This is a genomic window from Pseudomonas sp. NFX15, from assembly GCF_049132105.1.
Classification (GTDB): Bacteria; Pseudomonadota; Gammaproteobacteria; order Pseudomonadales; family Pseudomonadaceae; genus Aquipseudomonas.
Window position 1 is genome coordinate 1 of record NZ_JAFMPV010000019.1, and the last position, 55,894, is coordinate 55,894.

The window sequence follows — 55,894 nt, forward strand, 5'->3', positions numbered from 1 at the left end:
TGATATCAGCCAATTCTTGATGCATCGCTACAACTGGATTCGACCCCATCAATTCAACGGTGGGTTGGCGCCAGCGCGGGCCGAAGAAAAACTTAACGTCGTGTCCGGGATTAGTTGACCACTACAAATCGGTTTTCCGCCACGGGTGACGGTCAACCCGGCGTCGTCGAGGACCAGGTCGTTGAAGCTCAACAGTTCATTGCTCGCCCGCTTCCGATGGTGCCGGCGCAATACGGCAGCGACCCGGGCTTTGAGTTCATTAGGGCGGAAGGGTTTGCTGACATAATCGTCGGCGCCGGCATTGAGTGCCTGGACGATATCGTTTTCGCCATCCCGGCTGGTCAGCATGATCGCGGCCGGTGGAGCGTCCAAGTGTTTGCGAGTCCAGTGTAGTAAGGACAAGCCATTTAGATCGGGAACCTGCCAGTCGAGGATTAGCAGGTCGAAGGTTTCCCGACGCAGTTGGATGAGCAGGTTTTCGCCCCGTTCAAAGCTGTGCAGCGACCATGGCTGTTCACCGGCTTGGGGTATCTGCTGCAGGGTTTGCTCGACACGGCGCAGTTCGGCGGGTTCATCGTCCAGGATCGCAACGCGCATAAGCGGTGTTCCTTGTTGCTTGGGCAATACCTATCGACGATAGCGGCTCGATTGAATTCGTCAAAGCCAGCGGCCTGCCGTTGGTCGCGACGTCCGCTATGATTCGTTGAGTCGACCCTTTCGGACGCTGTCGGGAATCATGAAATCCATCACCCAGCCCCCCTGCCCTTTTGCTCATGAATAACCAACGGCGTGGCGCAAGCGCAGAGCCGAGTCAGGTCGAACGGTTGTTTCGACAATTGGTGCGCGAGTGGGTGTGGATAAGTGGGGTGCTGTTGCCGTTGACGGCACTGCTGTCCTATAGCGCCCAGGTGAACCTGGATGATCCAACACCGGTCTCGAGCGCGGTGGTGTCGGTGTGCCTGGTGACTAGCGTTCTCGGGCTGTTGTGGTGGCGACCACGCCTGGCACTCTGGCTGACGCTGGTGGGCATGGCTTGTACCCTGCTGGTCAGCGCCGGACTTGCGCAGTGGGGTAAATGGTGGTCGCCGACGCCCGCGGTGCTGGGGATGCTGTTCAGTTATCTGATCTGGAATTGGCGAAGACTCAGCGTGGTACTGACCTATTTTGGTTGGGAACTGGCGCGCCTGGACAGTGAGCCGAAAATCATTCCGGAACGCCGATACGTGCCACTTCCCCACGGCGATCGCTTGCAGGAGCAGATCATGGCGCTTGAGCAGGCCCTGAGCCGTACCCGTGACACTCGCCGCTTCATTGCCGATGGCCTGGAGCACTTGCCGGTTGCCATGCTGATCAGCGCTCCCCGGGGCGAGATTCTGCTCTGTAACCGAAAGGCCCGTGATTTGTTCGGCGTCGATCTGGTGGGCAATGGTGTGCTTGAGCGATTGGCGCAACTTGGCTACCCCAACCTTCCCCCGGGACAGGAAACGCCATTGGCGGCCCTGCCTTTGCTGGAATTTCGCGACACCAGGGAGCGCAGCCTGCGTCTGGAGCGTGCGCCGCTACTGCCGGTGAACGGGCAAAGTCCCATCGGTTGGTTGTGGAGCCTGACAGACCTGAGTGTCGAACGGGATGCAGAGCAACAGCGAGGTGTCATGTTGCGTTTCCTGTGTCACGACTTGCGCGCCCCCCACTCGGCTATCCTGGCGCTGCTGGAGGTGCATCGACAACAAGTGGGCGAGGACTCCCCACTGCTGGAGCAAATCGAGCGACAGGTGCGTCGTGCCCTCAATTTGACTGACGGTTTCGTGCAACTGGCCAAGGCCGAATCCGAGGCGTATCGGTTTGAGCCGAGCCTGTTCGCGATGCTGGTCATGGATGTGTTCGATCAGGCATTGCCGATCGCACAGCAAAAGCACATCGAACTGGTTCAGCATGTGGACGATCAGGCCCAGGAAAGCCTGGTCCTGGCGGATCAGGCGTTGTTGACCCGCGCACTGTTCAATCTGCTGGAGAACTCGATCAAATACAGTGCTTGCGCCACCCGGATCAATTTGTCGGTCCGGCATCACGAAGGCTGGCTCAGGTGTGAGCTGGTCGACCAGGGCAAAGGCATTTCGGCACAGGAGTTACCTGAGCTGTTTATCCAGTACCGACGTTTCTCGTCAGCCCAGGGAATTGACGGCGTGGGGTTGGGACTGTCGATGGTGAAGGCTGTGGTCGACCGCCATGGCGGACGAATCGAATGCCACAGTACGGTGGGTCAGGGCACAACCTTCAGGCTTGAATTTCCATTGTTTCGCGACTGACTGGATCTCGTTTTCCACCCATAAAAAAACCGGCTATATCAGCCGGTTTTTTTACGTCTGAAAAAAACTTATGCACGGTTTTATGATTTTTATCATTTTATGAAATATCTATAAAAAACAAGTTGTTACGTACAAATACCGACGCTTTTCGGTGAAACGGTACACAGGTTATCCACAGAATCTCAGACAGCCAGCGGGTCGTTTGAAACCGGTGCCTGCGGTGCCGGTGGCAGCGAGCCCATTTCCCGTTGCATTTGCTCGTTCCAGGCCTGGACGCGGTCGTTCAGTTCGGCGATGGCACGAGGCCCGGTGCCCTGGGCGTACATCGGGGTACCGATGATCACCGTGATCACGCCCTGCTTTTTTGCCCAACCGGTTTTCGGCCAGAATTTGCCAGCGTTGTGCGCAATGGGCAGCACGGGTAATTCAGCATTCACCGCCAATGCGCTGCCGCCGCGCGAGAACTTGCCGACGGTGCCGAAGGGAACGCGCGTGCCCTCAGGGAAGATCAGCACCCAGACATTGTCCTTGAGCAACTCATCACCTTTCTTCGCAACATGCTTGAGCGCGGCTTTCGGGTTGTCACGGTCGATGGCAATCGGTCGCAGCATGGCCATGGCCCAACCGAAGAACGGCACGTAGAGCAATTCACGCTTGAGCACCTGGCTCAGCGGCGAGAAGTAAGCGGAAAGAAAGAACGTCTCCCACGTACTCTGGTGGTTCGACTGAATGACGCAAGGTCGTTCCGGTACGTTCTCGGCGCCCTTCACTTCGTAGCTAATACCCAGAAATACCTTGCTCAGCCACAAGGCGCAGCGGCACCAGTACACGTTGATGAAGCGATAGCGTGCCTTGAAGGGCAAGAACGGTGCGATAAAAAAGCTCAAGCTGCACCACAGCAGGGAGCTGGTGCCCAGCAGCAGGTAAAAGAGGAAGGTTCTGATGGCCTGCAGTATCGACATGGTGACGTTTACCGTTGCGGGAAACACCCGCCTATATAAAGCGCACTCCTGAACAATCCTTCGCCAGGAAATTCAGAAGCACTCTAATTGTGGATAAGTTCTGCGGCAATCGCCGCCAGATCGTCAAAAATCAATGTGCCAACCGGAAGGGTCTTGCCCTGAGTCTTTTCGCCTTTCCCGGTCTTTACTAAAACTGGCTGTGAATCGACGGCTTTGGCGGCTTCCAGGTCACCAAGGCTGTCGCCGACGAACCAGAGATTGGTCAGCGACACGTTGTAATGCCCGGCGATGGTTTTCAGCATCCCGGGTTTTGGCTTGCGGCAATCGCAGCCGTCATCCGGCCCGTGCGGGCAGTAGACGATCAGCCCGACTTCACCGCCCTGCTCCGCTACCAACGAACGCAAGCGCTCGTGCATGGCATCCAGGGTGGCGAGGTCGTAATAGCCGCGAGCGATGCCCGACTGGTTGGTAGCGACCGCCACCGTCCAGCCGGCCTTGCTCAACTGCGCGATGGCTTCGATCGAACCGGGGAGCGGAATCCACTCTTCCACCGACTTGATATAAGCGTCGGAGTCGTAATTGATCACCCCGTCCCGATCGAGAATCAGCAGTTTCAACAGCAGTCCCTCAACCTAGCAGCGAAATGTCGGCGACGCCGAGGAACAGCCCACGCAGACGCGCCAGCAACGCATAACGGTTGGCGCGGACTTTCGCGTCCTCCGCGTTGACCATCACGGCTTCGAAGAACGCATCCACCGGTTCGCGCAGGGCGGCCAGGCGTGCCAGGGATTCGCTGTACTGGCGCGCAGCGGCCATCGGCTGCACAGCCTGGTCAGCCTGTTGGATCGCCGAGTACAGGGAGAACTCGTTGGCGTTGTCGAAGTACTTGGCTTCAACGACCGTCGGCACCGAGCCTTCGACCTTGCTCAGCAGGTTCGACACACGCTTGTTCACCGCGGCCAGGGCAGCGGCTTCCGGCAATTTGCGGAAGGCTTGTACCGCTTGCACGCGCTGGTCGAAGTCCAGGGCAGAACCCGGCTTCAGGGCGCGTACCGACAGGTAGGTCGCTACATCGACGCCTTCGTCTTCGTAACGGGCACGCAGACGGTCGAAGATGAACTCCAGTACCGAGTCATTCAGGCCAGTAGCCTTGACCTTGCTACCGAACGCATTCACGGCGAAGGCCACGGCGTCGTTGAGGTCCAGGTCCAGTTGTTTTTCGATCAGGATCCGCAGCACGCCCAGTGCTGCACGGCGCAGGGCGTACGGGTCCTTGCTGCCGGTTGGCAACATGCCGATGCCGAAGATGCCGACCAGGGTATCGAGCTTGTCGGCGATGGCCACCGCCGCACCGGTCAGGGTGCTTGGCAGTTCAGCACCGGCACCGCGCGGCATGTACTGCTCGTTCAACGCCAGCGCGACATCTTGCGGCTCGCCGTCATTGAGGGCGTAGTAGTAACCGGCGACGCCTTGCATCTCCGGGAACTCGCCGACCATTTCGGTCGACAGGTCGCACTTGGACAGCAAGCCTGCACGAGCGGCCCATGCAGCGTCGCCGCCGATGCGCTGGGCGATGAACGCGGCGAGCTTGGAAACGCGTTCGGCCTTGTCGTAGACGCTGCCGAGTTTTTCCTGGAACACCACGTTTTGCAGGCGCAGGTTGAAGTCTTCGAGTTTCTGCTTCTTGTCTTGCTTGAAGAAAAACTCGGCGTCGGTCAGGCGTGGGCGAACCACTTTCTCGTTACCGGCGATGATCTGCTGCGGGTCTTTGCTTTCAATGTTGGCCACGGTAATGAAACGCGGCAGCAACTTGCCGTCGGCATCCAGCAGGCAGAAGTACTTCTGGTTGTCCTGCATGGTGGTGATCAGGGCTTCTTGCGGCACGTCGAGGAAGCGTTCTTCGAACGAGCACACCAGTGGCACCGGCCATTCGACCAGCGCGGTCACTTCGTCGAGCAGCGCTGGTGGAACGATTGCCGTGCCTTCCTGACGGGTGGCCAGCTCTTCGGTGCGCTTGCTGATGATCTCGCGACGCTCGTTGGCATCGGCCAGCACGTAGGCGGCACGCAGGTCGGCCAGGTAGCTGGACGGCGAACCGATGCGCACGTTTTGCGGGTGATGGAAACGATGACCACGGGAATCACGACCAGCCTTCTGCGCGAGAATGGTGCAGTCGATGACTTGGTCACCGAGCAGCATCACCAGCCATTGGGTCGGACGCACGAATTCTTCCTTGCGAGCACCCCAACGCATGCGTTTCGGGATCGGCAGGTCGTTCAGCGAGTCTTCAACGATGGTCGGCAGCAGGCTCGAGGTCGGCTTGCCGGCGATGCTCTGGCTGTAGCGCAGTTTCGGTCCGCTCTGATCGATTTCGCTCAGCTCGACGCCGCACTTCTTGGCAAAGCCCAGGGCGGCTTGGGTCGGGTTGCCTTCGGCATCGAAGGCGGCCTGACGTGGCGGGCCATCGAGGTTGATGCTGCGGTCCGGCTGCTGGGTGGCCAGTGCGGTGATCAGCACGGCCAGGCGACGCGGGGCGGCGTAGACGGTTTTAGTCTCGTAGTTCAGGCCGGCGGCTTGCAAGCCCTTGTCGATACCGGCGAGGAACGCCTCGGCCAGGGTGTTCAGGGCTTTGGGTGGCAGTTCTTCAGTGCCCAGTTCAACCAGAAAATCCAGAGCACTCATTGTGCAGCCTCCAGCTTGGCCAGTACTTCGTCACGCAGGTCCGGGGTCGCCATCGGGAAGCCCAGCTTGGCGCGCGCCAGCAGGTAGGCTTGCGCAACGGAACGCGCCAGGGTGCGTACACGCAGGATGTATTGCTGACGCGCAGTCACCGAGATTGCCCGGCGCGCATCCAGCAGGTTGAAGGTATGGGAAGCCTTCAATACCATTTCGTAGCTCGGCAATGGCAGCGGCTGGTCGAGTTCGATCAGGCGCTTGGCTTCGCTTTCGTAGAAATCGAACAGTTCGAACAGCTTGTCGACGTTGGCGTGTTCGAAGTTGTAGGTCGACTGTTCCACCTCGTTCTGATGGAACACGTCGCCGTAGGTCACTTTGCCGAACGGACCGTCAGCCCAGACCAGGTCGTAGACCGAGTCCACGCCTTGCAGGTACATGGCCAGACGCTCAAGACCGTAGGTGATCTCGCCGGTCACCGGGTAGCACTCGATGCCGCCCGCTTGCTGGAAGTAGGTGAACTGGGTCACTTCCATGCCGTTGAGCCAGACTTCCCAGCCCAGACCCCAGGCGCCGAGGGTCGGCGATTCCCAGTTGTCTTCGACAAAGCGGATGTCGTGGACCAGCGGGTCCAGGCCAACGTGCTTGAGCGAGCCCAGGTACAGTTCCTGGAAGTTGTCCGGGTTCGGCTTGAGCACAACCTGGAACTGGTAGTAGTGCTGCAGACGGTTCGGGTTTTCGCCGTAGCGGCCGTCAGTCGGGCGGCGGCTTGGCTGCACGTAGGCAGCGTTCCAGGTTTCCGGGCCGATGGCGCGCAGGAACGTTGCGGTGTGGAAAGTGCCGGCGCCTACTTCCATATCGTAGGGCTGAAGTACCACACAACCTTGCTCGGCCCAGTATTGCTGGAGGGCGAGGATCAAGTCTTGGAAGGTACGCACGGCTGGCGTAGGCTGGCTCACGAAATTCACCTGTTTCTTGGGCTGCGATTTAAAGAGCGGGAGTATACCCGATTCGTTGCTGCGCACGCCCCCTGGAGCCTTATGCCACGCTGCTTTTGGTGTTCCGAAGATCCGCTGTACATGGCTTATCACGATCAGGAGTGGGGCACGCCGCTACGCGATGCGCAGGGATTGTTCGAGTTGCTTTTGCTCGAAGGGTTCCAGGCCGGGCTTTCCTGGATCACGGTGCTGCGCAAACGCGAGCATTATCGTCAGGTGATGTTTGGTTTTGATGTCCAGCGCGTGGCGCAGATGAGCGATGCCGAAATCGACGAATTGATGCTCGATCCGGGCATTATCCGCAACCGCCTCAAGCTCAACGCCGCCCGGCGCAACGCCCAGGCTTGGCTGGCGCTGGAGGATCCGGTGACGTTTCTCTGGTCGTTCGTCGGTGGCACGCCGGTGATCAATCATTTCAAGGATCGCAGTGAAGTCCCGGCCGTGACGCCGACCGCCGTGGAAATGAGCAAAGGCTTGAAAAAAGCCGGGTTCACCTTCGTCGGGCCGACCATTTGCTACGCACTGATGCAAGCCTCGGGCATGGTCATGGACCACACTCAGGATTGCGACCGCTACGCGCAGCTGGCGAACGGCGGTTAGAATGGCCGACTCGCGCACCGCACAAGATCAGGAGTGACCTGTGGATAAGTTTAAAGGCGCCTTGCTGGTAGGCGCTCTGCGGCTGTTTGCCTTGCTTCCGTGGCGGGCCGTGCAAGCCGTGGGCTCGGCGATTGGCTGGGTCATGTGGAAAACCCCGAACCGTTCCCGCGACGTGGTACGGATCAACCTGTCCAAGTGCTTTCCGGACATGGACCCTGTCGAGCGCGAACGCTTGGTGGGTCAGAGCTTGAAAGACATCGGCAAGTCGCTGACCGAGAGCGCCTGCGCCTGGATCTGGCCGGCCCAGCGCTCCATCGACCTGGTGCGCGAAGTCGAGGGCCTGCAGGTTTTGAAAGACGCCCTCGCCTCCGGTAAAGGCGTAGTCGGCATCACCAGCCACCTGGGCAACTGGGAAGTGCTCAACCACTTCTATTGCAGCCAGTGCAAACCGATCATTTTCTATCGACCGCCTAAATTGAAGGCGGTGGATGAGTTGCTGCAAAAGCAGCGGGTGCAACTGGGCAACAAAGTGGCGGCGTCCACAAAGGAAGGCATCCTCAGTGTCATCAAGGAAGTGCGCAAAGGTGGTGCAGTGGGCATTCCCGCTGACCCGGAACCGGCCGAATCCGCCGGGATCTTCGTGCCGTTCTTTGCCACCCAGGCGCTGACCAGCAAATTCGTGCCGAACATGCTGGCCGGCGGCAAAGCGGTCGGCGTGTTCCTGCATGCCCTGCGGTTGCCCGATGGCTCCGGCTACAAAGTGATCCTGGAAGCCGCGCCAGAGGCCATGTACAGCACCGATACCGCCGAGTCTTGCGCGGCCATGAGCAAGGTGGTCGAGCGTTATGTTGGTGCCTATCCGAGCCAGTACATGTGGAGCATGAAGCGCTTCAAGAAACGCCCGCCGGGTGAAGAGCGCTGGTATTGAGTCGATTGGCATGATCTGTGGATAACCTTGCCGGGCAAGGTTATCCACAACCGTTCATTCAAGGGCGCAGAAGATGTCCGAACACCGCAAGTCATTACGCATCAAGATCAGTCACGAAAGCATCGGCGATTGTTTGGGGCACACCCGTAACCTGTCGACCACGGGCGTTTACGTCCAGCATCCGAAACTCCCGACGCTACCCCGCGGCGCCGTGGTTTACGGGCAGGTCCAGGACTTACCCACAGGCGCGCCGCGAGTCCGCATGGAAGTGGTGCTGGTGGATGCCGAAGGGATCGGCCTGCGCTACCTCTGATCAGTGCGCCTGACGCTCAAGTTTTTTCAGAAACACCGTCATTTCTTTCTCGGCCTGCTTGTCGCCATGGGCACGGGCGGCTTCCAGGCCTTGCTCCCAGGCCTGGCGTGCGGCGGCAAAGTCCGCCAGCGCCAGATGGGCCTTGCCCAATAGCTTCCACGCCGCCGAATACTTCGGATCGAATTCGACGCAGCGCTGCAAATGCTCAGCCGCCTTGGCGTTTTCTCCCAGGTCCAGATAACCCTTGCCCAGGCCGAAGCGCAGCAGGGAGTTATCCACACCCTTGGCGAGCATTTTTTCCAGGGATTCGAGCATGGGGGATATTTCCAAATGGATTGTGTTTGCGAAATCGCCTTCGCCGGCAAGCCGGCTCCTACAGGTCATACGCGATTTTCTGTAGGCGCTGGCTTGCCAGCGAAAGCGCTCTTAAGGATCAGAAGAAGCTCAACCCCACATGAAACAACTTCTCCACATCGCGAATATGCTTTTTATCCACAAGGAACAAAATCACATGGTCGCCGGTTTCGATCACCGTGTCGTCGTGAGCGATGATCACTTCTTCGTCGCGAATGATCGCGCCAATGGTGGTGCCCGGCGGCAGGCCGATGTTCTCGATGGCCTTGCCGATCACTTTGCTCGACTTCGCATCGCCATGGGCAATCGCCTCGATGGCTTCCGCCGCGCCCCGGCGCAGTGAGTGCACGCTGACGATATCGCCCCGGCGCACGTGGGCCAGCAAGGTGCCGATGGTCGCCAGTTGCGGGCTGATGGCGATGTCGATGTCGCCGCCCTGGATCAAATCCACGTAGGCCGGGTTGTTGATAATGGTCATCACCTTCTTCGCCCCCAGGCGCTTGGCCAGCAGCGACGACATGATGTTGGCCTCATCGTCGTTGGTCAGGGCCAGGAACAGGTCGGCATCGGCGATGTTCTCTTCCATCAGCAGGTCGCGGTCCGACGCACTGCCCTGCAACACCACCGTGCTGTCCAGCGTATCGGACAGATGACGGCAACGTGCCGGGTTCATTTCGATGATCTTCACCTGGTAACGGCTTTCGATGGCCTCGGCCAGGCGCTCGCCGATCTGTCCGCCACCGGCGATGACGATGCGTTTGTACGTCTCGTCGAGCCGGCGCATTTCGCTCATGACCGCGCGAATGTTCTCTTTGGCGGCGATGAAAAACACTTCGTCGTCAGCCTCGATCACCGTGTCGCCTTGGGGCAGGATCGGTCGGTCGCGACGGAAAATCGCGGCCACGCGGGTTTCCACATTCGGCATATGCTCACGCAACTGCCGCAGTTGCTGGCCCACCAGCGGCCCACCGTAATAAGCCCGCACCGCCACCAGTTGCGCCTGGCCTTCGGCGAAGTCGATCACCTGCAAGGCGCCGGGGTGCTGGATCAGGCGCTTGATGTAATTGGTCACCACCTGTTCGGGGCTGATCAGCACGTCCACCGGGATCGCTTCGTTCTGGAACAGTTGCTCTTCACGCGTCAGGTAGGCGGCTTCGCGCACCCGGGCGATCTTGGTCGGTGTGTGGAACAGCGTGTGGGCGACCTGGCAGGCAACCATGTTGGTTTCGTCGCTGTTGGTCACCGCGACCAGCATGTCGGCATCGTCGGCCCCGGCCTGGCGCAACACGGTCGGGAATGAGCCGCGGCCTTGCACGGTGCGGATGTCCAGCCGGTCGCCGAGGTCGCGCAGGCGTTCGCCATCGGTATCGACCACGGTGATGTCGTTGGCTTCGCTGGCCAGGTGTTCCGCCAGCGAACCGCCGACCTGCCCGGCGCCGAGGATGATGATTTTCATCCGGTCACTCCATTGAATCCATTTAACCGCGTGCGGCGGCGATCTTGATCAGCTTGGCGTAGTAGAAGCCGTCGTGGCCGCCTTCCTGGGCCAGCAACTGGCGACCATGGGGCTGCTTGATACCGGCCGCGGTGGCGAGGTCCAGTTCACGGGCGCCCGGTGTGCGCGCGAGGAAGGCTTCGATGACTTCGGTGTTCTCGGTCGGCAACGTGGAACAGGTGGCGTAGAGCAGGATGCCGCCGACTTCCAGCGTGTGCCACATGGCGTCGAGCAACTCGCCTTGTAGCACGGCCAGCGCGGCGATGTCGTCCGGTTGACGGGTCAGCTTGATGTCCGGGTGACGGCGAATCACGCCCGTGGCCGAGCACGGTGCGTCCAACAGGATCCGCTGGAACGGCTTGCCGTCCCACCAGGCCTGGGTGTCACGGCCATCGGCGGCGATCAGTTCGGCGCTGAGTTTCAGGCGTTCGAGGTTTTCCCGCACGCGCACCAGGCGCTTGGCTTCGAGGTCCACGGCGACCACGCCGGCCAGTTGCGGCTCGGCTTCGAGGATGTGGCAGGTCTTGCCGCCTGGCGCACAGCAGGCGTCCAGCACCCGTTGCCCCGGCGCCAGGTCGAGCAGATCAGCCGCCAGTTGCGCCGCTTCGTCCTGCACGCTGATCCAGCCCTCGGCGAAACCCGGCAGGCTGCGCACATCGGCGGGGGCATCGAGCACGATGCCGTCGCGGCTGTAGACACAGGGCGTAGCGGCGATGCCGGCAGCCGTCAGCAAACCCAGGTAGGCATCGCGGCTGTGATGGCGGCGGTTGACGCGCAGGATCATCGGCGGATGCGCATTGTTCGCCGCGCAAATCGCCTCCCATTGCTCCGGCCAGAAGGCCTTGAGGGATTTTTGCAACCAGCGTGGGTGAGCGGTGCGCACCACCGGATCACGTTCCAGCTCGGCGAAAATCGTCTGGCTTTCACGCTGGGCGTTGCGCAGCACGGCGTTGAGCAACGCCTTGGCCCAAGGCTTTTTCAGTTTGTCAGCGCAACCGACGGTTTCACCGATGGCGGCGTGAGCCGGAACGCGGGTATAGAGCAGTTGATAGAGGCCGACCAGCAACAGCGCCTCGACGTCAGCGTCGGCGGCCTTGAACGGTTTCTGCAGCAGCTTGGCTGCCAATGCCGACAAGCGCGGCTGCCAGCGTGCGGTGCCGAAGGCCAGGTCCTGGGTGAAGCCGCGATCACGGTCCTCGACCTTGTCCAGTTGGGTCGGCAGCGAACTGTTGAGTGAGGCTTTTCCGCTGAGGACAGCGGCGAGTGCCTTGGCGGCGGCCAGACGCGGATTCATTGGGCGTGCGCCGCTTGACCGAGGACGATGCCGGTGGCGAATTTCTCGCGACGGCTGTTGAACAGGTCGCTGAAGTTCAGCGCCTTGCCGCCGGGCAATTGCAGGCGGGTCAGGCACAGGGCCTGCTCGCCGCAGGCGACGATCAAGCCGTCCTTGCTGGCACCGAGGACTTCGCCCGGTGCACCTTGGCCTTCAGCGAGGGTCGCGGCCAGCACTTTCAGCGCTTCACCGTTCAAGGTGCTGTGGGTGATCGGCCACGGGTTGAAGGCACGCACCAGACGCTCCAGCTCGACGGCCGGACGGCTCCAGTCGATGCTGGCTTCGTCCTTGTTCAATTTGTGCGCGTAGGTGGCGAGGGTGTCGTCCTGCACGTCGCCGTGCAACGTGCCGGCAGCGAGGCCGGCAATGGCCTGGATCACGGCCGGTGGGCCCATTTCGGCCAAACGATCATGCAGGCTGCCGCCGGTGTCTTCGGCGCTGATGGGCGTGGCGACTTTCAGCAGCATCGGCCCGGTGTCGAGGCCGGCTTCCATGCGCATCACGGTCACGCCGCTTTCGGCGTCGCCTGCTTCCACGGCGCGCTGAATCGGCGCCGCACCACGCCAGCGTGGCAGCAGCGAGGCGTGACTGTTGATGCAACCCAGGCGCGGAATGTCGAGCACCACTTGCGGCAGGATCAGGCCGTAGGCCACCACCACCATCAGGTCCGGCTTCAGCGCGGCCAGTTCGGCTTGCGCGTCTGCGTTGCGTAAGGTCGGCGGTTGCAACACCTTGATGTTGTTCTCCAGAGCAAGCTGCTTGACCGGGCTCGGCATCAGTTTTTGTCCGCGACCGGCCGGACGGTCCGGTTGGGTGTAGACCGCAACGATCTCATAAGGGCTGTGGAGCAGGGCCTTGAGGTGTTCGGCGGCGAATTGCGGGGTGCCGGCAAAGACGATGCGCAGTGGCTCAGTCATGGAAGCTCTCGATTACACAGCAGCTTGAAAAGAAAAAGGCTTGCCGCAGCAAGCCTTTGAAGAGGGGCATCAGGCGTTCTGGCGGTGTAGCTTTTCCAGTTTCTTCTTGATGCGGTCGCGTTTGAGCGTGGACAGGTAGTCGACGAACAATTTGCCGTTGAGGTGGTCGCATTCGTGCTGGATGCACACGGCGAGCAGGCCTTCGGCGATCAGTTCGTAAGGCTGGCCATCGCGGTCCAGCGCCTTGATCTTGACCTTTTGCGGACGGTCGACGTTCTCGTAGAAACCCGGCACCGAGAGGCAGCCTTCCTGGTATTGCTCCATCTCGTCGGTCAGGGACTCGAACTCCGGGTTGATGAACACCCGCGGATCGGTGCGGTCTTCGGAGAGGTCCATCACCACGATACGTTTGTGCACGTTGACCTGGGTCGCGGCGAGGCCGATGCCTGGCGCTTCATACATTGTTTCAAACATATCGTCGACCAACTGACGCACTTCGTCGTCCACTACGGCCACTGGTTTGGCGATAGTGCGCAGACGCGGATCAGGGAATTCGAGGATGTTTAAAATGGCCATAAGCTTGATAAATGCACGTGTGAAGTAAGGTCGGGTCGATGGCCTGGCGGGTCCGAAGAAAGGCAGGCTACCTATGTAAAACGTAGCTCCCTTCTATTGATAAGCAAGCCGGGAGCGAGCCACCGAGGACTCTGGCGTTTTACGCGAACGCACATAATAAAGGGATTCACTGCATGAGGAAATCACTACTCGCCCTGCTACTCCTGGCCTCGACCGGTCTGGCGCAGGGGCAAGTGCCGGTCAAGGACGATATTCCCACGATAAAGCTGTCGCCCCAGGTGCGCAGCAGCCCGGTTGTGGAGGCCCTCCCCGGCATCGCGTTGAAATCAATCAACAGCTTTCTGCTGGGCAATCGCATCGTCGACAAGCCGGAGGATTTCGCCGAGGCGCCCTACATCGTCGCCGGCGATGGCGAACGGGTCCTCAGCGGCGCCGGCGACCGCATCTTCGCCCGCGGCCATTTCGACCATGCCCAACCGGCGTACAGCATCTTGCGCCAGGGCAAGGTCTACACCGACCCGCAGACCAAGGAGGTCCTGGGGATCAATGCCGACGACATCGGCGGCGGCGAGGTCGTGGCCACCGAAGGCGACGTTGCCACCCTGGTGCTGCAACGCACGACCCAGGAAGTGCGCCTCGGTGATCGCCTGTTCAGTGGTGAACAGCGTTCGATCAATTCGACGTTCACGCCCAGCGAGCCGAATCAGCCGATCAACGGCTTGATCATCGACGTGCCGCGCGGGGTCACGCAAATCGGTGCGCTGGACGTGGTCACGCTGAACAAGGGGCAACGCGACGGGCTGGCCGAAGGCAATGTGCTGGCGGTGATGAAAACCGGCGAAACGGTGCGTGACCAGGTGTCCGGGCAGTCCGTGAAGACCCCCGACGAGCGCGCAGGCCGGCTGCTGGTTTTCCGCACGTACGACAAGCTCAGCTACGGGTTGGTGCTCAACGCTTCGCGCTCGCTGGCGGTCTTGGACAAGGTGCAAAATCCGTAAGCTTGCTTCATAAGTTACCAACAGAGTTATCCACAGCTTGTTCGCGTCAGAACGAGCACTCACAACGATCAAGGATGATCCATGTCGCCGTCTGCTGTTACACCCGTGTCCCCTGCGGAACTGGAAGCTCGTTTGCGTTTGCATCGCTTGCCGGAGCTCGGTCCCGCGCGATTCAAGAAGTTGCTTGAAGCCTTTGGTTCGGCGTCGAAAGCCCTCAGCGCACCGGCGAGTGCCTGGCGTGCACTGGGTTTGCCATTGGCCTGTGCCGAGGCCCGGCGCAGCGCTGAAATTCGTGACAGCGCCAGCCATGCATTGGCCTGGCTTGCGCATCCGGCCCAGCATTTACTGATGTGGGACCAGCCGGACTACCCGGCACTGCTGGCGCAAATCAGCGATGCACCGCCGCTGCTGTTTGTGGCGGGCGATCCGCAGATTCTGGAAAAACCGCAGCTGGCGATGGTGGGAAGTCGTCGCGCTTCGCGACCGGGCATGGACACCGCGGCGGCGTTTTCCCGCAGCCTGGCCGGCGCCGGTTTTGTCATCACCAGTGGCTTGGCCGTGGGCATCGACGCCGCCGCGCACCAGGCCGCGCTCGACGTCGGCGGGCAAACGGTGGGTGTGCTTGGCACGGGGCTCGAGAAGTTTTATCCACAGCGCAATCGGCGCCTGGCAGACGCGATGATTGCCTCGGGCAGTGCGGTGCTTTCGGAGTTTGCGCTGGATGCGAACCCCCACGCCAGCAACTTCCCCCGGCGCAACCGGATCATCAGTGGGTTGTCGCTCGGGGTGCTGGTGGTCGAAGCCAGTGTGGCCAGTGGCTCACTGATCACCGCCAGGCTGGCGGCGGAACAGGGACGCGAAGTGTTCGCGATGCCAGGCTCGATCCACCACCCCGGCGCCCGTGGTTGCCATCAGCTGATTCGTGACGGCGCGGTGCTGGTGGAAACCATCGAACATATCCTCGAAGCCTTGCGCGGTTGGCAACAACTGTCGTTATCCACACAAATCAGCCCTGCGGCGGTCACTCACCCGTTGCTCAAACTGCTGCATGCCGCGCCGCACAGCAGTGAGGCGCTGGCCGATGCCAGTGGCTGGACGTTGCCCAAAGTGCTGGCGGCGTTGACGGAACTGGAAATGGACGGCAGCGCCGTGTGCGAAAACGGGCGCTGGTTTGCGCGGGTAAGCTAGGTTTTATAAACAAGATCGGTAAACTGCACGGAGCCTTATTCTGGAGAGTTTTTCATGGTCAACAGTTGGCGTGTGCAACAAGCCGCGCAAGCCATTCGCGCCGGGGCGGTGATTGCCTACCCAACCGAAGCAGTCTGGGGTCTGGGTTGTGACCCGTGGGACGAGGAGGCAGTGGATCGTTTGCTGCTGATCAAGGGCCGGTCCGTGGACAAGGGGCTGATTCTGGTCGCCGACAACATCCGCCAGTTCGACTTCCTGTTCGAAGACTTCCCCGAGTTGTGGATGGACCGCATGGCCAGTACCTGGCCGGGGCCGAATACCTGGCTGGTGCCGCACCAGAACCTGCTGCCGGAGTGGATCACCGGTGTGCACGAAACCGTGGCACTGCGGGTCAGCGATCATCCGATGGTGCGGGATTTGTGTGCGTTGGTCGGGCCGCTGGTGTCGACGTCGGCCAACCCGCAAGGGCGCCCGGCGGCGCGTACGCGGATTCGTATCGAGCAGTATTTCCGTGGTCAGCTGGATGGGGTGCTGGGTGGCAACCTGGGCGGGCGCAAGAACCCGAGCGTGATTCGCGACCTGGCGACCGGCGCGGTTGTGCGCCCGGACTGAGACCGCGTCATCGTTCTTCGCTGGCAAGCCAGCTCCCACAGATCCGCTGCGAACCCTGTGGGAGCTGGCTTGCCAGCGAAGGCGTCCTTAAGGCAACAACACAACCGAACCCGTCGTGCGCCGCGCCGACAACTCGGTCTGCGCCTTCGCCGCGTCAGCCAGTGGATAACGCTGGCTGATGTCCACCGTCAGCTTGCCGCTGCTGATCATCTCGAACAACTCGTCGGCCATGCGTTGCAGGTTCTCGGCGTTGTTCGCATACGTGCCGAGGGTTGGCCGGGTCACGTACAGGGAGCCTTTGCCCGCCAGAATCCCCAGGTTCACCCCGTCCACTGCGCCCGACGCATTGCCGAAACTCACCACCAGCCCGCGCGGTGCGGCGCTGTCGAGTGAGGTCAGCCAGGTGTCTTTGCCCACGCCGTCATACACCACCGGGACTTTCTTGCCGTCGGTCAATTCCAGCACGCGTTGCGCGACGTTTTCATGGCTGTAGTCGATGGTCGCCCAGGCGCCATTGGCCTTGGCCAATGCGGCTTTCTCCGCGGAACTGACGGTGCCGATCAGCTTGACGCCCAGGGCTTTGGCCCATTGGCAGGCCAGCGACCCGACACCACCGGCCGCGGCATGGAACAGGATGGTTTCGCCACCCTTGAGTTCATAGGTCTGGCGCAGCAGGTACTGCACGGTCAGGCCCTTGAGCATCACGCCGGCGGCCTGTTCGAAGCTGATGGCGTCCGGCAGTTTGACCAGGTTGGCCTCGGGCAATACATGCACCTCGCTGTAGGCGCCCAGCGGGCCGCTGCCATAGGCCACACGATCACCGACCTTGAAGCGCGTCACGTCGCTGCCCACCGCTTCGACCACGCCCGCACCCTCTGAGCCGACACCCGACGGCAGGGAGGGCGGCGGGTACAGACCGCTGCGGTAATAGGTGTCAATGAAGTTCAGGCCGATGGCCTTATTGGTGACGCGTACTTCCTTGGGGCCGGGCTCGGCGGGTTGGTAATCCACATATTCGAGCACTTCGGGGCCACCATGGGCACGGAACTGGATACGCTTTGCCATCAGGACTCTCCATAGGTCGTTTTACCAAGCGTCCTATCGGACTCCTAAGCTTGATCTTCGTCAACTGCGACGAGGTAACGGGCGATGTTATGCTACGCGCCCATTTGCGCCGCCCCCGCTCCAATGGAGCGCCGCATCGTTTCGCCCCGATTCAAGGTGATGACATGACGACCCGCACCGAGGCCGTAAAAGCCTACCTGCTCGACCTGCAAGATCGCATTTGCGCCGCTCTGGAAGCGGAAGACGGTGGCACGCACTTCGTCGAAGACGCCTGGACCCGGCCCGCGGGCGGTGGCGGTCGCACCCGCGTCATGGAGAACGGCGAGTTGATTGAAAAGGGCGGCGTCAACTTTTCCCACGTCTTCGGCAGCGGTTTGCCACCGTCCGCCAGCGCTCACCGACCCGAACTGGCCGGCCGTGGCTTCGAAGCCCTGGGCGTGTCGCTGGTGATTCACCCGCACAACCCGCATGTACCGACGTCCCACGCCAACGTGCGCTTTTTCATCGCCGAAAAGGAAGGTGAAGAACCGGTTTGGTGGTTCGGTGGTGGCTTCGACCTGACGCCTTATTACGGCAACGAAGAAGACTGCATCCATTGGCACCGCGTCGCCGAGCAGGCCTGTGCGCCGTTTGGTGCCGACGTCTACCCGCGTTACAAAGCCTGGTGCGACAGCTACTTCCACATCAAGCATCGTCACGAGCCGCGTGGCATCGGCGGGCTGTTTTTCGACGACCTGAACGAGTGGGACTTCGACACCAGTTTCGCCTTCATGCGCGCCATCGGCGACGCCTACATCGACGCGTACCTGCCGATCGTGCAGCGCCGCAAAAACGATGCCTTCACCGCCAAGCAGCGCGAATTCCAGGCGTTCCGTCGCGGGCGCTACGTTGAATTCAACCTGGTCTACGACCGCGGCACGCTGTTTGGCCTGCAATCGGGCGGACGCACCGAGTCGATCCTGATGTCGCTGCCGCCGCAAGTGCGCTGGGGTTACGACTGGAAGGCCGAACCTGGCAGCGAAGAAGCACGCCTGACTGAGTACTTCCTGCAAGACCGCGATTGGTTGGGCCTGGACTTGGGCGAGGCATCCTGATGGACCGTTATGTCGTATTCGGTAACCCGATTGGCCACAGCAAGTCGCCGTTGATCCATCGCCTGTTCGCCGAGCAGACCGGTGAAAAGCTGGACTACACCACCCTGCTGGCGCCACTCGACGACTTTTCCACCTGTGCCCGCACGTTTTTCCTCGAGGGTCGCGGGGCGAACGTAACCGTACCGTTCAAGGAAGAGGCCTATCGATTGGCCAGCAGCCTGACGGCGCGAGCGCAGCGCGCGGGTGCGGTGAACACCTTGAGCAAACTGGCTGATGGCAGCCTGCTGGGCGACAACACCGACGGCGCCGGGCTGGTGCGCGACCTGACGGTCAACGCCGGGTTCAGCCTCAACGGCAAACGCATCCTGTTGCTCGGCGCGGGCGGCGCGGTGCGCGGTGCTCTGGAGCCATTACTGGCCGAGCAACCGGCATCGGTGATCATCGCCAATCGCACCGTGGACAAGGCCGAGCTGCTGGCGGAATTGTTCTGCGATCTGGGGCCGGTCTCGGCCAGTGGCTACGACTGGTTGCAGGAGTCGGTGGACCTGATCATCAACGCGACCTCCGCGAGCCTGACCGGCGATGTGCCGCCGATTGCGCCGAGCCTGATCGAACCGGGCAAGACCCTGTGCTACGACATGATGTACGGCAAGGAACCGACCGCGTTCTGTCGCTGGGCCTGCGAACACGGCGCGGCGGTGGCAATGGACGGCCTGGGGATGCTGGCCGAGCAGGCGGCGGAAGCGTTTTTCCTCTGGCGCGGGGTGCGTCCGGAGACGGCGCCGGTGTTGGCGGAGCTGCGTCGGCAGTTGGCGCTGTAATTTTCTCGGGTAACTGCTTTTCTGGGGCGCTGCGTTCACTCCTCAAAGCGAATCGGGCAATTCTGCGCCCCTTCCAGCTTCCTCAATTCTTCCACCACCTGCGGTCTTGCTCGACGCAACGTCAGGCTGCGGTCCTGCTTGAGCAGGCGCCGCGCTTCCTGATGCAGCATTTCCACCCCTGAATAGTCGATGAAGTTGATCTGCTGCGCCTCGATCACCACCCGCGCACCGTGCAGGCGTTGCAGGCGCACTTGCAGGTAATGGCTGGCGCCGAAAAAGATCGAACCGCCCACCCGCAGGATGTCTTCCTCACCATCGCGCACATGCTGTACTCGTGGCTGCGACGTACGCTTGAGGTAAAAGAACAGCGATGCCAGCACCCCGGCGTAGATCGCTGTCTGCAATTCCAGCAGCAGCGTGGCAAGGCAGGTGAGTGCCATCACCACGAACTCGGCGCGGCTGACCCTCAACAGAGCGCGAATGCCGCGATGATCCACCAGTCCCCAGGCGATCAACAGAATGCTGCCGGCCATCGCCGGGATCGGAATGTGTTCGATCAGGTGCGCGCCGAACAGGGCGAACAGCGCCACCCACAGCGCCGAAAAAATCCCCGCCAGCGGCGAACAGGCGCCGGCTTCATAGCTGAGGCCCGAGCGGGTGAAGGACCCGGCCGACAGCGATCCGGAAAAGAACGCGCCGACGATATTCGACAAGCCTTGGGCGCGCACTTCCTGGTTAGCGTCGAGCAATTGCTGCGAACGCGCCGAGATCGAGCGAGCAATCGACAGACTGGTCACCAGCCCGAGCATGCCCACCGCCACGGCGCTGGGCAGCAAGCGCAGAATCAGGTCGAGGTCCAGCGGCAGCGCACTGAAGGGCGGCAAGCGGCCGACGAAGGCGCTGACCAACTGCACATGGCCGAATATCGACGGCCAAAGCCACACCAGCAACCCGCCGAGGACCAGGGTGATCAGCAGCGTCGGCCAATGTGGCAGCAACAGCTTGAGGACCACGCCGACCACCACGGTCGCCAGGCCCAGCGCCAGCGACGGGTGATCGATTTCGCCCAGGTGCTGGAACAGCAGCATGAAGCTGCCCAGTGCAGTGGCCTGGTTGGGTAAGTCGAGGCCCATCAGGTTCGGCAATTGGCCGATGGCAATGACCACCGCTGCCCCCAGGGTGAAACCCAGCACCACCGAATGCGAGACGAAATTCACCAGCGCGCCGAAACGCAGCATGCCCAGCAACCACTGAAAAATACCGGCCAACAGGGTCAGCAACAGGATCAGCGTGACGTAGTCCTGCGTGGCCGGAACGGCCAGAGGGCTGACGCTGGCGTACAGGACAATGGAGATGGCCGCCGTAGGACCGCAGATCAGATGCCACGACGAACCCCACAGGCAGGCGATCAGCACCGGGATGATGGCGGCGTACAGGCCGTATTCCGCCGGCAGGCCGGCGATCAGTGCGTAGGCAATCGATTGAGGCAGCGCCAGGATCGCACCACTGAGCCCGACAATCAGGTCACGTCCGACGCTGGCGCGGGTTTGCTTGGGCAACCAGGTGAGGAATGGAAAAAGTGAATGGCGGCTTGGCAGGGCCATGGGGCCTCTCGGTTGGGGTTTTTGCGCAAGGGTAGCAGGACAATACAATCATTGTGGCGAGGGAGCTTGCCCCCGTTGGACGCCGCAGCCGTCCCAAAAACCATTGAATGAAGTTTATCGGGTAGACCGCATTCGATGATTTTACGATTGCTTCGCAATCGAACGGGGGCAAGCCCCCTCGCCACAGCAAGCCCCTCTCCCCACAAAGTCCCTATCAACTCCAGTCTAGAGTTTGGCTTTAACCGCCGGCAACGCATCCTGCCCGTCCACGGTCTTCACGCCATCGAGCCACTTGTCCAGCACCGCCGGGTTGGCCTTGATCCACGCCTTGGCCGCGTCGGCATTGCTGACTTTCTTATTCACCACCTCGGCCATGATGCTGTTCTCCATGTCCTGGGTGAAGCTCAGGTTGGTCAGCAGTTTGCCAACGTTCGGACAGGCCTGGGCATAACCTTTGCGGGTCAGGGTGTGGACGCTGCCGGTGTCGCCGAAGTATTTCTCGCCGCCCTTGAGGTAGTGCATTTTCAACTGCACGTTCATCGGGTGCGGGGTCCAGCCGAGGAAGGTCACGAATTTCTGTTTTTTAATCGCCCGGGACACTTCGGCGAGCATGGCCTGTTCACTGGACTCGACCAGTTTCCATTGGCCCATGTCGAAATCGTTCTTCTTGATGATCTCTTGCAGCGAGAGGTTCGCCGGCGCGCCGGAGCCGATGCCGTAGATCTTGCGGTCGAATTTGTCGGCGAACTTGTTCAGGTCGGCAAAGTTATGCACACCCGCGTCCCACACGTAGTCCGGCACGGCGAGGGTGAATTCGGTGCCGTCGAGGTTCTTCGCCAGTTGCGTGACATCGCCTGTGGCGACGAATTTGTCGTAGAAGCCCTGCTGTGCCGGCATCCAGTTACCCATGAACACATCGACCTGGCCATCCTTGAGCCCGCCAAAAGTGATGGGTACCGCGAGGGTGTCGACCTTGGCCTTGTAGCCCATGCCGTCCAGCAGAAACCCGGTGATGGCGTTGGTCGCGGCGATGTCGCTCCACCCCGGGTCGGCCATCTTCACCGTCTCGCAACTTTGCTCGGCAAATGCCGAGGCGCTGCCCAGGGCCAGAAGCGCGACCGTCAGTACTGTGGATAACCTTTGCATGGACTTCCCCTTAACGTTATTGGTTTTGGCAGGGTTGTGGATAACGTGCTTTGCGCTCCAGATCGTCGAGGTCGATGTGGTTGCGCATGTATTGCTGACTGGCATCCACCAGCGGCTGGTGATCCCAGCTCTTGAGCTTGCCGAGGGTCAGCGCCTGGGCGACGAAACGCCGACGACGCTGGCTGGCGAGCACCTGTTGGTGAATCGCCGGGATGTTCCATTTGGCCCGCGCCTGGGCGAGAAAATCGTCGAATAGCTGGCGATGCTGCGGCGAATGGCTGAGTTCCGCCAGCTCCTGAGGGTCGTTGTCCACGTCGAAGAGTAGGCACGGATCGTCTTCGCTGTAGATGAATTTGTAGGCACCGCGGCGAATCATCATCAACGGGCTGATGGTGCCCTCGGCCATGTATTCGCCGAAGACCTCGTCGTGACCGCCCTGCCCCTGCAGGTGCGGCACCAGCGAGCGGCCATCCAGCGGCAAGCCTGGCTCCAGCGTGCCGCCGGCCAGTTCAACGAAGGTTGGCAGCAGGTCCGCCGTGGACACACTGGCGCTGACCCGGCCGGGGCTGAACTGCCCCGGTGCACTGATCAACAGCGGGACCCGCGCAGCCATTTCATACCAGTGCATTTTGTACCAAAGGCCGCGCTCGCCGAGCATGTCTCCATGGTCACCGGAAAACACGATGATGGTGTCATCGATGAGCCCGGTTTCCTCGAGGGTTTGCAGGAGTTTGCCGACGTTGCTGTCGATATAGCTGCACGCACCGAAGTACGCACGACGTGCATCACGAATCTTATCCACAGGCAGCGGCTTGTCCCACAGGTCGTAGACCTTGAGCAATCGTTGCGAGTGCGGATCGAGGTCATGCGGATCCGGGGTTGTGGGCAAAGGGATGTCTGCATCCTCATACAAATCCCAGAATGCCTTGGGAATGGTGTACGGGTCGTGTGGGTGAGTCATGGAAACCGTCAGGCAGAACGGCTGATCGCCGTCTTCGCGAATGTGATCGAACAAATACTGCTGGGCCTTGAACACCACCTCTTCGTCGAAATCCAGCTGATTGGTGCGTACGCACGGCCCGGCTTGCAGCACCGACGACATGTTGTGATACCAACTTGGGCGCACATCAGGCTCATCCCAGTTCACGGCCCAGCCATAGTCGGCGGGGTAGATGTCGCTGGTCAGGCGTTCTTCGTAGCCGTGCAACTGGTCCGGCCCGCAGAAATGCATCTTACCGGACAGGGCGGTGCGATAGCCGAGGCGACGCAAGTAGTGGGCGTAGGTCGGTACGTCGGCGGGGAAATCCGCGGCGTTGTCGTAGGCGCCGATCTTGCTCGGCAACTGGCCACTGACCAGGGTAAAGCGCGAGGGCGCGCACAAAGGGCTGTTGCAATAAGCGGAATCGAACACCACGCCTTGGGCGGCGAGGCGGCTGAGATGGGGAAGCTTGATGGGCGACGGGCCGTAGAACGGCAACATTGGCGCGGCCATTTGATCGGCCATGATGAAAAGAATGTTCTTGCGCTTCATGTGATCGCGGCATTCCATAGTGGATGTTTATGCGAGAGTGCTGGTTTCGAGCATGAAACCCGCACACTTTGCGGTAAAGCCCACGCGCGACAATGACTAGGATAAGCACAGCTTATGTATGACGCCCTCGGTGACCTGTCTCTCGACCTGCTTCGCGCCTTCGAAGCGGCGGCCCGTCAGCGCAGCTTTACCGCGGCGGCGGTTGAACTGGGTACCACCCAGCCTGCCATCAGCCAGCAGATCAAGCGCCTGGAAGAACAGCTGGCGACACGTTTGTTCGACCGCATCTATCGCGGGATTGAGCTGACCGAGGCCGGTCAGATGCTTTTCGAGCAGGTCCAGCTCGGTTTGCAGAATATCGACGCAGGATTGAGCAGAATCAGCGCACAGCAACAGCACGAAGTGCTGCAAGTCGCGACGGATTTTGCGTTCGCCGCCTATTGGTTGATGCCGCGCCTGCACCGCTTTCACGCGGCCAATCCGCAGGTGGATGTGAGTCTGGTCACCAGTGAACGCAGCCATAACATGCTACGCACCGATATCGATGTGGCGGTGTTGTTCGGAGAGGGTCGCTTCAAGCAAGGTGAAAGCCATTGGTTGTTCAGCGAGGAAGTATTCCCCGTGTGCAGCCCGCAGTTATTGAATGAACGCCCGCTGCCTTTACCGGCCCAGGCACTGCTGGCGTTGCCGTTGCTGCACCTGCGCGGGGAAAACAGCAGCCATTGGTTCGACTGGAGTGGTGTATTTCGCGAGCTGGGTATCACCTCGCCGCCGGCGCCCGGTCAACTTCGGTTCGACAATTACACCCTGCTGATTCAAGCGGCGATTGCGGGCCAGGGCGTGGCCATCGGCTGGCGACACCTTGTGGATAACTTGCTGGCCCAAGGCTTGTTATGCCGACCGATTGCTGAAACGGCGATTTCCAGGCTCGGCTATTACGTCGTGTTGCCGCAGCGCAAACGGCGCAGCGCGCTAATTCAGCAGTTTGTGGACTGGTTGATGTCCGAGCAGGCCAGCAGTGCGCAGTCGCTGAGCGGGTTGGCGTTTCCCTCGATTGCGGTGTGAGGTTCAGGGCCCGGACGCAGCGACGAAATTCACATGTTCGCCCAAGTGCAGGTTCAACTTCATTTCGTCGGCAATGCCCACCGCCACCCGGTTCAGCCGTTGCAGCATGTCGCCCAAACCCGGCTCCAGGCTGCTGCTGACGTGGCTGAAATGTTCCAGGGTCAGCCCAGGCATGGCCCGAGGTGAATTCACCAGCGTCCATTGCAAGGGGCTGCTTTGCAGCGCTTCGCGGATTTCCTCGGCGGCGTGCAATTGCAGGCGGTCCTCGATTTCCGTCTCGTCCAGCACTTCGAAATCACCCACCAGAAACAACCGGCTGACGCCCGCCCCGCGCAAGCCATCAATCAGTGCGTCAACCGCCAGCACCTGCTCAACCGGCCCTGGCACAATGGTTTTCTCCACGTATTCGCTGTTGAATGGCAAACCCGGCGCGTCCAGCAGGCAAATGACCACGGAACTGCCCGCCACACTCTGCTTGACCCGTTCGGCTTCAAACAGGTCTCCGGTCTTGGTACGCAACCCCGGACGCGGCGCGAGCGCGGTCAGGTCATCGAGAATCGCGATGACTTCATGCTGGCGACGCAGCATTTCAGCCATCAGCGCACTGCCCAGGCTACTCATGGCACCATAAAGCACCACTTTTACAACGGCGGTTTCGGCATTTTTCATGGCTGGGCTCCCTGAAATCCTGCGGGTATATGGCGTGTGACCTGCGGGAAACGGCGAGGGTTCGCACAGCTTTCAGAGGGACTGAGATGCAGCAGATCAAGGGTTACCACGCCCACGCTTATTTCGATGCCGGCACGATTGCGCAGGCGCGGGCCTTGTGTGAGCAAGCGGCAAGCTTGTTTCCCCTGAAAATGGGCCGCGTGCACGAGCGCCCGGTCGGTCTATTTTTTGATCAGATGCTTTCTTCGGGTTCGCCGGGCAAGTGCTCGTCCAGGTGCAGCCACGGCAGACGGGCCTTCGCGAGCAGGCTCGCACACAGAACCCGGTCCGACGACCGGTCGTACATTCGGTCAACGCTTTCATCAGCGAAAGCTGGCTGAAAGCTTGCCCGATTAGGATCGCCGCCACTGCCGGCAAAAGACCGGTTGGCCAATGCGAGCGTTCGAAGACTCGCCAGGCCCAATTAACAACAACAATGGTGATTCTGATGTCCTCTATTTCCCGCCGCTTCGCTGTCACTCCGTCCGTACGTCTCGTGCTTCCCGTTCTGCGCTGATCCCGACCGATCCGCCCATTCCCTAGCCGCGCTACGCCTGGAGTATTCCCATGCTGACTTTCCTTGGCTTCGCCATGGTTATCACGTTCATGTTTCTGATCATGACCAAGCGCCTGTCCGCGCTGATTGCCCTGATCATCATCCCGATTATCTTCGCCCTGTTCGGCGGTTTTGCGCCGAAGATCGGCCCGATGATGCTCGAAGGCATCACCAAGCTTGCGCCCACCGGCGTGATGCTGATGTTCGCCATTTTGTATTTCGCCCTGATGATCGACTCCGGCCTGTTCGACCCGGCCGTGCGCAAGATCCTCAAGATGGTCAAGGGCGACCCATTGAAGGTTTCGGTCGGCACCGCCGTACTGGCGCTCGTCGTTTCCCTCGATGGTGACGGCGCGACCACTTACATGATCTGCGTGGCCGCCATGCTGCCGCTCTACAGCCGCATCGGCATGAGTCCGCGGATCATGGCCGGCCTGATCATTCTCGCCGGTGGCGTAATGAACATGACCCCGTGGGGCGGCCCGACCGCTCGCGCTGCCAGTGCACTGCATGTCGACCCATCGGACATCTTCGTGCCAATGATTCCGGCAATGCTAGCCGGTGTGGTGGCGATCCTGGCCATTGCCTACTTCTACGGTAAGCGCGAGCGCGCACGCCTGGGTGAGCTGCACCTGGTGGGCGAAGAGGTCGACCACAGCGAAATCAGCGTTTCGCAGTTCCCGGATGCCCGCCGTCCTAAACTGATCTGGTTCAACGGCGCCCTGACCCTGGCCCTGATGTGTACCCTGGTCGCCGGCCTGCTGCCGTTGCCGGTGCTGTTCATGGTGGCGTTCAGTATTGCCATGATCGTCAACTACCCTTGCCTGCAACAGCAGAAGGATCGCGTCGCGGCGCACGCCGGTAGCGTACTGGCGGTGGTCGGGCTGATCTTTGCCGCGGGTATCTTCACCGGTATCCTGACCGGCACCGGCATGGTCGATGCCATGTCGAAAAGCCTGCTGGCGGTGATTCCGGACTTCCTCGGCCCGTACCTGGCCGTGATCACGGCGCTGGTGAGCATGCCGTTCACCTTCTTCATGTCGAACGATGCATTTTATTACGGCGTGTTACCGGTACTTGCCGAAGCCGCCAGCCATTACGGTATAACCGCGGTGGAAATGGCACGTGCCTCGATTGTCGGTCAGCCCGTCCACCTGTTGAGCCCGCTGGTCCCGTCGACGTATCTGTTGGTAGCCCTGGCCGGCATCGATTTCGGTGATCACCAGCGCTTCACGCTCAAGTGGGCCGTGCTGGTGTGTATCTGCATCCTGATTGCTGCACTGCTGTTGGGGACTTTCCCGGTGTTCAGCACTCTATAAGCCCAAGACTCACCATTTCGGGTCCCGGCTTGCGGTTTGAAGCCTGGACCCTTTTTGGTTTAACACACGTTCAAAGGAATACACATGGAATGGCTGACCAACCCTGAAATCTGGGTTGCTTTCTTTACCCTGACCGCTCTGGAAATCGTTCTGGGCATCGATAACATCATCATGATTTCGATCCTGGTCAGCCGCATGCCCAAGCCCATGCAGCAGCGCACCCGGATCTTCGGCCTTGGCCTGGCCATGATCACGCGGATCCTGTTGCTGCTGTCGATCACCTGGGTCATGCGCCTGACCGCCGACCTGTTCGAACTGTTCGGCCAGGGCATTTCCGGTCGCGACCTGATCCTGTTCTTCGGTGGCCTGTTCCTGCTGTGGAAGAGCTCCCAGGAGATGTACCACGCGTTGGAAGGTGAAGACGAAAGCAACGACGAACCGTCGGGCAAGGGCGGCAACTTCCTCTACACCATCATCCAGATCGCGATCATCGACATCGTGTTCTCGCTGGACTCGGTGATTACCGCCGTCGGCATGGTGTCGCACGTACCGGTGATGGTCGCGGCGATCGTCGTGGCGGTGCTGGTAATGATGCTGGCGTCGGGCAAGATCAGCGAGTTCATCGACAAGCACCCGTCGCTGAAGATGCTGGCCCTGTCGTTCCTGCTGGTGGTCGGTACGGTACTGATTGCCGAGTCCTTCGACGTGCACGTGCCAAAAGGCTACGTCTACTTCGCCATGGCGTTCTCGCTGGCGGTGGAAGCGATCAACATCAAGATGCGCACGGCGATCGCCAACAAGCGCAAGCAGCAGGATCCGGTGAAGCTGCGCAAGGACCTTCCGGGCCAGTAACCCGGCCTGACGCAACACCCTGTAGGAGCGAGCCTGCTCGCGAAGACGGTCTGTCAGCCAACATCATTGTTGAGCCTGATGGCCTCTTCGCGAGCAGGCTCGCTCCTACAGTTTTGCGGTGATTGATGAATGGTTTTTCATGACAGTTTTGTTTCAATCGCCTCTTTGGCTATGCGATGCTGGCGCTCTGACCGTTAGCCAACTACAGCTTAAGTACAGAACGTAGAACGTCGCGCGGTACCGTCAACTTGCTCCTTTGGGGCGCTACACAACAGGGGGCCTGTATGCTCACCCTGCTCAATTTGCTCTCTGCCGTGGCCTTGCTGATCTGGGGCACGCACATCGTCCGAACCGGGATCCTGCGGGTCTACGGCACCAACCTGCGCCATGTCATTGGCCATAACATGTCCAATCGCTGGCTGGCCTTCCTCGCCGGGATTGTCGTAACCGCGATGGTCCAGAGCAGCAACGCCACCGCGATGCTCGTCACGTCCTTCGTCGGCCAGGGCCTGATGGCGCTGACGCCAGCGCTGGTCACCATGCTCGGCGCGGATGTCGGTACGGCGCTGATGGCGCGAGTGCTGACGTTCGACCTGTCGTGGCTGTCGCCGTTGCTGATTTTTCTGGGGGTGATTTTCTTCCTGTCGCGCAAGCAGACCCGTCTGGGGCAGATGGGCCGGGTCGCCATCGGTCTGGGGCTGATCATTCTGGCGCTGCAACTGATTGTCGAAGCCGCGCACCCGATCACCCACGCCAAAGGGGTGAAGGTGATTTTCGCCTCGCTCACCGGCGACATCCTGCTCGACGCTTTGGTGGGTGCGTTGTTCGCGATGATTTCCTACTCCAGTCTGGCGGCCGTGCTGCTGACCGCGACCCTGGCCGGCGCCAACGTGATCAGCCTGCCGGTGGCCATCGGGTTGGTGATTGGCGCCAATATCGGCAGCGGTGTGCTCGCCTTCCTCAGCACCAGCATGCAGAACGCCGCCGGGCGCCAGGTAGCGCTGGGCAGCTTGCTGTACAAACTGATTGGTCTTTTATTGATCATTCCGGTGCTCGGTCCGCTGGTGCACTGGATCGATGGCCTGGACTTCAGCCCACAGGAAATGGTCATTGGCTTTCACCTGCTGTACAACACCGTGCGCTGCCTAATCCTGCTGCCCTCCGCCGCGCCGATGGCCCGGTTTTGTGCCTGGATACTGCCGGAGCGCCCACAGGCCAACGGCACGGCCAAGCCCCGACACCTTGACCCGACAGCGTTGGTCACGCCCGGTTTGGCGCTGGCCAACGCGGCCCGGGAAACCCTGCGCATGGGCGACCTGATCGACAGCATGCTCGAAGCCATGCTCGACGTCCTGCGCGGCAAGCAAACGGCCGTCACTCAGGAAATGCGCCGGCTGACTGACGATATCGAAGCGCTCTACAGCGCGATCAAACTGTACCTGGCGCAAATGCCCAGGGAAGACCTCAGCGATCAGGACAGCCGGCGCTGGGCGGAAATCATCGAGCTGGCGATCAACCTGAAACTCGCCAGTGACCTGATCGAACGCATGCTGCGCAAGGTCCAGCAGCAGAAAACCTCACAGCGCCGGTCGTTTTCCGAAGTCGGATTGGAGGAATTGGCCGGGCTGCACACGCAGTTGATTTCCAACCTGCGGCTGGGGATGTCGGTGTTTCTCAGTGCCGACCCGGAAAGCGCGCGCCAGCTGGTGCGGGAAAAACGTCGTTTCCGTGCACAGGAACGGCGCCTGGCGCATGCCCACGTGAGCCGGTTGCAACGTAAAATCGTGCAAAGTATCGAAACCAGTTCGTTGCACCTGGAGCTGATTGCCGACATGAAGCGCCTCAATTCACTGTTTTGCAGCAGTGCCTACGTGGTGCTGGAAACCGCGGACACCGGCGCGCTGGTGGTGGATGATTTGAGCGACATCACGCATTCGCCTTGAACGTCTGGCAACGTGGCCAGTCAGTAAGATTGATTCAGTCTCAAGGCCGTCTTCGCGGGCAAGCCCGCTCCCACAGTTGATTAAACCCCTGTGGGAGCGGGCTTGCTCGCGAAAGCGGCCTGACTGACGACACGGATCTCCCATCAGCCGTATGGAAGCTTGTTATGCGTTGTCTGTTGTTCGCCTGCCTGTTGCTGGGTTCTCTTCCGTCGCTGGCCCTGGATCGCTTCCAGGTCGAGGGCTATACGCTGCGCAACGGCTTGCAGTTGCTGCTCAAGCCCGGTGCCGACCGCGGGCATGTGGCGATCCGGCTGGTGGTCGGCGTGGGCCTGGACGATTTCAATTGTGCGGAAAAGGAATTGCCGCACCTGCTCGAACACCTGTTGTTCAGCGGCATCGACGCCAGTGGTGAAGGTGGCCTGGAAGAGCGCATGCAGGCGCTGGGCGGTGAGTGGAACGCCTTCACCAGCAATGCCGATACCACGTTCGTGATCGAAGCCCCGGCGAAAAACCAGCGCAAGGTGCTCGACCTGCTGCTGGCGCTGCTGACCCAGACCCGTTTCGACGACAACGCCATCAACGCCGCCAAGCAAGTGGTCGAGCGTGAAGACGGCGGCCATTATTCGCACCTGCAGCGCTGGCTCGACCGCCAGGATCTGGGCCACACCGCCAGCAACCAACTCGCCGTGGAACTGGGCCTGAAATGCCCGGAGCGTGCTCAAGTCGATGACCTGACCCGAGAGCAGCTGGAGCGGGTTCGCAAGGACTGGTACGCGCCGAACAACATGACCCTGATCATCGTCGGGGACCTCGACAAGTTGTTGCCGGCCTACCTGGACCGGACGTATGGCGCACTGGAAGCGATCAACCCCAGCGATCATCCGCCGCTGCCGCAAATCGCCGCCAGCGCCGCCCATGAACGCACCCTGACCCACGGCCTGGTCGGCAACGGCGCCAAGTTGCACTGGCTGGTGCCAGAACCGGTGCTGGAAGACGGGCACGATCAAACCTTCGATCTGCTCAAGGACTATCTGGACTGGGCGCTCTATCGCCAGTTACGTCTGGTGCATGGGTTGTCCTACGGCCCGTGGGCGGAGCGCGAAGTGTTCGGCGGTGTGGGCTTCATGAGCCTCAATGCCGATCTGGAGCGCGACGATGTGCCCGAGGCCGAGCAGGTGCTGGACGAATTAAAGGCCGGCCTGCTCAAGGATGGCCTCAATGCCGACACCTTCAATCGCCTCAAGCAGGCCGCCATTGCCCGCCAGTCCTGGGCCGTGCAAGGCAACAGCGCGTTGGCCGACTACTACTGGAGCGCGATTGGCGACTACGAGGACGGCCACTTCGCCAACCCGGCGCGGGAGCTGCAAGGGGTGACGCTGGAAGAGGCGAACAAGGCGGTGCGTGAACTGCTGCTGCAGCCGGGGTATTTGCGGATCGAGAAGGCATTGTTCAGTTATGACCAGTTGATGTGGCTGGCGACGGGGGTGTTGGCGCTGTTGGTGCTCAGCCTGGTGGGCTGGCGCTTGCATCGCAGGAAGTGACCTTCCGTGCTGGCTAGTGATTACCTGTGGTGAGGGGGCTTGCCCCCGTTCGGCTGCGAAGCAGTCGTGAATCAGTTTTGCACAATTTACCTGAAAGATCGGGATCTTCAGGTTTTGGGGCCGCTTCGCGACCCAACGGGGGCAAGCCCCCTCGCCACAGGGGCCCGCCAGCGGTAACCTGTTGAGGATTTTTCCTACGACTACTGTGAACCCACCGAATGCAAAACATGCCCCTTTTCGTACAGCGCATTCTCGATCTGATGAAGCGCTATCCCGGGGTCATTGCGCTCGGTGGGTTTATCTCCGGGGTGTGCAGTTTCATCCTGGTCGATCGCCAGCAGGGCCTGGCGACCTGGATCACCACCATCATGCTGATCAGCTGGATCTGGCTGATGCTGGAAAACAGCCTGACCCAGCTGTTCACGCGCATCTTCAAGCGCGAGATCCCGCAGCCGCTACTGCGTTACGCCACGCAGATGATCCACCAGGAAAGCCTGTTTTTTGTCCTGCCGTTCTTCTTCATCACGACGACGTGGAATAGCGGCCAGCTGATTTTCACCGGGCTGCTGGGGATCGCGGCGCTGATTTCGATCACCGACCCGCTCTATTACAAGTGGCTGGCGCCACGGCGCTGGGCGTTCCTGGCCCTGCACACGTTGACTTTGTTCGCCGCGCTGCTCACCGCGTTGCCGGTGATCATGCACCTGACCACTTCGCAAAGTTTCAAATGGGCACTGGGCGTCTCGGTGCTGCTGTCGTTCCCGAGCCTGGCGTCGATCTTCCCGATTCGTACCCTGCGCAGTGCGCTGGCGATCTTGAGCATCACGCTGGGCATCGGCGCGGTCGGTTGGGAGCTGCGGTCGTGGGTGCCGCCAGCGACGCTGTGGATGACCGACGTGGCCATCAGCACGCAGATGCAGGACCGCACGCCGGGCGCCAGCCTTGAGCAAGTCAGCGCCGAGCAGATCCGCAATGGCGGGCTCTACGCCTACACCGCGATCAATGCGCCGCGTGGCCTGGACGAGCGGATTTATCACGTCTGGCAATTCGACGGCAAAGAGGTCGACCGCATTGCGCTGGATATCCACGGCGGGCGCAAGGAAGGTTACCGGGCCTGGACCCACAAGCAGAACTTCCCGGGCAATCCGGCCGGCAAATGGCAAGTCCGGGTGTTGACCGAAGATGGCCAGGTCATTGGCGTGCTGCGTTTCGAAGTCACGGACAGCACAGCGGTCAAAGAAAAGTAGCCAGGTTCGTGCTATTACATAGGATCTGCGTAACAGCATGAAATGTTGTTCTACTGTGATGACCGCATCACCAACAAGCACGGAGCTTATGATCAGCAGCACGATGGCCGGCAATGCCCAGTTGGACACGTCGCTTACCCCTGCGCGGCTGCGGGTGACGGGCGACTGGACGCTTGCCCACTACGCAGACCTCAAGCAGCTCTGCGAAAAACTCTACGGCCAGTACGACGCCAATACCCCCATCGATCTCAACAGCCTCGGCGCCCTCGACACGGCCGGCGCCTCGCTATTGGTAGAGCTACTCGGCTCCGACCGTCTCGGCCGCTCCGCCGAGCATCCTGATTGCACCCTGTCCAATGCCGACCGCGCGTTGCTGCAAACCGTCTACTGCTCGCTGACCGATTTCTGCGTCCCGCTCAAGGAACCGGAAGTCAGCGTCACCGTCCAGTTGCTGACTCGCATTGGCCGCGCAGTAGACACCGTCTGGCAGGACACCCTGCAACTGCTGGGTTTTGTCGGCCTGATCATCGAAACCATCGCCCGAGGGCTGTTCCGGCCCAAGCGCTGGCGCGTCACACCGATGATCGCCCACATTGAACAGACCGGTCTCGACGCCGCGCCCATCGTGGCGTTACTGACGTTTCTGGTGGGCGCCGTGGTGGCCTTTCTCGGCTCGACCGTGCTGGCCACGTTTGGCGCCACCGTGTTCACCGTGGACCTGGTGGGCTTTGCCTTCCTGCGCGAATTCGGGGTGTTGCTGACGGCGATCCTGATGGCCGGGCGCACGGCCAGTGCGTTCACCGCGCAAATCGGTTCGATGAAGGCCAACGAAGAAATCGACGCCATCCGCACCCTCGGTCTCGACCCCGTTGAGTTGCTGGTGGTGCCGCGTGTACTGGCGTTGCTGATCGCCCTGCCGATGCTGACGTTTCTGGCGATGCTATCGGGGATTATCGGCGGCGCGGTGGTCTGCGCGGTGAAGCTGGATATCTCGCCGGCCATGTTCATCTCGCTGTTGCAGTCGGACATCGGCGTTCAGCACTTTTTGGTGGGGATCGTCAAAGCCCCGGTGTTCGCCTTCCTGATTGCGGCCATCGGTTGCCTTGAAGGTTTCAAGGTCAGCGGCAGTGCCGAATCCGTCGGCGCGCACACCACGTCAAGCGTGGTGCAGTCGATTTTCGTGGTGATCGTGATAGATGCGATCGCCGCGATGTTTTTCATGGAGATGGGTTGGTGAGTCGTGTCCCACGAGCGCCCTGCGAGGCGGTGATTGAAGTGCGCGGGCTGTGCAACCGCTTTGGTAGTCAGAGCGTGCACGAGCACCTCGACCTGGACTTGTACAAGGGGGAAATCCTCGCCGTGGTCGGTGGCTCCGGCAGTGGCAAGTCGGTGCTGCTGCGCAGCATTGTCGGGTTGCGCCAGCCCAGTGAAGGGGTGGTGAGAGTCTTCGGCAAGAACCTGCCGACCTTGTCCGAACACGAACGCTCGATGGTGGAACGACGCTTTGGCGTACTGTTCCAGAAGGGCGCGCTGTTTTCCTCGCTGACGGTGACCGAGAACGTCGCCCTGCCCCTGATCGAACACGCCGGCCTGAGCCGCAACGATGCCGAGCACCTGGCGGCGGTGAAAATGGCCCTGGCCGGGTTGCCGCTGTCAGCGGCGCAGAAGTATCCCGCGTCATTGTCAGGCGGCATGATCAAGCGCGCCGCGCTGGCCAGGGCATTGGCGCTGGACCCGGACATCCTGTTTCTCGACGAGCCCACCGCCGGCCTCGATCCGATTGGCGCCGCTGCCTTCGATCAGTTGATCCTGACCCTGCGCGATGCCCTGGGCCTGAGCGTGTTCCTGGTGACCCACGACCTCGACACGCTCTACACCATCACCGACCGGGTGGCCGTGCTGGCGCAGAAGAAAGTACTGGTCGCGGACGCCATCGACAAAGTCTCGGAAACCAACGACCCGTGGATTCACGAATATTTCCATGGCCCTCGCGGCCGCGCGGCGCTGACAGCCGCCCAACAGTTAAACGAGGTCTGACATGGAAACCCGAGCCCATCATGTATTGATCGGCCTGTTCACCGTGATTGTGGTGACGGCCGCGTTGCTGTTCGGCCTGTGGCTGGCCAAGTCCAGTGTCGACACCGAGTTCAAGGACTACGAAGTGGTGTTCAACGAGGCGGTCAGTGGTTTGTCCAAGGGCAGTTCGGTGCAGTACAGCGGGATCAAGGTCGGCGACGTGATTTCGCTGCGCCTCGATCCCAAGGACCCGCGTCGGGTGCTGGCGCGCATTCGCCTGGCCGGCGACACGCCGGTCAAGGAAGACACCAATGCCAAGCTGGCGCTGACCGGCGTCACCGGGACTTCGATCATCCAGCTCAGCGGCGGTACACCGCAGAGCCCGACGCTCAAGGGCAAGGACGGCGAACTGCCGACCATCGTCGCGTCGCCCTCACCCATCGCCCGCCTGCTCAACGACAGCAACGACCTGATGTCCGGCGTGAACACACTGATGACCAACGCCAACCTGTTATTTTCCGCGGAAAACATCGAACGCATCAGCAATACCCTGGAACATCTGGAGCAGACCACTGGCGCGGTGGCCGACGAGCGTGATGATATCCGCCAGGCCATGAAGCAACTGGCCACGGTCGGCAAGCAGGCCAACACCATGCTGGAGCAGACCACGGCGCTGATGCGCAACGCCAACGGGCTGCTCAACGATCATGGCAAGGAAGCGCTGGGCAGCGCCGAGCAGGCGATGAAGTCGTTGCAGGAGAGCAGCGCCACCCTCAACCGGTTGATCACCGCCAACCAGGATTCGCTCAACAGCGGCATGCAGGGCCTCAATGGCCTGGGCCCGGCCGTGCGCGAGATGCGCGAAACCCTGTCCTCCTTGCGCGTCATTACCAAACGCCTGGAAGCCAACCCCAGCGGTTACCTGCTGGGCAGTGAAAAGACCAAGGAATTCACCCCATGAAGCTGATCCGGATCGCCCTGCTCGCTGGCTTCACGTTGATCAGCTCTTGCTCGATCCTGCCCAAGCCCGAGGCCTTCGAGGTCTATCGATTGCCGTCGGCGCAGAATGCGTCTGCCCGCCAGGGCACGCCGCAGCACTGGTCGCTGCGCCTGCTCAAATTCCAGTCCAGCGAAGCATTGAACAGCCCGAACATTGCCGTGCTTCCCCAAGGCGATGTGATCAGCCACTACAAGGGCTCGCGCTGGAGCGACCCGGCGCCGGTGCTGGTGCGCAATCGCCTGCTGCAAGGTTTCCAGGATGACGGCCGGGTGTCGTTGTTGAGCACCGATGACAGCATTTTCCAGACCGACCTTGAACTGGGCGGCAGCTTGCAGGCGTTCCAGACCGAATACCAGGGCACGAATGCCAGCGTGGTGGTGCGTCTGGATGCGTTGCTGGTGCGCAGTTTCGACCAGCGTTTGCTTGCCAGCCGTCGCTTTGAAGTGCGCCAGCCGATCAGCGATGTGCAGGTGCCGTCGGTGGTGGCCGGGTTTGGCCGGGCGAATGACCAATTGACGGCGCAGGTGGTGAATTGGGCGGTGGAGCAAGGGCAAAGGTTGGCCCCGCCCTCTCGCCCCTGACCCCCTGTAGGAGCGGGCTTGCCCGCGAAGGCGGCAGTATGTTCAACATCAAAGCTGAATGTGCCGGCCTCTTCGCTGGCAAGCCAGCTCCTACAGTTGATGGGTGTCGGTCTTGTCAGTGCTGCAAAAACGCCCGGTGCAGCTCAGCCAGCGTTTCAAAGTGATACGCCGGCGCTTCGGCGCTCAACTCCTCATGGCTACCAAACCCATAACCCACCGCCACGGCGTCCAGGCCATTGCTGCGTGCGCCGATCAGGTCGTGCTTGCGGTCGCCGATCATCAGGGTGTTGGCCGGGTCCAGGCCCTCTTCGGCCACCAGGTGAGCGATTAGCTCGACCTTGTTGGTGCGGGTGCCATCCAGTTCGCTGCCGTAAATCATCTTGAAGTGCTTGGCAAAGTCGAAGTGCCGGGCGATTTCCCGGGCGAACACCCAGGGCTTGGAGGTGGCGATGTACAGCTGCCGGCCTTGTCCGCTCAAGGTTTCCAGCAGCGGCGTAACACCGTCGAACACGCGGTTTTCGTACAGCCCGGTGACCTTGAAACGCTCGCGGTAGAAATTCACCGCCTCCCACGCCTTGGGTTCGTCGAAGTCATAGAACTGCATGAACGCCTGCAACAGCGGAGGGCCGATGAAATGTTCGAGTTTGCTCAGGTCCGGTTCATCGATACCCAGCTTGCCCAAGGCGAACTGGATCGAACGGGTGATGCCCTCGCGCGGGTCGGTCAGGGTGCCATCGAGGTCGAATAAAACGGTTTGGTAATGCATGTTGAATCCTGAAATAGGGGGAGCCGAATCAGAGCTGGTCGTAGCCTTCGGCCAAATGCAGGTCCTTGAGCTTCACGTAGTTCGCCGCGCTGTAGGTGAAAAAGGCGCGCTCCTTGTCCGTCAATGGGCGGACCTGCTTCACCGGGCTACCCACATACAGGAAGCCGCTTTGCAGGTGCTTGCCCGGTGGCACCAGGCTGCCGGCGCCGATGATCACGTCATTGTCGACCACTGCGCCGTCCATGACGATGCTGCCCATGCCGATCAACACACGGCTGCCCACCGAGCAGCCATGCAACATGACCTTGTGGGCGATGGTCACGTCGTCGCCGATCAGCAGAGGGAAACCATCGGGGTTGAACGGCCCGGCGTGGGTGATGTGCAACACGCAGCCATCCTGCACGCTGGTGCGCGCACCGATGCGGATGCGGTGCATGTCGCCCCGGATCACCGTCAGCGGCCAGACCGAGCTGTCTTCGCCGATTTCAACGTCGCCGATCACCACCGCCGATCGATCGACAAAGGCGCCTTTGCCGAGCAGCGGCGAGTGGTTCTGATAGTTGCGAAGGTTCACGATAGTGTTTCTCTCTGTCGCTGATAGCTGCGGTGAGTGCCGATTGTAATTAAGATGGCTGCATGTTTCTCCAGCCAAGGTATCAACCGTGAGCGTGAACAACCCTCTGTTGCAGTCCTACGACCTGCCGCCGTTCTCCGCCATCCGCGCTGAACACGTACAACCGGCCATTGAACAGATCCTGGCGGACAACCGTGCTGCCATCGTCGAAATCCTCAAGACCCAGGCCACAGAGCCAACGTGGGCCGGCCTGGTGCTGGCGATGGACGAGCTCAACGATCGCCTGGGCGCAGCCTGGAGCCCGGTCAGCCACCTCAACGCCGTGTGCAACAGCGCCGAATTGCGTGAAGCCTACGAGTCATGCCTGCCGGCGTTGAGCGCCTACTCCACCGAATTGGGCCAGAACCGCGAACTGTTCCAGGCGTTCGAAGCCCTGGCCAATAGCCCGCAGGCTGCCGGTTTCGATGTGGCGCAGAAAACTGTCCTGGAACACGCCCTGCGTGACTTCCGTTTGTCGGGTATTGACCTGCCGGAAGCCGAACAAAAGCGTTATGCCGAAGTGCAGAGCAAACTGTCCGAACTGGGCAGCCGCTTCTCCAACCAGTTGCTCGATGCCACCCAGGCGTGGACCAAGCACATCACCGACGAAGCCGCCCTCGCTGGCCTGACCGATTCGGCCAAGGCACAAATGGCTGCTGCGGCCCAGGCCAGGGATCTGGATGGCTGGTTGATCACCCTGGAATTCCCGAGCTACTACGCGGTGATGACCTACGCGCAAAACCGCGCCCTGCGTGAAGAAGTCTACGCCGCCTACTGCACCCGTGCCTCGGACCAGGGCCAGAACGCCGGCCAGAACGACAATGGCCCGGTCATGGAAGAGATCCTCGACCTGCGTCAGGAACTGGCAAAACTGTTGGGGTTCAGCAGTTTCTCCGAACTGAGCCTGGCGACCAAAATGGCTGAGTCCAGTGATCAGGTGCTGAGTTTCCTGCGAGACCTGGCCAAGCGCAGCAAGCCGTTCGCTGCCCAGGACCTGGAGCAGCTCAAGGCTTACGCTGCTGAAAAGGGTTGCCCGGACCTGCAAAGCTGGGACAGCGGTTTCTACGGCGAAAAACTCCGCGAGCAGCGTTACAGCGTCGCCCAGGAAGCCCTGCGCGCCTACTTCCCGATCGACAAGGTGCTCGGCGGTCTGTTCGCCATCGTCCAGCGCCTGTACGGCATCGAGATTGCCGAACTCAAGGGCTTCGACACCTGGCACCCGGACGTGCGCCTGTTCGAAATCAAGGAAAACGGTCAGCACGTCGGCCGTTTCTTCTTTGACCTGTATGCCCGCGCCAACAAGCGTGGTGGAGCCTGGATGGACGGCGCCCGCGACCGTCGTCGCACTGTGGGCGGCGTATTGCAAAGCCCGGTGGCGAACCTGGTGTGCAACTTCACCCCGGCCGACAGCGGCAAGCCTGCCCTGCTGACCCACGATGAAGTCACCACCCTGTTCCATGAGTTCGGCCACGGCCTGCATCACCTGCTGACCCGCGTCGAACATGCTGGCGTGTCCGGCATCAACGGTGTGGCCTGGGATGCGGTCGAGCTGCCAAGCCAGTTCATGGAAAACTGGTGCTGGGAGCCGGAAGGCCTGGCGCTGATTTCCGGTCATTATGAAACCGGCGAGCCTTTGCCGCAGGACCTGCTGGGGAAAATGCTCGCGGCGAAAAACTTCCAGTCCGGCCTGATGATGGTCCGCCAACTGGAGTTCTCGCTGTTCGACTTCGAACTGCACGCCACCCACGGCGACGGTCGCAGCGTGTTGCAAGTGCTCGAAGGCGTGCGCGACGAGGTCTCGGTGATGCGTCCACCGGCCTACAACCGCTTCCCCAACAGCTTCGCGCACATCTTCGCGGGTGGTTATGCCGCCGGTTACTACAGCTACAAATGGGCTGAAGTGCTGTCGGCCGATGCGTTCTCGAAGTTTGAAGAAGAAGGCGTACTCAATGCCGCCACCGGTCGCGCGTTCCGCGAAGCGATCCTGGCCCGCGGCGGTTCCCAGGAGCCGATGGTGTTGTTCGTCGACTTCCGTGGCCGTGCGCCATCGATTGACGCACTCTTGCGCCACAGCGGCCTGACTGAGGACGCGGCAGCATGAGTGAGGGACCTGTGATCACCAAAAAACGCTTTATCGCCGGGGCGGTCTGCCCGGCCTGCAGCGAGCCGGACAAGTTGATGATGTGGAACGAAGACCTGGTCCCGCACCGTGAGTGCGTGGCCTGCGGCTACTCCGACACACTCAATGAACAAGGGCTGTCGGTACCCAAAGAGCTGGGAACGCGGGTCAATACGGCGGCGCCCAAGCCTGCGGACACCAAGGTGCAGGCGGTCCAGTTCTTTCCGAACCCGAAGTTGAAGAAAAAGCCGGAATAATCGCGTTTGAATTTTTTGGGTTCACCGGCGTGGAGGTCACTTCCTTTTCGACTCTGACGCGGTCTCCTGTAGGCGCTGGCTTGACAGCGATGGTCGTTAACGATAACGCGTGTGAACTGGATAAACGCGTCGCTTTGGAGTCCATCGCCAGCAAGCCGGCTCCTACAGTTTGGGATTCGATTCGCGATCACTTGTAGGAGCTGGCTTGCCAGCGATGGTCGTTAACGATAACGCGTGTGAACTGGATACACGCGGCGCTTTGGAGTCCATCGCCAGCAAGCCGGCTCCTATAGTTGGTTTCCCGGGATTGCGTGAAGAACGCTTTTTTATTCGATATGGGCGGACTTGAACCAGCTTTTCATCGAGCACGCTGCAAACGGGCTGGTGCTGCAATCGCCGTTGGCCAGCGCCGTGCGCAGCTTGTCGACATCCGCCTGCATCATGTAGCGGATGCCGTCCTTGAAGTGGGTGCTGTCGCCAAAGCCGCCCTGGGTCATTTCATTCAGGGCTTCTTCCTTGGTCCAGCCCTGGATGACCACCCGGTACATGGCCGCCATCAGGCCAGTGCGGTCGGAGCCATGCTTGCAATGCATCAGCACCGGGCCTTTGGCTTCGGCGGACTGGATGGCGCGCAAGGCCTTGAGCACATCGGCGTCATCCACATGGTTGGTGCGGTAAGGCAGTTGGACCTGGGTGATGCCCGGCGAGGACAACCAACTGGAATCCGTTTCAGGGAGGAAGGTGATGACTGTTCCGACCTTGAGTTTCTCCAGCAGCGGTACTGCGCCCTTGTCCGGCAAGGCGCTGCGGTAGAGGGTGGGCGACATCTGGAACAGGTTGTATTGCTTCTCGATCGGTTGCGCCCAGTCCGCCGGGCGCTGGGTCACGCTATCGTCGGCCATTGCCGGTGCCAGGTTAACAAGGGCCAACAGCGACAGGCATATTGCGGAAAGAAATCGTGGTAAAGACATGCTAGGGCGACCGTTCAAAAAAGGGACGGGAAGATGCTGGCAAGGATGGGTGATGCACAGTCAAAGGCCTGTGAGCGGACTGTCAAAGAATCGTGAAGCGGCGGGTCTGGCGCGAAAGCGAAGAAAAGCACCATGCTCGGGACCGATGGTTGATTGACGATCATAAGCCACGGCGAGTTCGGTGATGGCGTCACTATCCTTCTGGTCGATAGAGTTTTCCTTTATGACGTTTATATTTGACCAAGGGTCGTAATCCAGAGTGATGGTTCGACCGTTATCTTTTAAGTTCAATGCCATGGGCGTTGCATCTTTGAAGTAATCCCTGGTTCCGCTACTGACTCGATCAATGTTTTTAGTATTTTTATGATGATCTTTGTCATGTCGGTTAGTTCTGTTTTTTGTAGATATATACCGTCGATCAATAACGCGCTCATATTCATAACTATTGCTAGTTAAAGTGCATGCTACAAGCCGCATGCACTAGGTGACCAGCCATCGTCAAGGCAAAATCAGGGATTGACGATACTCACATAAGCCTTGGCCAGCGCCTGCAGCTTGGCTTTGTCGGCCGCACCGACAGTACCGTCACCGTCGACGTCGGTGCCAATGGTACGGATACTGAAGGAGTGGCCACGGTCAGTGGAAACAGCGGTGTAGAACTGCGAATCGACCAGGCTTTCAACTTGAGTTTCGGTTTCCGCGTCCCAGCCAAGTTCTTTTCGAGCCAGTTGCATCGATACCAGTGTGTTGGGTTCAGAAGGGCCAGGTTGCATAAGTTGCAGGAAGATACCGCGCTGATTAAAAAACGACATGAATAAATCCTTTTATTTATTTGGGTGAGGGTGTTGCCTGGTGGGGTTGAATATACGTTCGGGTAATCAATCAAACCACTGGCTATATGTTTCGTTAGTTGTATTTGTTTTTATTGATCAGCCAAAAGTGAGTTCACGGCCGGCGCTAAAGGGGCTGAGCGGTACTGGCCGGTTGGCGCAGTGTCGTTTACTGTATGGATATACAGACAAAGGAGCCCGCATCGTGACTTCACTGCCTCCCCGTGGCCGCGGCACGGCGACCAACCCGCACAACCGCTTTGCCCCGAGCCGTTCGGTGGCCGAGGATGATGGCTGGTATCAGGAAGTGCCGCTTACGCAAGGCACCGAGGTGCGCTTTGAAACGGCGAAAACCATCATCACCCGCAACACCTCGCCGGACCTGCCCTTCGACCGTTCGATCAACCCCTATCGCGGCTGCGAGCACGGTTGCATCTATTGCTACGCCAGGCCCAGCCACGCGTATTGGGACATGTCGCCCGGGCTGGATTTCGAAACGCGGCTCATCGCCAAGACCAACGCCGCCGATGTGCTGGAAGAACAGCTGTCCAGGCGCGGCTATCAATGTGCGCCCATCAACCTCGGCTCCAACACCGACCCGTACCAGCCGATCGAGCGCGAACACCGGATCACCCGCAAGACCCTCGAAGTGCTCCTGCGCTATCGGCATCCGGTGACCATCATCACCAAGGGCTCGCTGATTCTCCGCGATCTCGACCTGCTGAGCGAACTCGCCCGGCAGCGGCTGGTGGGAGTGATGATCAGCCTCACCACCCTGGACGACGAGCTCAAGCGTATCCTCGAACCGCGTGCAGCGGCGCCCAAGGCCCGGCTGCGGGCGATCCGGGTGATGCGCGACGCGGGCATCCCGGTGGGTGTGCTGTGTTCGCCGATGATCCCGATGATCAACGAAGCCGAACTGGAAAGCCTGCTGACCGAGGCCCATGCTGCCGGGGCCCAGAGCGCGGCCTACATGATGCTGCGCTTGCCGCTGGAAGTGGCGCCGTTGTTCGAGGAGTGGCTGGCGGTGCACTACCCGCAGCGGGCCACACATGTCCTGAGCCTGATTCGCCAGAGTCGTGGCGGCGAGCTATACGACAGCCGCTTTGGTGCCCGGATGCGCGGCGAGGGGCCGTTTGCGGAGATGCTGGCGCAGCGCTTCAGCAAGGCCATCAGGCGGTTGGGGCTCAATCAGCGGGACGGGTTTAACCTCGACTGCGAAGCCTTTTGTCCGCCAGGTCGCCAGATGTCATTGATTTGAAGACAATTGGCCTATGGTTGAGCATGGGTGAAGGAGCCACTGGCTTCTCACCGGCCAAAACGGGAAAATTCGCGGATCCGCCAAATGAGGAACCATCATGAGCGATAAGGATAAACAGCCGTTGGCTGCGTCGGATTCAGCCCAGCCCGAGGCGGAAACCGCCGATGCAGCGCTGCAGCATATCGTCGACGGCTTCTTGCATTTTCATCATGAGATCTTTCCGCAACAGGAAGCGCTCTTCAAAAAACTCGCCACGGCGCAGCGCCCTCGAGCGATGTTCATCGCCTGTGCCGACTCGCGGATCGTCCCTGAACTGATCACCCAAAGCTCCCCCGGCGATCTGTTCGTGACCCGCAACGTCGGTAACGTGGTGCCACCCTACGGGCAAATGAACGGCGGCGTCTCGACGGCCATCGAATACGCCGTGCTGGCGCTGGGCGTGCATCACATCATCATTTGCGGGCACTCCGACTGCGGCGCCATGCGTGCGGTGCTGAACCCCGACAGCCTGGAAAAAATGCCCACGGTCAAAGCCTGGCTGCGCCATGCCGAAGTGGCCAAGACCATGGTGCAGGACAACTGCAACTGCTCGAGTGAAAGCGAAAGCATGCACATCCTCACCGAGGAGAACGTGATCGCCCAGCTACAGCATCTGCGGACCCACCCATCGGTGGCCTCGCGCATGGCCAACGGTCAGTTGTTTATCCACGGTTGGGTGTACAACATCGAAACCAGCCAGATCAAAGCCTACGATGCAGACAAGGGCTGTTTCCTGCCGCTCGATGGCAGCCATCCGATTCCGGTGGCGACACCCAAGGCACGGTTCTAAACCCTCCTTGTAGGAGCTGGCTTGCCAGCGAAAGCGGTAGTTCAGCCAGCTCAGGGCTGAACGTTCAACGCCTTCGCTGGCAAGCCAGCTCCCACAGGGGATTGGGGACAGGTTGATCAAGCGGCCGGCTGATCCAGCTCAAGTCCTACACCCAGCCGACGCGACATGCACGGCCAGCGTTTCCACGCGGCACCGGTATCCGGGCTGCTGAGCTTGTCGCGGTAAGCCTCCACCGATTCCAGCGCAAAACTCTCGTCGTTGAGCATTTCTTCGATGGCGTGATGCACCGCTTCGTCCAGTTGGTTGGCAAATGCCTCACCGATCAATTGGTGAGCGATCAGGTTGGCGACAGTCATGTCCAAGGGGATCAGTGGCTGGCCGAAATGCTTGATGTACAGATCGTTGACCTCTTCGACAAAGCGGTGCGCCAGGTAGGCTTCATCCAGCAGGCTGTCGAGCCCGACATGGCCGGCCATGATGGCGGGCGGCTGGAGAAAGTACTGTTCGGCGATTTTCAGCACCGGTTTGATCTGTGACTCAATGCCCGCTTCCCTGGCGACTTCATTGGCTGCATCCAGCAGATCAGGCACTTCTTCGATGTAGGCGGCGACAAAACGTGTCAACACGCCGTTGGCGTCCGCTTCCGGCAACTGGATCGCCGGGTGCAGGTGAGGCAGCTTGCTTTCCAGCTGACGAGTCAGCAGACCGGTGTCTTTTTCGTGTTGTTGGGCTGTTTGGATCTGCTCGCGCAATGCGGCGGTGTTCATGAAAACTCCAGGGAACAAGGCAATGAAATAGGGAAGACATAACTTAGCTGGCTTACGAAAAATGCTAAGACGCATTTGTCATAATTATTTCATCCTTGAGACAGCCCCGTTATAACGATTGGCCACCACTCGTCTGCATCCTTCTCCATTCGTGCCTTGCAAAGCAAGTTAATGCTGTTTCAGATGATTTACGCCTTCGCATTGCGAGGTCGGAGGTGCTGTCTATACTCGGGTTGGAATGGAGTTAGCTGATGACGCCCGACTGCATATGCAGCAAGGCCCGGTGCTTCAAGTTCGTAGTCTGATGCAGCCGCTCCCTTGCCGCAGGTGAAAGCCGGCGGGATAACAAGAACGATAAGGGGAACCCGCAATGATGCGACATCCACATGTCTGGATGGGCCTCCTGTTGTGGTCGATTTTCAGTCAGGCGCAAGCGGCCTGGACTGTGAATATGGCGCCTGGAGCGACTGAAATCAGTCACGCAGTATTCGACCTGCACATGACCATTTTCTGGATCTGTGTGGTGATCGGCATCATCGTCTTTGGTGCCATGTTCTGGTCGATGATTCTCCACCGCCGCTCGACCGGGCAGGTGGCCGCCAAATTTCATGAAAGCACCACCGTCGAAATCCTCTGGACCATCGTGCCCTTCGTGATCCTGGTGGCGATGGCGGTTCCCGCTACCGCGACCCTGATCAAGATGTACGACGCCAGTGAGCCGGAGATCGATATCCAGATCACCGGCTACCAGTGGAAGTGGCACTACAAATACCTGGGCCAGGACGTCGAGTTCTTCAGCAACCTGGCTACCCCGCAAGATCAAATCCACAACAAGGAAGCCAAGGGCGAGCACTACCTGCTCGAAGTCGACCAGCCGTTGGTGCTGCCGGTCGGCACCAAGGTGCGCTTCCTGGTGACCTCCGCCGACGTGATCCACTCCTGGTGGGTGCCGGCCTTCGCAGTCAAGCGCGATGCGATCCCGGGGTTCGTCAACGAAGCCTGGACCCGCATCGACAAGCCCGGCATCTACCGTGGCCAGTGCGCCGAGTTGTGCGGCAAGGATCACGGCTTCATGCCAACCGTGGTCGAGGTCAAGGAAAAGGCCGATTACGAAAAATGGCTGGCCGATCGCAAGGCCGAAGCCGCGCAGATGAAAGAGCTGACCACCAAGGAATGGACCCTCGACGAGCTCAAGGAACGCGGCGACAAGATCTATCACACCACCTGCGTGGCCTGTCACCAGGCCGAGGGCCAGGGCCTGCCGCCGATGTTCCCGGCGCTCAAGGGTTCGCCGATTGCCACCGGGCCGAAAGCCGACCACTTGCACCGTGTGTTCTTCGGCAAGCCCGGCACCGCGATGGCGGCGTTCGGTAAGCAGTTGTCTGAAGTCGATATCGCGGCGGTCGTGACCTATGAACGTAATGCCTGGGGCAACAACAAGGGCGACATGGTCACGCCTAAAGAAGTGCTGGAGCTGAAACAGGCGGAAAGCAAATGACCCGGTCCATTGCGCACGTACGGAACCGGTCGGGGCAGCGCGCCCCGGCCCGCCCAGCCCATCTGCTTGCAGGAGACAAACCATGAGCGCCGTCATCGATGACCATGGTCATGCCGACCACGCCCACGGCCCCGCCAAAGGCCTGATGCGTTGGGTGCTGACCACCAACCACAAGGACATCGGCACGCTGTACCTGTGGTTTGCGTTCTCCATGTTCCTGTTGGGCGGTTCGTTCGCGATGGTGATTCGCGCCGAGCTGTTCCAGCCAGGGCTGCAAATCGTCGAGCCGGCATTCTTCAACCAGATGACCACCATGCACGGCCTGGTGATGGTCTTCGGTGCGGTGATGCCGGCCTTCGTCGGCCTCGCCAACTGGATGATCCCGTTGATGATCGGCGCGCCGGACATGGCCCTGCCACGGATGAACAACTTCAGCTTCTGGCTGTTGCCAGCGGCATTCCTGCTGCTGGTGTCGACCCTGTTCACCCCCGGTGGCGGGCCGAACTTCGGCTGGACGTTCTACGCGCCGCTGTCGACGACGTATGCGCCGGAAAGCGTGACCTACTTCATCTTCGCCATCCACCTGATGGGGATCAGTTCGATCATGGGCGCGATCAACGTGATCGCCACCATCCTCAACTTGCGCGCCCCCGGCATGACGTTGATGAAAATGCCGTTGTTCGTCTGGACGTGGCTGATCACCGCGTTCCTGCTGATCGCGGTGATGCCGGTACTGGCCGGGTGCGTGACGATGATGCTGATGGACATCCACTTCGGCACCAGCTTCTTCAGTGCTGCCGGTGGCGGCGACCCGGTGTTGTTCCAGCACGTGTTCTGGTTCTTCGGTCACCCCGAGGTGTACATCATGATCCTGCCGGCGTTCGGCGCCGTCAGCTCGATCATCCCGACCTTCTCGCGCAAGCCGCTGTTCGGCTACACCTCGATGGTCTACGCCACGGCGAGCATTGCGTTCCTGTCGTTCATCGTCTGGGCGCACCACATGTTCGTGGTCGGCATTCCGCTGGTGGGCGAACTGTTTTTCATGTACGCCACGCTGCTGATTGCGGTGCCGACCGGGGTGAAGGTGTTCAACTGGGCCAGCACCATGTGGCAAGGCTCGCTGACCTTCGAGACACCGATGCTGTTTGCCGTGGCGTTCGTGATCCTGTTCTCCATCGGCGGGTTCTCCGGGTTGATGCTGGCCATCGCCCCGGCGGACTTCCAGTACCAGGACACCTACTTCGTGGTCGCCCACTTTCACTATGTACTGGTGCCGGGGGCGATCTTCGGGATCTTCGCCTCGGCCTACTACTGGTTGCCGAAATGGACTGGCCACATGTATGACGAAACCCTGGGCAAGCTGCATTTCTGGCTGTCCTTCGTGGGCATGAACCTGACCTTCTTCCCGATGCACTTCGTTGGACTGGCGGGCATGCCGCGGCGGATTCCGGACTACAACCTGCAGTTCGCCGACTTCAACATGGTGTCGTCGATTGGCGCGTTCATGTTTGGTGCCACGCAGCTGTTCTTCCTGTTCATCGTGATCAAGACCATCCGCGGCGGCCCCCCTGCACCGGCCAAACCGTGGGATGGGGCTGAAGGCCTGGAGTGGAGCATTCCTTCACCAGCGCCGTATCACACCTTCACCACGCCGCCGGAAGTGAAATGAACATGCGTTCTGTAGGAGCTGGCTTGCTGGCGAAGGCTGCCGCTCGGTGTGTCAGACATACCGCTTTCGCTGGCAAGCCAGCTCCTACAGGGTTTGTTGTGGAGGTTGGAAGTCATGGCTGACTCAATTTCGTTGAAGAAGCTGGTCACGCGTTTGCTGATGGTGGTGGCTGCAATGTTTGTGTTCGGGTTTGCGCTGGTGCCGATCTACGACGTGATGTGCAAGGCCTTCGGTATCAATGGCAAGACCGCCGGGCAGTACGAGGGTGAGCAAACCGTCGATACCTCGCGGCAGGTGCGCGTGCAGTTCCTGTCGATGAACAACGCCGACATGCCGTGGGAGTTCTATCCCAAGGGTGACGACCTGGTGGCCAACCCGGGGGCCGTGAACGAGATGATCTTCGTCGCCCACAACCCCACCGACAAGCCGATGAGCGCCCAGGCCGTGCCGAGCATCGCGCCGAGCACCGCGGCGGCGTATTTCCACAAGACCGAATGTTTCTGCTTTACCCAGCAAGTGCTGCAGCCGGGTCAACGGATCGAGATGCCGGTACGTTTCATCGTTGACCGTGACATGCCCAAGGACGTGAAGCACCTGACGCTGTCCTACACGCTGTTCGATATCACCGCCCGACATCCACCGGTCGCTGTAAACACTGGCGGCTGAGCGTGCCCGATAAGGAGAACAATAAATGGCAACTCATGAACATTATTACGTTCCCGCCCAGAGCAAATGGCCAATCATCGCCACGCTCGGCATGGTCACCACGGTGTACGGCCTGGGGACCTGGTTCAACGATCTGAAGGCTGCGCGCCCGGAATCCCACGGGCCGTTGATCTTTTTCGTCGGCGGGCTGTTGCTGGCCTACATGTTGTTCGGCTGGTTCGGCACGGTGATCAAGGAGAGTCGCGGCGGCTTGTACAGCCCGCAGATGGATCGCTCGTTCCGTTGGGGCATGAGCTGGTTCATCTTCTCGGAGGTGATGTTCTTCATCGCCTTTTTCGGCGCGCTGTTCTATGTACGCCACGTCTCTGGCCCGGCCCTCGGCGGTGAAGGCCCCAAAGGCATCGCGCACATGCTGTGGCCGAACTTCCAGTTCACCTGGCCGCTGCTGGAAAACCCCGACTCGAAGGTGTTTCCGCCGCCCAAGGAAGTCATCAGCCCGTGGGGGTTGCCGCTGATCAACACCATCTTGCTGGTCAGCTCCAGCGTCACGGTGACCATCGCCCACCATGCCTTGAAGAAGGGGCATCGCGGCGCACTGAAGTTGTGGTTGGCGATCACCGTTCTGCTCGGTTGCGGCTTTCTGACCCTGCAAGCTGAAGAGTACATGCATGCCTACCGTGAACTGGGCCTGACCCTGGGCTCGGGCATCTACGGCGCGACGTTTTTCATGCTCACAGGATTTCACGGCGCTCATGTGACCATCGGCACGATCATTTTGTTTGTGATGCTGATGCGCGTCATGCGTGGGCACTTCGACAACGAGCACCAGTTCGGCTTTGAAGCGGCGAGCTGGTACTGGCACTTCGTGGACGTGGTCTGGATCGGGCTGTTCGTTTTCGTCTACGTGCTCTAAATCAACTGCAGGAGCAAGCTAGCTCTTACAGTTACCAAGGGGCATGAGACACCAACTGGCCGCTGAAAAACCCCCAGGTGATCAGACCGAGGGTAAGGGCGGCCAGCGTTACACGCACACTCAAGGCAATGACGAGGCGGTTTGAGCGGCTGTCGTCCTTGACCAGAAAAAACAGGCCGCTGAACAGGCTGACAACCGTGGCAATCAGCATCAGGACGATGGCTGCTTTGAGCATGGTGAGACTCCGGGGGGACAAGCGATGCAGTTGAGTATAGCTATCGCGGTGACCGACTTTTTGGCGATGCCATGAAGCGTTTTCGGCCGGGTATCGTGCCGACGCTGGTGGTGGCGCTGTTGCTGCCGCTGCTGGTGAGCCTGGGGTTCTGGCAATTGAGCCGGGGCGCGGAGAAAAGCGCGCTGCTGCAAACCTATGCCGAGCGCCGCGCCGCCGAACCGATGGCCAGCACCGAGTTGCAACACACCGCGGATTCGGCGTTCCGCCGGGTGCGCCTGCACGGCCAGTTCGATGCCGAGCACAGCCTGCTGCTGGACAACAGCCAACGTAACGGCCGGGTCGGCGTCGAGCTGTTGCAACCGTTTCACGATCAGGCCAGCGGGCTGTGGTTGCTGGTCAATCGCGGCTGGCTGCCCTGGCCGGAGCGGCGCACCCCCGTCCAATTCCAGACCCCTGCCGAAGCGGTCAGCCTCGACGCCTGGGTCTACGTCTCGCCCGGCACGACGTTCCAGTTGCATGCCGACCCGGCGACCACAACCTGGCCGAAATTAATCACTGCCGTCGAGCCGAGCCAATTCTGGAAGTCCCTCGACCGCGAAGGCTTCGCCTTTGAGCTTCGCGCAGAAACCGGTCCGGCCACCTACCAGGCCGACTGGCCGGTGGTCGCCATGGGCCCGGAAAAACACCTCGCTTATGCCGTGCAGTGGTTCGCGATGGCGATCGCCCTGTTCGGCCTTTATCTGTATCTCGGCTGGCACAACGCAAAGGAGAAACACCATGGGAGCGGCCATGAATCCACCCAGCATGTCTGAGGCCAAACCGCCGGCGAGCCGGCGCAAGGGGCGCTTGCAATTGCTGTTGATCCTGCTCGGGGTGATCGGTCCGATGATCCTCGCCACCGGCATGTACAAGCTGAACTTCTGGGTGCCCGAGGGCCGCAGTTATCACGGCGAACTGCTCGGCAACGGCCAGACCCGCGCCGATATCGGTGTGCAGGCCGAGGAAGATCGCTGGCAAATGCTGGTGACGGCGCCCAAGGATTGCGCGGTGGACTGCCAGCAACTGGTGTACCTGGCGCGGCAGATCCAGATTGGCCTGGGGCGCGACGCTTCCCGTGCCAGCCATGCCCTAGCCGCCGCACAACCCTTGAGCGCCGACTACGACGCCAAGCTGCAACGTGAATATCCTCAGCTGCAACGTTATCCACTGGACCTGACCACCTTCAGCAAGGCCACGGGCGACAAGACCACGCCGCAACTGTGGATCATCGACCCACACGGCAACCTGGTGCTGCGCTATGACCCGACGGTCAAGGGCAAGGACCTGCTGAACGACCTGCGTCACCTGCTGAAACTGTCGAACATCGGATAAGGGCATCGTCATGGCCAAACCTGGATTTCGCCTCGCGCTGTTTGCCACGTTGCTGGCATTGATTGTGGTGTTGCTCGGCGCCTACACCCGCCTGACCCACGCCGGCCTCGGCTGTCCGGACTGGCCCGGCTGCTACGGCTTCATCAGCGTGCCGAAAAGCGAAGCTCAACTGGCTCATGCCGAATTGCATTTCCCCGATGCCCCGGTCGAGGCCCACAAGGGCTGGAACGAGATGATCCACCGCTACTTCGCCGGCACCCTGGCGACGTTGATTGCAGTGCTTGCCGGTCGCGCCTGGGTGCTGCGCCGTCATGCGGGACAACCGCTGAAGTTGCCGCTGTTCCTGCTGGCGGTGGTGTTCGCTCAGGCGGCGTTCGGCATGTGGACGGTGACGCTCAAGCTCTGGCCGCAAGTGGTCACGGGGCATTTGCTTGGAGGCTTCGCGACCTTGAGCCTGCTGTTTCTGCTGACGTTGAGGCTGTCGGGCATGGTCCCGGCGCTGACCGTGCCGCGTCGCTTGCAGTATTGGGCGACCGCCGGATTGTTGCTGGTGATCGGGCAGATCGCCTTGGGTGGCTGGGTCAGCTCCAATTACGCGGCGGTGGCGTGCATCGACTTTCCGACCTGTCACGGCCAGTGGTTGCCGCCCGCTGACTTCGCCAATGGCTTTCACTTGACCCAACACATCGGCCCGAATTACCTGGGCGGGCAACTGGACAGCGATGCCCGTACCGCCATTCACCTGACCCATCGCATCGGCGCGTTGCTGGTGACCCTGGTGTTGCTCGGTCTGGCCTGGCAACTCAAAGCGGTCGGCATGACGCGTCTGGCGGGCCTGGTACTGATCGCCCTCGGCGCACAAATTACCCTGGGCATCAGCAACGTGCTGTTCCATCTGCCGCTGCCGGTGGCCGTCGCGCACAACGCCGGGGGCGCCGCGTTGTTGCTGACCCTGGTGTTGGTCAATTACCACGCCCGGACCAGTCTGGTCCGGGTCAGGCAGCCAGCGCGCTGGCGCTTCAGCCCGCGTAAACATTCAGCCGGGCCCATAACAATAAAAGGAGAGATGCCATGGCGATTCTGATCGGCGAACGTCCCAGTCAGGCGATCTGGCGTGATTACCTGGAACTGACCAAACCCAAAGTCGTGGTGCTGATGCTCATTACGTCGCTGGTGGGGATGTTCCTGGCAACCCGCGCCGGGGTGCCGTGGACGGTGCTGATTTTCGGCAACCTGGGCATCGCCCTGTGTGCCGGTGGCGCGGCGGCGGTCAATCACGTGGTGGACCGGCGCATCGACGCGATCATGGCGCGCACCCACAAACGGCCATTGGCCGAAGGCCGGGTCTCGCCGACCGCCGCACTGACTTTCGCGCTGATGTTGGCGGCCCTGGGGCAAGCCTTGCTGCTGGCGTTCACCAACCCGCTGACTGCGTGGCTGACCCTTGCCTCGTTGCTCGGCTACGCGGTGATCTACACCGGGTTTCTCAAGCGTGCGACCCCGCAGAACATCGTCATCGGCGGGCTGGCCGGGGCTGCCCCGCCGTTGCTCGGCTGGACCGCCGCCACCGGACACGTCAGCGCCGAGCCGTTGCTGCTGGTGCTGATCATCTTCGCCTGGACCCCGCCACACTTCTGGGCCTTGGCGATTCACCGCAAGGAGGAATACGCCAAGGCCGATATCCCGATGCTGCCGGTGACCCATGGCGAGCACTACACCAAGGTCCACATCCTGCTCTATACCTTCGTGTTGCTCGCGGTCAGTCTGCTGCCCTATGTGATCCACATGAGCGGTACGCTCTACCTGGTGTGTGCGCTCGCGCTGGGTGCGCGGTTTCTGCAATGGGCCGTGGTGCTGTACCGTGGCACTCGGCCGCACGCGGCGATCAACACGTTCAAGTACTCTATCTACTACTTGTTCCTGCTGTTTATCGCCCTGCTCGTAGACCATTACTTATTGTTGACCCTATGACTCGAACCCAGAAAACCGTCTTCATTCTCGTGGCCGTGATCGCGCTGATCCTGGGCCTGACCGTCAACAAGGTGCTGTCCGGGAAAAACCAGGGTGATCCGACGGCGCTGATCGACGCCGGCATCATCCTGCTGCCGCAGAGCCGGAATCTGCCGGACGTGACGATGACCAACCAGGACGGCCAGCCGGTCACGATTAATGAATTGAAAGGCAAGTGGAGCCTGTTGTTCTTCGGCTACACCTTTTGCCCTGACATCTGCCCGACCACCCTCGCCCAGTTGCGCCAGATCAAGAGCGAGTTGCCGCCAGAAGCGGTGGCCAAGCTGCAAATCGTGCTGGTCAGTGTCGACCCCAATCGCGACACGCCCCAGCAGCTCAAGCAGTACCTGGGCTACTTCGACCCGCAGTTTGTCGGCCTGACGCCCAAGTCGACCGATGAGCTGCAAAAGGTCGCCAATGCGGTGAGCATTCCATTTATTCCGGCCGACACCAGCAAGCCGAACTACACCGTCGACCACAGCGGCAACCTCGCGGTGATCGGACCGGACGGCACCCAGCGCGGTTTCATCCGCGCACCGTTGAACAATGCGAAGCTGGTGGCGCAATTGCCGGTGATGCTTAACCGCAACTAAGCACCGCACAACCCTGTAGGAGCCGGCTAGCCGGCGAAGGCGTCCGACCCTTCAGCCCAGCGTTGACTGACAGACTGCATTCGCTGGCAAGCCAGCTCCTACAAGGCTTCGTCGTGTTTTCAATGTTCATGGTGCACTAAAAAGGGGACGCATTTGGCGTCCCCTTTTTCATTGCAAACGGTTCGATCAGAACGCCGGCACCACTGCGCCTTTGTACTTCTCGAGAATGAAGGCCTTCACTTGCGGGCTGTGCAACGCCGTCACCAGTTTCTTCATCGCGTCGCTGTCCTTGTCATCCGGACGAGCCACCAGGATGTTCACGTAGGGCGAGTCGCTGCCTTCGATGAACAGCGCGTCCTTGGCCGGATCAAGCTTGGCTTCCAGCGCGTAGTTGGTGTTGATCAGCGCCAGGTCGACCTGGGTCAGCACGCGCGGGATGGTCGCGGCTTCCAGTTCACGGATCTTCAGGTCCTTGGGATTGGCGGTAATGTCTTTCACGGTCGACAGGATGTTGTTTGAATCCTTCAACGTGATCAGGCCGGCCTTGGCCATCAGCAGCAGTGCACGGCCGCCGTTGGTGGCGTCGTTCGGGATCACCACGTTGGCGCCGCCCGGCAGTTCAGCGAGGGTCTTGTACTTGCTGGAGTAGGCGCCCAGCGGTTCCAGGTGCACGCCGGCTACCGACACCAGGTGGGTGCCCTTGGCCTTGTTGAATTCATCCAGGTACGGCTGGTGCTGGAAGAAGTTGGCGTCCAGGCGTTTTTCCGCGACCTGTACGTTCGGCTGGATGTAGTCAGTGAAGACCTTGACCTTAAGGTCCACGCCTTCCTTGGCCAGGGTCGGCTTCACGAACTCGAGGATCTCGGCGTGTGGCACCGGGGTGGCCGCGACGGTCAGGGTTTCAGCGTGGGCCGAGAACGCGGCAACGGCTGCGAAGGCGACGAGTAGTTTTTTCATTCAGCTAACTCCATGTGAGGTGCCCGTTTGGCACCTGCCAGCGAATGGCCGGCTCATGTCTTACTTACGAGAAAAGTGGACGACCAACTTGTCGCCAACGGTTTGCAGCACTTGCACCAGAACCAGCAGCAACACCACCGTCACGACCATCACATCGGTCTGGAAACGCTGGTAGCCGAAGCGGATCGCCAGGTCACCCAAGCCACCGGCACCCACGACACCGGCCATCGCCGTGTAGGAAACCAGTGTAATCGCTGTCACCGTAATCGCTGCGAAGATGCCCGGCCGGGCTTCTGGCAGCAACGCGTTGGTGATGATCTGTCGCGTGGTCGCGCCCATGGCCTGGGTCGCTTCGATGATGCCGCGGTCGACTTCACGCAGGGCGGTTTCCACCAGGCGCGCAAAGAACGGCGTGGCACCCACCACCAGCGGCGGGATCGCACCGGCGACACCCAGCGACGTGCCGGTGATCAACACGGTGAACGGGATCATCACGATCAACAGGATGATGAACGGCAGCGACCGCAGGATGTTCACCACCAGCGACAACATCGCGTAGACGCCTTTGGCTTCCAGCAACTGGCGCGGGCTGCACAGGAACAGCAGCACGCCCAGCGGCAAGCCGAGCAATACGGTGAACAACAACGAACCACCGAGCATCAGCAAGGTGTCGCCGGTGGCCAGCCAGATTTCGAGCCAGTCGATATTGGCGAAGAAACTTGTCAGGGCTTCCATTAGCGCAGCACCTCCATGTGGACGTCGGCTGCGGTGAAGCGGGCGAAGGCCGCTTCCATGTCACCGCCGGTCACGGCCAGGGTCAGTTGCCCGTAAGGGACGTCTTTGATGCGGTCGATACGACCGGCGAGGATGCTGTAGTCGACGCCGGTTTCGCGGGCGACGGTGCCCAGCAGTGGCGCGTAGGTCGCTTCGCCCTGGAACGTCAGACGAACGATGCGCCCCGGTACGTGAGCGAAGTCGTCACGCTGTTCGCCTTCGTCGATCTGCTCGTCTTCCTGCACGAAGCGCTTGGTGGTCGGGTGCTTTGGATGCAGGAACACCTCGGCCACCGGACCTTGCTCGACGATCACGCCGGCGTCCATCACGGCAACTTGGTCGCACACGCGGCGGATTACATCCATCTCGTGGGTGATCAGGACGATGGTCAGTTTCAACTCGCGATTGATCTCGGCCAGCAATTGCAGGACCGAAGCGGTGGTTTGGGGGTCG

56 protein-coding genes and 2 pseudogenes (1 of these 58 cut by a window edge) are annotated in these 55,894 nt (G+C 60.8%); 33 read left to right on the top strand and 25 right to left on the bottom strand.

The annotated features are described in order from the left end of the window. Positions 1-222: 222 nt before the first annotated feature. Positions 223-597: pseudogene (locus J1D76_RS19130) on the bottom strand (response regulator transcription factor); the annotation flags it as partial. A gap of 176 nt (positions 598-773) precedes the next feature. On the opposite strand from J1D76_RS19130, the gene J1D76_RS19135 reads away from it, so the two are divergent. Further along, complete coding sequence (locus J1D76_RS19135; RefSeq protein ID WP_421139861.1) at positions 774-2,306, top strand: ATP-binding protein; 1,533 nt, start codon at positions 774-776, stop codon at positions 2,304-2,306. 182 nt (positions 2,307-2,488) lie between these two features. Here the strand turns inward: J1D76_RS19135 and J1D76_RS19140 are convergent, their stop codons facing one another. The 4 genes from J1D76_RS19140 to glyQ form a co-directional block, all read right to left on the bottom strand. After that, positions 2,489-3,268 (bottom strand): lysophospholipid acyltransferase family protein, encoded by a 780-nt coding sequence (locus J1D76_RS19140; protein WP_421139862.1) that lies wholly within the window; start codon positions 3,266-3,268, stop codon positions 2,489-2,491. A gap of 83 nt (positions 3,269-3,351) precedes the next feature. Then, on the bottom strand, positions 3,352-3,891 hold the full coding sequence (gene gmhB, locus J1D76_RS19145; protein ID WP_421139993.1) for a D-glycero-beta-D-manno-heptose 1,7-bisphosphate 7-phosphatase: 540 nt from the start codon (positions 3,889-3,891) through the stop codon (positions 3,352-3,354). A gap of 4 nt (positions 3,892-3,895) precedes the next feature. Then, positions 3,896-5,950, bottom strand: a complete 2,055-nt coding sequence (glyS, locus tag J1D76_RS19150) for a glycine--tRNA ligase subunit beta (RefSeq protein ID WP_421139863.1) — start codon at positions 5,948-5,950, stop codon at positions 3,896-3,898. Then, the gene (gene glyQ / locus J1D76_RS19155) at positions 5,947-6,900 is read right to left on the bottom strand and encodes a glycine--tRNA ligase subunit alpha (protein WP_003187265.1); all 954 of its coding nucleotides are present in this window, start codon (positions 6,898-6,900) and stop codon (positions 5,947-5,949) included. The genes glyS and glyQ overlap by 4 nt, the downstream gene beginning before the upstream one ends. Before the next feature lie 81 nt (positions 6,901-6,981). Between glyQ and tag the strand changes: the two genes are divergently transcribed. From tag to J1D76_RS19170, 3 genes are all read left to right on the top strand, one after another. Continuing rightward, positions 6,982-7,539: a DNA-3-methyladenine glycosylase I gene (gene tag, locus J1D76_RS19160; protein ID WP_421139865.1), complete on the top strand. Its 558-nt coding sequence runs from the start codon at positions 6,982-6,984 to the stop codon at positions 7,537-7,539. Positions 7,540-7,579: 40 nt separating this feature from the next. Continuing rightward, positions 7,580-8,467 carry a lysophospholipid acyltransferase gene (locus J1D76_RS19165; protein ID WP_421139866.1) on the top strand — a complete coding sequence of 296 codons (888 nt, stop codon included), beginning with the start codon at positions 7,580-7,582 and terminating at the stop codon, positions 8,465-8,467. Between the two features lie 73 nt (positions 8,468-8,540). Next, complete coding sequence (locus tag J1D76_RS19170; RefSeq protein WP_421139868.1) at positions 8,541-8,780, top strand: PilZ domain-containing protein; 240 nt, start codon at positions 8,541-8,543, stop codon at positions 8,778-8,780. Here the strand turns inward: J1D76_RS19170 and J1D76_RS19175 are convergent, their stop codons facing one another. The 5 genes from J1D76_RS19175 to def form a co-directional block, all read right to left on the bottom strand. Continuing rightward, a complete protein-coding gene (locus J1D76_RS19175) occupies positions 8,781-9,095 on the bottom strand; it encodes a tetratricopeptide repeat protein (RefSeq protein WP_421139869.1) in 315 nt (104 codons plus the stop codon). Positions 9,096-9,213: 118 nt separating this feature from the next. Continuing rightward, on the bottom strand, positions 9,214-10,590 hold the full coding sequence (trkA, locus tag J1D76_RS19180; protein WP_421139870.1) for a Trk system potassium transporter TrkA: 1,377 nt from the start codon (positions 10,588-10,590) through the stop codon (positions 9,214-9,216). A 22-nt stretch (positions 10,591-10,612) separates the two neighbouring features. Beyond that, a complete protein-coding gene (gene rsmB / locus J1D76_RS19185; protein WP_421139872.1) occupies positions 10,613-11,923 on the bottom strand; it encodes a 16S rRNA (cytosine(967)-C(5))-methyltransferase RsmB in 1,311 nt (436 codons plus the stop codon). Beyond that, positions 11,920-12,879 carry a methionyl-tRNA formyltransferase gene (gene fmt, locus J1D76_RS19190; RefSeq protein ID WP_421139873.1) on the bottom strand — a complete coding sequence of 320 codons (960 nt, stop codon included), beginning with the start codon at positions 12,877-12,879 and terminating at the stop codon, positions 11,920-11,922. Before fmt ends, rsmB begins: the two co-directional genes overlap by 4 nt. Before the next feature lie 69 nt (positions 12,880-12,948). Next, on the bottom strand, positions 12,949-13,455 hold the full coding sequence (gene def / locus J1D76_RS19195) for a peptide deformylase (protein ID WP_421139874.1): 507 nt from the start codon (positions 13,453-13,455) through the stop codon (positions 12,949-12,951). A gap of 173 nt (positions 13,456-13,628) precedes the next feature. Here def and J1D76_RS19200 point away from each other — a divergent pair, with 173 nt between their 5' ends. The 3 genes from J1D76_RS19200 to J1D76_RS19210 all read left to right on the top strand — a co-directional run bounded on the left by J1D76_RS19200 (position 13,629) and on the right by J1D76_RS19210 (position 16,253). Then, complete coding sequence (locus tag J1D76_RS19200; protein ID WP_421139875.1) at positions 13,629-14,453, top strand: peptidoglycan-binding protein; 825 nt, start codon at positions 13,629-13,631, stop codon at positions 14,451-14,453. Between the two features lie 81 nt (positions 14,454-14,534). After that, the gene (gene dprA / locus J1D76_RS19205; protein WP_421139877.1) at positions 14,535-15,641 is read left to right on the top strand and encodes a DNA-processing protein DprA; all 1,107 of its coding nucleotides are present in this window, start codon (positions 14,535-14,537) and stop codon (positions 15,639-15,641) included. 54 nt (positions 15,642-15,695) lie between these two features. Further along, positions 15,696-16,253: an L-threonylcarbamoyladenylate synthase gene (locus J1D76_RS19210; protein WP_421139879.1), complete on the top strand. Its 558-nt coding sequence runs from the start codon at positions 15,696-15,698 to the stop codon at positions 16,251-16,253. A gap of 87 nt (positions 16,254-16,340) precedes the next feature. Here the strand turns inward: J1D76_RS19210 and J1D76_RS19215 are convergent, their stop codons facing one another. Beyond that, positions 16,341-17,318 (bottom strand): NADPH:quinone reductase, encoded by a 978-nt coding sequence (locus tag J1D76_RS19215; protein WP_421139880.1) that lies wholly within the window; start codon positions 17,316-17,318, stop codon positions 16,341-16,343. Positions 17,319-17,482: 164 nt separating this feature from the next. On the opposite strand from J1D76_RS19215, the gene hemF reads away from it, so the two are divergent. After that, positions 17,483-18,412, top strand: a complete 930-nt coding sequence (gene hemF, locus J1D76_RS19220; protein ID WP_421139881.1) for an oxygen-dependent coproporphyrinogen oxidase — start codon at positions 17,483-17,485, stop codon at positions 18,410-18,412. Continuing rightward, the gene (gene aroE / locus J1D76_RS19225) at positions 18,412-19,233 is read left to right on the top strand and encodes a shikimate dehydrogenase (RefSeq protein WP_421139882.1); all 822 of its coding nucleotides are present in this window, start codon (positions 18,412-18,414) and stop codon (positions 19,231-19,233) included. The genes hemF and aroE overlap by 1 nt, the downstream gene beginning before the upstream one ends. 35 nt (positions 19,234-19,268) lie before the next feature. Here aroE and J1D76_RS19230 read toward each other — a convergent pair whose 3' ends face one another. The 3 genes from J1D76_RS19230 to betC all read right to left on the bottom strand — a co-directional run bounded on the left by J1D76_RS19230 (position 19,269) and on the right by betC (position 23,514). After that, the gene (locus J1D76_RS19230) at positions 19,269-20,837 is read right to left on the bottom strand and encodes a SulP family inorganic anion transporter (protein ID WP_421139883.1); all 1,569 of its coding nucleotides are present in this window, start codon (positions 20,835-20,837) and stop codon (positions 19,269-19,271) included. Between the two features lie 225 nt (positions 20,838-21,062). Further along, positions 21,063-21,983 carry a choline ABC transporter substrate-binding protein gene (choX, locus tag J1D76_RS19235; RefSeq protein ID WP_421139885.1) on the bottom strand — a complete coding sequence of 307 codons (921 nt, stop codon included), beginning with the start codon at positions 21,981-21,983 and terminating at the stop codon, positions 21,063-21,065. Between the two features lie 16 nt (positions 21,984-21,999). After that, positions 22,000-23,514, bottom strand: coding sequence for a choline-sulfatase (betC, locus tag J1D76_RS19240; protein WP_421139887.1), 1,515 nt, complete (start codon positions 23,512-23,514; stop codon positions 22,000-22,002). A gap of 114 nt (positions 23,515-23,628) precedes the next feature. Here betC and J1D76_RS19245 point away from each other — a divergent pair, with 114 nt between their 5' ends. After that, positions 23,629-24,579 (top strand): choline sulfate utilization transcriptional regulator, encoded by a 951-nt coding sequence (locus tag J1D76_RS19245; RefSeq protein ID WP_421139889.1) that lies wholly within the window; start codon positions 23,629-23,631, stop codon positions 24,577-24,579. 3 nt (positions 24,580-24,582) lie between these two features. Here the strand turns inward: J1D76_RS19245 and J1D76_RS19250 are convergent, their stop codons facing one another. After that, positions 24,583-25,248, bottom strand: coding sequence for an NAD(P)-dependent oxidoreductase (locus J1D76_RS19250; RefSeq protein ID WP_421139890.1), 666 nt, complete (start codon positions 25,246-25,248; stop codon positions 24,583-24,585). 86 nt (positions 25,249-25,334) lie between these two features. Between J1D76_RS19250 and J1D76_RS19255 the strand changes: the two are divergent. From J1D76_RS19255 to J1D76_RS19300, 10 genes and pseudogenes are all read left to right on the top strand, one after another. Next, a pseudogene (locus J1D76_RS19255) lies at positions 25,335-25,469 on the top strand (DOPA 4,5-dioxygenase family protein); the annotation flags it as partial. Between the two features lie 385 nt (positions 25,470-25,854). Next, complete coding sequence (locus J1D76_RS19260; protein ID WP_421139891.1) at positions 25,855-27,162, top strand: CitMHS family transporter; 1,308 nt, start codon at positions 25,855-25,857, stop codon at positions 27,160-27,162. Between the two features lie 84 nt (positions 27,163-27,246). Further along, the gene (locus J1D76_RS19265; protein WP_421139893.1) at positions 27,247-28,014 is read left to right on the top strand and encodes a TerC family protein; all 768 of its coding nucleotides are present in this window, start codon (positions 27,247-27,249) and stop codon (positions 28,012-28,014) included. Between the two features lie 284 nt (positions 28,015-28,298). Further along, positions 28,299-29,957 carry a Na/Pi cotransporter family protein gene (locus J1D76_RS19270; protein WP_421139894.1) on the top strand — a complete coding sequence of 553 codons (1,659 nt, stop codon included), beginning with the start codon at positions 28,299-28,301 and terminating at the stop codon, positions 29,955-29,957. A 164-nt stretch (positions 29,958-30,121) separates the two neighbouring features. Beyond that, entirely contained in the window at positions 30,122-31,498 is a 1,377-nt protein-coding gene (locus tag J1D76_RS19275; RefSeq protein ID WP_421139895.1) for a M16 family metallopeptidase, read from the top strand. Positions 31,499-31,716: 218 nt separating this feature from the next. Beyond that, positions 31,717-32,745 (top strand): DUF5924 family protein, encoded by a 1,029-nt coding sequence (locus tag J1D76_RS19280; protein WP_421139897.1) that lies wholly within the window; start codon positions 31,717-31,719, stop codon positions 32,743-32,745. Positions 32,746-32,833: 88 nt separating this feature from the next. Next, positions 32,834-33,982 carry an MlaE family lipid ABC transporter permease subunit gene (locus J1D76_RS19285; protein ID WP_421139898.1) on the top strand — a complete coding sequence of 383 codons (1,149 nt, stop codon included), beginning with the start codon at positions 32,834-32,836 and terminating at the stop codon, positions 33,980-33,982. Further along, positions 33,979-34,782, top strand: a complete 804-nt coding sequence (locus J1D76_RS19290; protein WP_421139899.1) for an ABC transporter ATP-binding protein — start codon at positions 33,979-33,981, stop codon at positions 34,780-34,782. Before J1D76_RS19285 ends, J1D76_RS19290 begins: the two co-directional genes overlap by 4 nt. A gap of 1 nt (position 34,783) precedes the next feature. Next, complete coding sequence (locus tag J1D76_RS19295) at positions 34,784-35,722, top strand: MlaD family protein (protein WP_421139900.1); 939 nt, start codon at positions 34,784-34,786, stop codon at positions 35,720-35,722. Next, positions 35,719-36,342, top strand: coding sequence for an ABC-type transport auxiliary lipoprotein family protein (locus tag J1D76_RS19300; protein ID WP_421139901.1), 624 nt, complete (start codon positions 35,719-35,721; stop codon positions 36,340-36,342). Before J1D76_RS19295 ends, J1D76_RS19300 begins: the two co-directional genes overlap by 4 nt. 115 nt (positions 36,343-36,457) lie before the next feature. On the opposite strand, the gene J1D76_RS19305 is transcribed toward J1D76_RS19300, so the two are convergent. Together J1D76_RS19305 and J1D76_RS19310 are read right to left on the bottom strand one after the other, a co-directional pair. Then, positions 36,458-37,108 carry an HAD family hydrolase gene (locus J1D76_RS19305; RefSeq protein ID WP_421139902.1) on the bottom strand — a complete coding sequence of 217 codons (651 nt, stop codon included), beginning with the start codon at positions 37,106-37,108 and terminating at the stop codon, positions 36,458-36,460. A gap of 28 nt (positions 37,109-37,136) precedes the next feature. Beyond that, entirely contained in the window at positions 37,137-37,682 is a 546-nt protein-coding gene (locus J1D76_RS19310; protein WP_421139903.1) for a gamma carbonic anhydrase family protein, read from the bottom strand. Positions 37,683-37,770: 88 nt separating this feature from the next. Between J1D76_RS19310 and prlC the strand changes: the two genes are divergently transcribed. Further along, entirely contained in the window at positions 37,771-39,822 is a 2,052-nt protein-coding gene (prlC, locus tag J1D76_RS19315) for an oligopeptidase A (RefSeq protein WP_421139905.1), read from the top strand. Beyond that, positions 39,819-40,097, top strand: coding sequence for a YheV family putative zinc ribbon protein (locus J1D76_RS19320; protein WP_421139906.1), 279 nt, complete (start codon positions 39,819-39,821; stop codon positions 40,095-40,097). Before prlC ends, J1D76_RS19320 begins: the two co-directional genes overlap by 4 nt. Before the next feature lie 326 nt (positions 40,098-40,423). On the opposite strand, the gene J1D76_RS19325 is transcribed toward J1D76_RS19320, so the two are convergent. From J1D76_RS19325 to J1D76_RS19335, 3 genes are all read right to left on the bottom strand, one after another. Next, complete coding sequence (locus J1D76_RS19325) at positions 40,424-41,068, bottom strand: tyrosine-protein phosphatase (protein ID WP_421139908.1); 645 nt, start codon at positions 41,066-41,068, stop codon at positions 40,424-40,426. A 60-nt stretch (positions 41,069-41,128) separates the two neighbouring features. Then, complete coding sequence (locus J1D76_RS19330) at positions 41,129-41,365, bottom strand: hypothetical protein (protein ID WP_421139909.1); 237 nt, start codon at positions 41,363-41,365, stop codon at positions 41,129-41,131. 212 nt (positions 41,366-41,577) lie between these two features. After that, a complete protein-coding gene (locus tag J1D76_RS19335) occupies positions 41,578-41,880 on the bottom strand; it encodes a hypothetical protein (protein WP_421139910.1) in 303 nt (100 codons plus the stop codon). Between the two features lie 220 nt (positions 41,881-42,100). On the opposite strand from J1D76_RS19335, the gene J1D76_RS19340 reads away from it, so the two are divergent. After that, the gene (locus J1D76_RS19340) at positions 42,101-43,159 is read left to right on the top strand and encodes a PA0069 family radical SAM protein (RefSeq protein WP_421139995.1); all 1,059 of its coding nucleotides are present in this window, start codon (positions 42,101-42,103) and stop codon (positions 43,157-43,159) included. A 97-nt stretch (positions 43,160-43,256) separates the two neighbouring features. Then, positions 43,257-43,988, top strand: coding sequence for a carbonic anhydrase (locus tag J1D76_RS19345; RefSeq protein WP_421139911.1), 732 nt, complete (start codon positions 43,257-43,259; stop codon positions 43,986-43,988). A 116-nt stretch (positions 43,989-44,104) separates the two neighbouring features. On the opposite strand, the gene J1D76_RS19350 is transcribed toward J1D76_RS19345, so the two are convergent. Then, complete coding sequence (locus J1D76_RS19350) at positions 44,105-44,755, bottom strand: hypothetical protein (protein WP_421139912.1); 651 nt, start codon at positions 44,753-44,755, stop codon at positions 44,105-44,107. Between the two features lie 370 nt (positions 44,756-45,125). Between J1D76_RS19350 and coxB the strand changes: the two genes are divergently transcribed. The 4 genes from coxB (at position 45,126) to J1D76_RS19370 (ending at position 49,501) form a co-directional block, all read left to right on the top strand. Then, complete coding sequence (gene coxB / locus J1D76_RS19355; RefSeq protein ID WP_421139913.1) at positions 45,126-46,253, top strand: cytochrome c oxidase subunit II; 1,128 nt, start codon at positions 45,126-45,128, stop codon at positions 46,251-46,253. Positions 46,254-46,335: 82 nt separating this feature from the next. Next, a complete protein-coding gene (ctaD, locus tag J1D76_RS19360; RefSeq protein ID WP_421139914.1) occupies positions 46,336-47,922 on the top strand; it encodes a cytochrome c oxidase subunit I in 1,587 nt (528 codons plus the stop codon). A 114-nt stretch (positions 47,923-48,036) separates the two neighbouring features. Continuing rightward, entirely contained in the window at positions 48,037-48,588 is a 552-nt protein-coding gene (locus J1D76_RS19365) for a cytochrome c oxidase assembly protein (protein ID WP_421139915.1), read from the top strand. A 25-nt stretch (positions 48,589-48,613) separates the two neighbouring features. Next, entirely contained in the window at positions 48,614-49,501 is an 888-nt protein-coding gene (locus J1D76_RS19370; protein WP_421139916.1) for a cytochrome c oxidase subunit 3, read from the top strand. Between the two features lie 31 nt (positions 49,502-49,532). On the opposite strand, the gene J1D76_RS19375 is transcribed toward J1D76_RS19370, so the two are convergent. Continuing rightward, the gene (locus tag J1D76_RS19375; protein ID WP_421139917.1) at positions 49,533-49,736 is read right to left on the bottom strand and encodes a twin transmembrane helix small protein; all 204 of its coding nucleotides are present in this window, start codon (positions 49,734-49,736) and stop codon (positions 49,533-49,535) included. Between the two features lie 71 nt (positions 49,737-49,807). On the opposite strand from J1D76_RS19375, the gene J1D76_RS19380 reads away from it, so the two are divergent. From J1D76_RS19380 to J1D76_RS19400, 5 genes are read left to right on the top strand one after another with little or no spacing between them, the layout of a single operon-like run. Then, the gene (locus tag J1D76_RS19380) at positions 49,808-50,548 is read left to right on the top strand and encodes an SURF1 family protein (protein ID WP_421139918.1); all 741 of its coding nucleotides are present in this window, start codon (positions 49,808-49,810) and stop codon (positions 50,546-50,548) included. Then, positions 50,514-51,107 carry a hypothetical protein gene (locus J1D76_RS19385; RefSeq protein ID WP_421139919.1) on the top strand — a complete coding sequence of 198 codons (594 nt, stop codon included), beginning with the start codon at positions 50,514-50,516 and terminating at the stop codon, positions 51,105-51,107. Before J1D76_RS19380 ends, J1D76_RS19385 begins: the two co-directional genes overlap by 35 nt. 10 nt (positions 51,108-51,117) lie before the next feature. Beyond that, complete coding sequence (locus tag J1D76_RS19390) at positions 51,118-52,191, top strand: COX15/CtaA family protein (RefSeq protein ID WP_421139920.1); 1,074 nt, start codon at positions 51,118-51,120, stop codon at positions 52,189-52,191. Further along, entirely contained in the window at positions 52,179-53,078 is a 900-nt protein-coding gene (cyoE, locus tag J1D76_RS19395; protein ID WP_421139922.1) for a heme o synthase, read from the top strand. Before J1D76_RS19390 ends, cyoE begins: the two co-directional genes overlap by 13 nt. Beyond that, the gene (locus J1D76_RS19400; RefSeq protein WP_421139924.1) at positions 53,075-53,710 is read left to right on the top strand and encodes an SCO family protein; all 636 of its coding nucleotides are present in this window, start codon (positions 53,075-53,077) and stop codon (positions 53,708-53,710) included. The genes cyoE and J1D76_RS19400 overlap by 4 nt, the downstream gene beginning before the upstream one ends. 186 nt (positions 53,711-53,896) lie before the next feature. Here the strand turns inward: J1D76_RS19400 and J1D76_RS19405 are convergent, their stop codons facing one another. The 3 genes in view from J1D76_RS19405 to J1D76_RS19415 are tightly spaced (at most 60 nt apart) and all read right to left on the bottom strand, a layout consistent with a single transcriptional unit that may run on beyond the window. Beyond that, complete coding sequence (locus J1D76_RS19405) at positions 53,897-54,667, bottom strand: MetQ/NlpA family ABC transporter substrate-binding protein (RefSeq protein WP_421139926.1); 771 nt, start codon at positions 54,665-54,667, stop codon at positions 53,897-53,899. Positions 54,668-54,727: 60 nt separating this feature from the next. Next, complete coding sequence (locus tag J1D76_RS19410) at positions 54,728-55,402, bottom strand: methionine ABC transporter permease (RefSeq protein ID WP_008018443.1); 675 nt, start codon at positions 55,400-55,402, stop codon at positions 54,728-54,730. Beyond that, positions 55,402-55,894 carry the 3' portion of a methionine ABC transporter ATP-binding protein gene (locus J1D76_RS19415; protein WP_421139928.1) on the bottom strand. 515 nt of this gene lie beyond the right edge of the window, so only the last 493 of its 1,008 coding nucleotides appear in the window; its start codon lies off the right edge, out of view; the stop codon is at positions 55,402-55,404. Before J1D76_RS19415 ends, J1D76_RS19410 begins: the two co-directional genes overlap by 1 nt.

Coding starts and splice junctions, on each gene's coding strand:
- J1D76_RS19135 (WP_421139861.1), top strand. CDS start 774: ATGAATAACCAACGGCGTGGCGCAAGCGCAGAGCCGAGTCAGGTCGAA.
- J1D76_RS19140 (WP_421139862.1), bottom strand. CDS start 3,268: ATGTCGATACTGCAGGCCATCAGAACCTTCCTCTTTTACCTGCTGCTG.
- glyS (WP_421139863.1), bottom strand. CDS start 5,950: ATGAGTGCTCTGGATTTTCTGGTTGAACTGGGCACTGAAGAACTGCCA.
- tag (WP_421139865.1), top strand. CDS start 6,982: ATGCCACGCTGCTTTTGGTGTTCCGAAGATCCGCTGTACATGGCTTAT.
- J1D76_RS19170 (WP_421139868.1), top strand. CDS start 8,541: ATGTCCGAACACCGCAAGTCATTACGCATCAAGATCAGTCACGAAAGC.
- J1D76_RS19175 (WP_421139869.1), bottom strand. CDS start 9,095: ATGCTCGAATCCCTGGAAAAAATGCTCGCCAAGGGTGTGGATAACTCC.
- trkA (WP_421139870.1), bottom strand. CDS start 10,590: ATGAAAATCATCATCCTCGGCGCCGGGCAGGTCGGCGGTTCGCTGGCG.
- rsmB (WP_421139872.1), bottom strand. CDS start 11,923: ATGAATCCGCGTCTGGCCGCCGCCAAGGCACTCGCCGCTGTCCTCAGC.
- fmt (WP_421139873.1), bottom strand. CDS start 12,879: ATGACTGAGCCACTGCGCATCGTCTTTGCCGGCACCCCGCAATTCGCC.
- def (WP_421139874.1), bottom strand. CDS start 13,455: ATGGCCATTTTAAACATCCTCGAATTCCCTGATCCGCGTCTGCGCACT.
- J1D76_RS19200 (WP_421139875.1), top strand. CDS start 13,629: ATGAGGAAATCACTACTCGCCCTGCTACTCCTGGCCTCGACCGGTCTG.
- dprA (WP_421139877.1), top strand. CDS start 14,535: ATGTCGCCGTCTGCTGTTACACCCGTGTCCCCTGCGGAACTGGAAGCT.
- J1D76_RS19210 (WP_421139879.1), top strand. CDS start 15,696: ATGGTCAACAGTTGGCGTGTGCAACAAGCCGCGCAAGCCATTCGCGCC.
- J1D76_RS19215 (WP_421139880.1), bottom strand. CDS start 17,318: ATGGCAAAGCGTATCCAGTTCCGTGCCCATGGTGGCCCCGAAGTGCTC.
- hemF (WP_421139881.1), top strand. CDS start 17,483: ATGACGACCCGCACCGAGGCCGTAAAAGCCTACCTGCTCGACCTGCAA.
- aroE (WP_421139882.1), top strand. CDS start 18,412: ATGGACCGTTATGTCGTATTCGGTAACCCGATTGGCCACAGCAAGTCG.
- J1D76_RS19230 (WP_421139883.1), bottom strand. CDS start 20,837: ATGGCCCTGCCAAGCCGCCATTCACTTTTTCCATTCCTCACCTGGTTG.
- choX (WP_421139885.1), bottom strand. CDS start 21,983: ATGCAAAGGTTATCCACAGTACTGACGGTCGCGCTTCTGGCCCTGGGC.
- betC (WP_421139887.1), bottom strand. CDS start 23,514: ATGAAGCGCAAGAACATTCTTTTCATCATGGCCGATCAAATGGCCGCG.
- J1D76_RS19245 (WP_421139889.1), top strand. CDS start 23,629: ATGTATGACGCCCTCGGTGACCTGTCTCTCGACCTGCTTCGCGCCTTC.
- J1D76_RS19250 (WP_421139890.1), bottom strand. CDS start 25,248: ATGAAAAATGCCGAAACCGCCGTTGTAAAAGTGGTGCTTTATGGTGCC.
- J1D76_RS19260 (WP_421139891.1), top strand. CDS start 25,855: ATGCTGACTTTCCTTGGCTTCGCCATGGTTATCACGTTCATGTTTCTG.
- J1D76_RS19265 (WP_421139893.1), top strand. CDS start 27,247: ATGGAATGGCTGACCAACCCTGAAATCTGGGTTGCTTTCTTTACCCTG.
- J1D76_RS19270 (WP_421139894.1), top strand. CDS start 28,299: ATGCTCACCCTGCTCAATTTGCTCTCTGCCGTGGCCTTGCTGATCTGG.
- J1D76_RS19275 (WP_421139895.1), top strand. CDS start 30,122: ATGCGTTGTCTGTTGTTCGCCTGCCTGTTGCTGGGTTCTCTTCCGTCG.
- J1D76_RS19280 (WP_421139897.1), top strand. CDS start 31,717: ATGCAAAACATGCCCCTTTTCGTACAGCGCATTCTCGATCTGATGAAG.
- J1D76_RS19285 (WP_421139898.1), top strand. CDS start 32,834: ATGATCAGCAGCACGATGGCCGGCAATGCCCAGTTGGACACGTCGCTT.
- J1D76_RS19295 (WP_421139900.1), top strand. CDS start 34,784: ATGGAAACCCGAGCCCATCATGTATTGATCGGCCTGTTCACCGTGATT.
- J1D76_RS19300 (WP_421139901.1), top strand. CDS start 35,719: ATGAAGCTGATCCGGATCGCCCTGCTCGCTGGCTTCACGTTGATCAGC.
- J1D76_RS19305 (WP_421139902.1), bottom strand. CDS start 37,108: ATGCATTACCAAACCGTTTTATTCGACCTCGATGGCACCCTGACCGAC.
- J1D76_RS19320 (WP_421139906.1), top strand. CDS start 39,819: ATGAGTGAGGGACCTGTGATCACCAAAAAACGCTTTATCGCCGGGGCG.
- J1D76_RS19325 (WP_421139908.1), bottom strand. CDS start 41,068: ATGTCTTTACCACGATTTCTTTCCGCAATATGCCTGTCGCTGTTGGCC.
- J1D76_RS19330 (WP_421139909.1), bottom strand. CDS start 41,365: ATGGCATTGAACTTAAAAGATAACGGTCGAACCATCACTCTGGATTAC.
- J1D76_RS19335 (WP_421139910.1), bottom strand. CDS start 41,880: ATGTCGTTTTTTAATCAGCGCGGTATCTTCCTGCAACTTATGCAACCT.
- J1D76_RS19345 (WP_421139911.1), top strand. CDS start 43,257: ATGAGCGATAAGGATAAACAGCCGTTGGCTGCGTCGGATTCAGCCCAG.
- J1D76_RS19350 (WP_421139912.1), bottom strand. CDS start 44,755: ATGAACACCGCCGCATTGCGCGAGCAGATCCAAACAGCCCAACAACAC.
- coxB (WP_421139913.1), top strand. CDS start 45,126: ATGATGCGACATCCACATGTCTGGATGGGCCTCCTGTTGTGGTCGATT.
- ctaD (WP_421139914.1), top strand. CDS start 46,336: ATGAGCGCCGTCATCGATGACCATGGTCATGCCGACCACGCCCACGGC.
- J1D76_RS19365 (WP_421139915.1), top strand. CDS start 48,037: ATGGCTGACTCAATTTCGTTGAAGAAGCTGGTCACGCGTTTGCTGATG.
- J1D76_RS19370 (WP_421139916.1), top strand. CDS start 48,614: ATGGCAACTCATGAACATTATTACGTTCCCGCCCAGAGCAAATGGCCA.
- J1D76_RS19375 (WP_421139917.1), bottom strand. CDS start 49,736: ATGCTCAAAGCAGCCATCGTCCTGATGCTGATTGCCACGGTTGTCAGC.
- J1D76_RS19380 (WP_421139918.1), top strand. CDS start 49,808: ATGAAGCGTTTTCGGCCGGGTATCGTGCCGACGCTGGTGGTGGCGCTG.
- J1D76_RS19385 (WP_421139919.1), top strand. CDS start 50,514: ATGGGAGCGGCCATGAATCCACCCAGCATGTCTGAGGCCAAACCGCCG.
- J1D76_RS19390 (WP_421139920.1), top strand. CDS start 51,118: ATGGCCAAACCTGGATTTCGCCTCGCGCTGTTTGCCACGTTGCTGGCA.
- cyoE (WP_421139922.1), top strand. CDS start 52,179: ATGGCGATTCTGATCGGCGAACGTCCCAGTCAGGCGATCTGGCGTGAT.
- J1D76_RS19400 (WP_421139924.1), top strand. CDS start 53,075: ATGACTCGAACCCAGAAAACCGTCTTCATTCTCGTGGCCGTGATCGCG.
- J1D76_RS19405 (WP_421139926.1), bottom strand. CDS start 54,667: ATGAAAAAACTACTCGTCGCCTTCGCAGCCGTTGCCGCGTTCTCGGCC.
- J1D76_RS19410 (WP_008018443.1), bottom strand. CDS start 55,402: ATGGAAGCCCTGACAAGTTTCTTCGCCAATATCGACTGGCTCGAAATC.